The following is a 57,671-nucleotide window of genomic DNA, read 5'->3' on the forward strand; positions in this document are numbered from 1 at the left end:
GCTCCGCGATTCCCACAAGGCATTGCGAAGCAATGCCCAACTACCGTGCAAAGCACGGTAGTTAACACTTCATCAGGCGAGTGCAAAGCACCGCCAACCCCACTCCAACCAACCCACCCCAGGCCCGGAGTGAAACGCAGGGCCACCCGTTCCGGGCGTGGATGGATGCGCAGCTTTGCATGCACTGACTGCATAATATGCCAGATTTGTGATGCTATGCCGCCTCCCAAGAGTTGATGCAACATGTAAGAATGGGAAATTCTTATGACTCCCCCTACACGCCCTGTAATTCGTTCGAGACAAGTTCTTCCCGGTGGCTGCCATTTTTCTTCCGAGCCAGGGAGAGAGCACCAAACCGCCTTGGGGGCGGTTAAGGGGCCCCGCAGAGAGGGGCAAATGTCCCCGTTTTCGGGGACAAAGTCGCCGCTTGGGTCGGCCCTTGATCCCCGCAAGGTAGTCAAGGCGCGCAAGGTCCTGCCGCTCGTGTCGACCACTGCCTTGTTGTGAGTGCTGTTGGCGGCGGCGCAGGTGGCATCGGGCTCGTACAGCCTCCTGCGTCTCGTCCCAACTCTGCACAGCCCGAGCCAGCGCGCGTAGGTCGAGGTGACGTACCAGAGAAGTACATAGAGAGATCACGCATCGTCGCAGGTCAGCGACCATGGTATGTGCTGTTAGAGGCTATTCAAGTGTCGTTTTGGGACGCTCCTTTCCCCTGGAGGGGAAGCCACCCATTACCTCAGGGCGCGTACATCGTTCCCCTATAGGGGAAATCCCGAGGTGAGGAGCGGTATGGGCCGGGCAAGGCCAGCGGTGAACACCGGTACGGGCGAGTACGTTCAGCTGGAGCTGCTGAAGGAGAACGACAGGCCATACGACTGGAGCGGCGGCGGGCGGCACGTGAACGCCAGCAAGAAGCTCGGAGCCGCGCTATGGGAGAAGGGCAGTGGCTACACCAGGAACGACAAGCTGGTCTATGGGTACTACCTGTTCAACTCCCCGCCCGGGGACGAACCGTTGCGCCAGAGCTTTCGTGAGATCGGCGGCAGCCTGGAGTTGCGTCCGACCGCCGTGGGCAAGTCCGTGGGTAACCTCAACAGAGGAGGCTTCCTCCTGGAGACGGAGAAGGTAGGCCGGGTCAAGTTCTACAGACTGAACTCCCGGGCGGCCTATGACGGCCCTTCAGGGCAGCAACGTAGGGCCACGGAGCACGCCCGACACCCTGTGACCACATGCCCGCCGGAGAAGAAAGAGGAGGAGACGTCATGACGTCGCCGATCTCCGATCCACTGGCACCGCGTTTCATGGAGGCCGGCCAACTCAACGACCTTCTGCTGCGGTCACAGCTGAAGCAGGGCGCGGACCTGAAGATCCTCATGTACTACGCCACCGCCGTTCCGGTCGGAGACCCTGTTCGCAGCACGGCTACAGATGTCGGCAAGATGGTCGGCCTGAGTACCACCAGTGCCTCGCGCAGCATCGGCCGACTCTCGGAGAACGGCTGGCTCCAGCTCGCTTACACAGCTGTAGGGGTGAAGTTCTACCGGCTCGGGCCTGCGGCCATCGGCGAGAAGGACGCTCCTACGTCTTTGGACGACTCGGATGCTCCCCTGGCGACCGTTCGACAGCTCCACGCTCTGTAGAGGCAGCTGAGCTGACGCAGCCGTACAGCGAGACGGTGCTGCACCCCGCAGGGGCGCGGCGCCGTTTTCTGCGTCGAGAGGGCAGTACATCGTTCCCCTGGAGGGGAAACCTTACTTCCCGCCCACGTCAGCGCTGGCGCACCACCGAGTGCATGCTGGGGCTGGCTGACATGTCGATCCGTATTCCGGTCGAGGTTCGGGATCATCTGGCCGCAGCCCGGGGGACCACGATCGGACAGCTGGTGGCCGCGCTGGCCCGGCGCGCTCGGACCCAGGAGCAGATCCGTGAGTCCTATGAGCACGACCGTGACTATCTCGCCGGGCATCTGGTCCCGGGGCTGAGTGACGTGGATGCGGAGTGTGGTCTGGCAATCCTGGCTGACATCAAGCGCTCCGGAAAAGCCACCTAGAAATCCAATTCCACGTACTGAATTCCGTCGAATTCCACCTGCAGACCCTGCGCCCGGGTGCCGCTGTTCTTGAAATACTCCTCCTGTAGGCCCTCCGCGACGATGTTTTGCAGTTGGGCGTGCGTCGCACCTGAGTCCTTCGCGGTGAACAGGCGGGCCGCGTACGAGGGGGGCAGGTGCTGGGTGATGAGGCGTAGGCGGGGGTCGTCGGTGGAGGTGCCGGCGGCGGAAAAACCGAAGCGGGCCCTGGTCTCCACGGTGATCCCGCCGGTCGTGGAGGCGCGCTTGCGGGCTGCTGCGCGTACCTTCGGCTGCCAGGTGCGGCGTACCGCTGCTTCGATGCGGGAGGCGAGGACGCCTTTTGCTTTTTTGATTTTTTTATCGCGGTAGCGCTCGACCGTGCGCTGGGTGGTGCCGACCTGGCGGGCGACGCGGCGGGCGAGTTCGGCGTTGGAGGCGGGCTTGGTGCCGGTGGTCCTGGCGTGCTTGCGGTCGGCGATCTGGGCCTGCTTGAGCAGGTAGGTGATCTGGCCGTATGTGGTGGCCGGGATCGGGCGGTGGACGTTCTCCTGTTCCGCCCGCTCCAGTGCGTCATCGATGAGCCCCACGGGTCTCTCCTACTCTCCGCTGTCCTCGTTGGACTGGGGATCTTTGATGTGGCGGGCGGGGTTGTCGCCCTGGTCGAGGAGGTGGGCGGCCCACAGGAAGGGCTGGACGCCTTCGACCTTGACCATGCCGGGTGATACGCCGAGGCGGAAGATTCCGGGCAGCGGCTTGCCGTCGGGGCCGGTGGGCAGCAGGTTCTGCGGGGCCTGGCCGTCGCTGGGGTAGACGACGCAGTCCGAGAGGACGGCGATCGGGTACAGGCCCGCGGCCGCCATTTTGAGCATCTTGCGGTGCATGTTGATGCGGGCCGTGGAGATGATGGCGGCGCGGATGTCGGGGCGCCAGGTCGGGCGGGCGAGGGCCGGCCAGGGTTCGCCGGGGCGGTAGTTCTTGCCCTGGGGGCGTTCGCGCATCTTGCCGACGCCTCCCTTGACGGTGCCCTTGATCGCGGTCAGTACGGCGGCGAGGCCCGGGTCCTGTTGTTTGTGTACGGACATGGCTTCGACGAAGTCGGGGGCGGCCATGCCGGGGGTGACGCCGAGCTGCTCCATCACCGTCAGGTAGGCCTGGCGCAGGTGCTTGTAGAGCGGGTCGAAATAGGCGCCGTTGTCGAAACGTACGACCTGGTGGAGGAAGGCGGGCGGGGCGGTGGTCAGGCCCAGGCGGTCGAGTTGGGCTGCGTCGCCGCGTTCCCATGCGGCGGCGGGCACCGGGATGCCGAGGCGGGCGAGCTGCTCGGTGGTGGGGCGTACCCAGGCTTCCAGCGGCTGTACGTGGTGGCCGAGTTCGGCGGCGTAGGCGACGGTGGGGGTGGCGTACCAGGCGGGGCCGGTCGGCTTGGTTCCGTCGGGAGTGAAGGGGTTGGGCAGGCGGGGGTCGATGTCGATGTGCGACAGGTCGACGTGCCAGGAGCCGGGCAGCGCCTTGTCGAAGTCCGGGGCGTTGAGGTGGACGGCTTCGCCTAGGCCGACGACGAGGCGGTTGAGGGCCGCGGCGAAGGCCATGTTCACGTCGAGGCCGAGGGCGTACGGCTTGAGGCATTCCTCGTCGGTGAGCAGTTCCGGGTCACGGATCCACTCGTACGCCTCTTCGTTGATTGCCTGTTCGATAGGTCGATTGTTTGTTCCCCACAAGGTGGAGGGGACGGGGTGTTCGGCGGGGGCCTCGCAGGGGGCGGGGTCGACGGCGAGGGTGAGCGAGCCGGGCTGCGGGCCGGACATCCAGCCGCCGTCTTCGCTGCGTACGGCGCGGGTTCGGGGACGCAGGGCTTCCATCAGGGCGATTCCGCAGGTCGCTCCGCCGCCGCGCGGGGTGAGGACGAGGCCGGCGTACGTGGCGAGGACGCGGGCGAGTTCGGGCGGCGGGATCTCGCCGGCGGTGGCTGCGCGGGCGAAGTCCTTGCCCCAGTCGCGGGCGTCGAGGGCTCCCCAGGAGACGAGGGCGAGCTGAACGCACTGGCGGCGGTTGCCTGTTGCGGGGCGGTAGATGCGCGGCCAGGGGCCGAGGCCTCGCTTGGTGAGCTTCCACTTGGCCCGGGTGAGCGCCTTGATCACTTTGTGGTCGTCGGGGAGGCGCTGGGCGCGCTGGACCGCCGGGTCGTCGGGGAGCTGGGCGGGCAGGCCGAACCGTACGGCGGCGGATTCGGTGAGCACGATCAGGGGGTCGGCGTCCTTGCCCGAGGGGTGCAGGGCCTGGGCGCCGACACCGGATTCGTTGAGGGTCCAGTCGACGAGGCCGGAGAGGGTTTTGGCGGGGCAGTCCAGGACGAGGCCGCCGGTGCAGTAGGCGGTTCCGTCTCCGTCCAGTACGGCTAGGGGGCCGTTGGGGTAGGGCGTATCGGGGGTGGGAGTGGGAGTGGGCTTGGAAGTGGGGGCTTTGGGGGGTGGGGTGCGGGGCGTTGTGCGGGTGGGGGTTTTGGCGGGGGTCCCGGTGGGCCTGGGGTTTTGGGTGAGGGCGGGCTTCGGGGGAGTGGTGGCTGGGGAGGGTGCCGGGGTCGTTTGGGGGGCGATTATCACGGCGTGATAATCGGCGGCCGACTGTTGGGGCTGGGGCGCGGGGGGCTGAGCCGGGGTGGGCGGCTCGGGTGCGGGTTGGGTCTGGGGCTGTTCGGGGGCGGCGGCATCGGTCTTCGGTGCCGCTTCGTTCTGCGGCTCCGTGATTATCACGGCGTGATAATCCGCAGCGGCGGCCTGGGGGGCGGGGCGGCGCGGTGCGGCTTCGGGGGCCTGGGGGGCCTGGGGCGCTGGGAGGTCGGGCTGGTTGGGCTGGCCGGGCTGGTTGGGCTGGCCGGGCTGGCCGGGCTGGCCGGAGGGATAGAGCTTGGCGAGCTTGTTGAGGAAATGGGCGTACAGCTCTCGTTGAGGGGGGCGCGGGTGGGTGCGGCCCTTCTCCCAGTCGACGAGGGTGGCCTTGCGTACGCCGAGCGCTTCGGCGAGTGCCTCCTGGGTGAGGCCGTGAGCCTTGCGCAGCCGTTCGCGCTCGCTGGGCGGCGGCAGGAACGGCTGGCTTGCGATCAGGGCGTCGATCGCGTCGAAGCGGTCGGACATCGGGCACCTCCTGCCCCAAGGCTACCTTGAGGCGGACTTTGACCGTACTTTTGGCGTACTGGTGTGTCGGGGTGGGGCTGGGGCCGCTGGTGATTATCACGGCGTGATAATCACGGCGTGTGGGTTGAGGCTCCTGGGTCTGGGTCTGGGTCTGGGGCCTGCGGTGTGCTGTCGGTGGCGGTGTGCTGTGTTGGCCGTTGGGGGCCTGAGGCTTCGGGGCGGACTATCACGGCGTGATAATCCGGGAGTCGGTCGCCGCCCTTGGCGAAGTGGCCGTCGGCTCGGCTCAGTTGCGGGTTCGCTCTGACAGGCCGGGGCACCCCTCTGGGCGAGCGCGAGTCAGCCGCCGATTATCACGCCGTGATAGTTGGACCGGGCCCGAGCATCCACGTGGTGGGGAGCGGTCGTGATTATCACGGCGTGATAATCGGCGCTGGCTGCCTCCAGGGGCTGCGGTACCGGCCGCACCCCGGACCAGGCTTCGCCGATGGGGCGGCGATTATCACGCCGTGATAATCCGGTGGTTGGCCCTGGCTTCCGGAGGTTCGGCTCGGGGGAGGGCCGGTTGGGGACCGGTCGGGGTGCCGGGTGGAGCTTGGTCGGCGGCCGTGATTATCACGCCGTGATAATCCGGCGAGCGCGTCGACCGTCGGTGGCGGGGCCATGGCCGCGGAGCCAGGGGCGAGCCGCTGCCAAGGTCCCCGTGATTATCACGGCGTGATAGTTGGACCGGCCCGAGCGCCCACGTGGTGGGGAGCGGCCGTGATTATCACGGCGTGATAATCCGGTGCTCGCTCGGCGCGCAGCTGTCCGGGGTCCGGCCGGGAGGGCGCCCGGTGGCGGACGAGCAGGAAGCGCGGTTCGGCCGGGGCCGCCGATTATCACGCCGTGATAATCCGGGTGGGGAGCTGTCCGGCCAGGTACCCCAGCTCGGTCGCATCGTAGGCGGGGCTTCGGCTCGGGCGTGATTATCACGGCGTGATAATCACGCGCGCTCCGCTGCTTCCCCGGCACCCTGCCTGGTATCCCGCCAACCGCCGGTGCTCTCGGGGAGGGTGGGGCCCAACTCCCGCTGCCCTTCCACTCGCCCGCTCCCGCGGATTATCACGGCGTGATAATCCGGGGCCGGTCGCGGAGGGCCGGTTGGCGGGGCGCCGCTACGGGTGGGTCTTGAGTTCCTCTCGGTTCTTTCTCTGGAGGAGCACTGTCAGTTGGAGGCGCTCGGTGGCGGGGACGCGGGCGATGATCATGGCGGCCAGGGCGTTCATGTCGTCCCACGGCATGGTGGCCACCGGGTCCGAAGGTGCGGCCTGGTCGTGGTGGTCGGGCTGGGCCGGTACGGCTGGTGCTGCTGCCTTCGGGCCGGCCGGGGTTGGCTTGGCAGGGTCGATTATCACGGCGTGATAATCGGCGGCCGACTTCCGTTCGGCGCGCTGCTTGGCTTCCTTGGCGCGGGCGTCGGCCGCGGCGCGCTGTTCCTCGGCGGTCAGCTTGCCGAGGTTGCGTACGTGCTCGACCTGGCGGCGGCCTTCGGCGAGTTCGGCCTGGAGGTCGGTGGAGAGCTTCAGCAGGGACAGCTTCGAGGAGATCGTCGCCTGGGAGATGCCGAGCCGGTGGGATGCCTTGGTCTGGCTTCCGTAGAACTTCACCAGCGCCTCGAGGGCGTGGGCCTGCTCGAGGTCGGTCATGTCGTCGCGGTGGAAGTTGGCGACGAACGCGGCCTCCAGGAGTGCTTCGTCCGTGGCCACGCGTGCGTTGTCGACCTGGACCCGGAGGGTCTTGAGGCCGGCGCGGCGGGCGCCTTCGAGGCGGCGGTGGCCGTCGACGACGATGTACTTGGCGCCTTCGTCGAGGTCTGCGGTGCGCTCCGGGCGGGCCTGGAGATAGGCGTCGACGGAGGCGACGGTGATGGCGTTGACGAGGCCGAGCTCCTGGATGCTGCGGGTCATGCCGTCGAGGTCGCGCAGGTGGTCGCGGGGGTTGTCGGGGTTCTGGCTGATGAGCTCGACGGGGAGCTCGGTGGGGTCGGGGACGCCTGCGGTGGGGGCGCCGGTGGCCGCCCCGATGGCGGCGCGGCGGGCGCTGACCGGGCGGGCCTGGCCGAAGGAGGCGCCGGCGCCGAGTCGTTCGGCCTTGCTCATGAGATCTCCCTTGCCAGGGCGCGCATGCCGATGGCCTGGTCGGACTTGGGTGCGTACGCGAGCAGCGGGCGCTTGAGGCGTACTGCTTCTTTCTGTTCCTTGAGGTCGGCGATGACGCCGACGACGCGGGGTTCCTTTATGTCGGTCCAGGCCTGGAGGGACGAGGTGGCGATGTAGCCGCGGCGGCCGTCGTACTGGTTGACCACGATGCCGAGGTAGTCGATGTCGAGGGCGAGGTCGCCGCGGAGGTCTTCGATCTGGCTGGTGAGCAGGTCGTAGGCGTCGGCGGAGCTGTCTTCGGCCTGGACGACGATGAGGACGCCGGAGGCGCCGGGGGCTTCGTTGGGGCGGCGCCGTCCGTAGTGGACGGCGGCGTCCATGCTGAGGCCGAGGCTGGGCGGGCAGTCGACGAGGATGGCGTCGAATTCGCCTTCCAGGGGGGCCAGTGCCCGCTCGAGGGAGGCTTCTCTGGCGCGTACCGCGGAGAGGCGGACGTCGAGGAGGAAGGCGTCGTGGCAGCCGGGCAGCAGGTGGAGCCGGTCGCCGAAGCGGTCTTCCTCGATGGGGACGACGAGGTCGGCGAGGCGGCCTGCCGCTTCTCCCGCCATGTGTTTGGTGAGGCTGTCGCCCTCCATGGGCAGGGGGGTGTGGCCGAGTTGGCGGGTGAGGTGGCACTGCGGGTCGAAGTCGACGAGCAGGACGCGCAGCCCGAGGCCGGGGAGGTCTTCCAGGGCGAGCGGGTCGGAGCCGTCGTTGTCGTCGAGCAGGGCCGCGAAGTATTTGGAGACGCGTACGGGGTGGAGGGTGGCGGCGTCCTCGGCGAGGGCTTCGCCGGTGCCGGCGGTGATGGCGGTCTTGCCGACGCCGCCCTTCTGGTTGCAGACGATGATGCGGCGGGGGATTTCGGGGCGTACGACGGTGGGGGCCGGGTGGGTCTGGAGCCAGACCTGGACGGCCTGGGCCAGGCCCTGGGTGAGGGAGATCCCGCGGTCGGCGGCGATGTTCCTGAAGGTGTCCCACTGGCCGGCCGGGAGCCAGGTGGAGAAGGAGTCGGCGCCGGAGGTGTCGACGGCGGTGGGGGCGGAGGCGAGGGCGGACCACTGGGCGAGGCCCTGTTCCACGGCGCCCTGGATCTCTATGCCGAGTTGGGCGGACCGGATCTTCAGATCCTGCCTGAGCCAGCCGGGCAGTTTGGAGACGACCTTCTCGCGGTCGCCAGCGTTCGCGGGGGAAGCCATAGGAGGAACCTTACTAACGAACTTGCTCAACTTCCGTACCGACACGTTAGTTAGGTATCGGGTGGGGGCTCGATTATCACGGCGTGATAATCGAGGGGCGGCTCGCCTCCGCCCTGGTCCTGACCTCGCCCTGGCCTCATCCTGGCCTCCTCCTTGCCTTGCCATCGGCCCGGGCGGCTGCCTCAACGGGCCAGGATGGTGAGGAGGTTCGGGGGATTATCACGGCGTGATAATTGCGGCCCGGTGGGCGAGGCAGCCTCGGTCACCTCGGTCCCGCTGCGCGGTGCGGTCCGGATTATCACGCCGTGATAATCACGTGCGGCGGGGAGCGAGGGCAGGCCGGGGCCCGTGCGTCGGTCGGCGGCGAGGCGAGGCGACGGGGCTCAGAGGCGGGACGGGAGTTGTGAACGGCAGCGCCGGGTCCAGCCGGGCGAGGTCGATTATCACGGCGTGATAATCCCCCGATCCCCCTGCCACCGGGGCTTGCTGAGTTGTCCTCAGGGGGCCCGCCGCCGGGCTGACGCCGGGGGCGGTCGCCGGGGGGCTGGATTATCACGCCGTGATAATCCCGGACGCAGGGCGGGGGCGACCTCTGGCCTGCGGCAGCGCGCGGTCCGGATTATCACGGCGTGATAATTCCGCGCGGCAGGGGAGTGGAGCGGATGCCAGGTCGACCGGTACGGGGGATGGACCGGTCGACCCGGCAGTCTGGGGAGTGGTGATGCCGGGTCAGGCCGTTTTGCTGAGGCGGACTTCCAGGCCGTCGAGGATTCGCTCCAGGCCGTAGACGAAGTTCTCGTCGCGGGAGGTGCGCGGGTCCTTGCCGCGCTTGTCGGCGTAGCCCTTCTGCAGGCGCGGGTAGGACTGGGCGGCCTCTTCGGCGGCGGGCCACAGGCGCTCGACCCAGTCCTGTTCGGTCTGGCCGCTGCGGGCGAGCATGGTGAGCCAGGCCGCTTCGCTGGTGGTCATTCCGGTGACGTACGCGAAGACGGTGCGTACCGCATGATCGGACTCGTCGAGGGGGAAGCCCGCTGCCTCGAAGGTGGCGATCATGCGGTCGGACAGACGCATCAGGTTGGGGCCGAGGTAGGCGACGCCGACCTCGCCGAGCACCGAGGCGATCCAGGGGTGCTTGAGGATCATGGCCCGCAGGTTGTGGGCGCGCAGGGTGGTGGCGTCGCGCCAGTGGGCGGGCTTGTCGGTGTCGGGCTCGTCGAGCTCGCCGTACACCTCGTCCACGACGAGCTCGATGAGTTCGTCCTTGTTGGCCACGTGCCGGTAGAGGGAGGTGGCGCCGGCTCCGAGGCGGGTGCCGAGCTTGCGCATGCTCAGGGCGTCGATGCCCTCGGAGTCGAGGAGTTGTACGGCTTCGGCGACGATCTGCTCGCGGCTCAGGGCCGGCTGTTCGCGCCGGCCACGCGGGCGGGTCCACACCGAGGGAATCGTCTGCTGCTGGTCGATGGGCACGTGGCCTCCTCATCTGCCCGTTGTGTGGGGGCGCCTGCGGATTATCACGGCGTGATAATCCGGGCCGGTCGTGCTCTGCGAATCACCGTAGCGCACACCATTCGCAACTAGCGTACACCATTCTTCTTCTGAGTACAGTGTTCGCATGGCTTGATGTGAGGAGTCAGCAGGGCGTGCGGTACCCCTCGGTGGCGGGCTCGGCCGTGTAGTGGCCGATGTGGTCGCCGGCGGCGATGGGGATGCGGGCCAGGATCTCGGCGGGGACGTCGAAGGCGTCGACCAGGGTGGTCATGTGGGGGGCGAGGTCGGCGAGGATCGCGTTGACCGTGCGGGGCAGGGCGCGCACCTGATCGGCTGTCATGTGCTCATCAGCGAGCAGGTCGCCGGTGTGCTCGGTGATCTGCTTGAGCAGGAAGAGCCGGCACAGGCTCTCCAGAAGGAAGCGGGCGGTGGGGTCGAGGGCCTGGGCGGCCGCGGCGAGGAAGGCGTCGGCGGCCTGGAGGCGGGCGTGGGCGGAGACCATTTCCAGGGCGGCCGGCGAGGTCTCGTTCCAGCGGGACAGCGGGTCGCCGCAGGGGCCGTGGCGCAGCGCGGTGCGGGCCCTGGCCTGCCAGAGGCCTTCGACCTCGGCGAGCAGGTCGCGCAGGAAGTGCAGGTCGGTGAGGCTGCGTTCGGCGGCGGGCACGCGGGCGGAGGCCTTGCGGTCCACCTGGTGGCCGAGCACCATCTCGGAGGCCGCCTTGACCCAGATGACGAGGTTGTCGCCCTCGGCGGTGATGCCGCCCTCGATGTTGAGGGTGAGGTCGGACAGGCCGTTGGCGGGGAAGAGGCCCTGGGCGCCGCAGCGTTCGCGGCACTCGGTCGTGATGCCGCGGGCTTGCCAGGTGATCCAGCCCTTGGCGATGGCCACCAGGCGCTCGGTCTCCTCGCGGTCCTCATCGGTGTGCCGGGCCCAGCGGTCCACGGTGGTGCGGTGCAGGAACGTCATGGCGTAGGCGGTGGCGAGCTTGTCAAGAAGGCGGCTGTGGTGGCTGCGGTGGGCGGCCAGCGTCACCTGCTGCCCGGCCTTGGGGCCGGCGATGAGACGGTCGTGGGAGTAGCGCACGGCGATAGAAAGCGCTGTACGTGCCATACCGAGCGTCCCGGCGCTCATGCAGAGCTTTCCCATGGTCACGCGGCCGATGGAACGGAGCAAGCGCTTTCTCTTGTTGCCGAGATTGCTGCTCAGCCTGCCCTCCGCGTCCAGCCGTCCGTGGGGAGCCTCCAGGAGGGCTTCGCGGGGGAGCCACACGTGGTCGAAGGCGGTGAGGCAGTGGTCGACGGGGGTGCCGGTGCGCTCGGGCAGCGGCTGGACCTTCACGCCGGGCAGGTGGCCGTTCTCGTCGCTCAGGGGGGTCAGGAAGAGGAAGATCCCGTGGTCCTGGTCGTCGACGAGGAGGCGGGCCGCGACCACGGCGCTCTTGGGTCCGCCGATGGTGCTGGTGTTCGGCATGAACTTCTGCGCACCCGGGTTGGGGGTGTGCAGCACGAACCCGTCGGTGGTGCGGTCCAGGGTCGCGGTGGTCTCCATGGAGGCGACGTCGTTGCCGTGGGCGAGCTCGGTGCAAAGAAACGTTCCGGTGCGCTTCATCGACGTAAAGGCGGACAGGTCCCGGCCCTCGTTGTCGTGGTCGAGGAGGCTGCCGAGGAACAGGTTGTAGTGGATGCTCGCCACGGTGCACAGGCCGCCGTCCACGGGGCCGGTCCACTCGTGCAGGGCGGCGAGGCGGTGCGGGTCGTCGGCGAGTTCCTCGGCGCTGTCGACGGCCTGGTTGGCCAGGCGGAGGCGCCGGTAGGAAAGGGCGGCCCGCTCGGCGGGGGCCAGACCCGGGCGGTGGGCGAAGTCCGCCCCGCTCACCAGGCGGCGCCAGGTCTCGTGCACACGGTCGCGGTCCTGGCGGTCGAAGAGCAGGTGGGCCAGTTCACCGGCCGCCAGGGCCGAGGCTCCGAAGGCGAAACGGCCGTCTGCGCCGGCGGCCCCCTCGATCTCCGTGTCGACGAACGCGGTCTTCTGGAACGTCAGCAAGGTCATGGACCTCTCCCCGTTGATGAGAACCCGACAGGTGGGAAGCTCAGGCCCTAAAGATACGTACCAACCGGTTTTGTTTTCAAGCCCCTTCTTGAGGCTGCCTCAAGCGGCACTTGAGCGACGCTCGTGCCCGTGCCACTCTCCGATCACACCGGAATGGCCCATTCAGGGCATGGGGCCCAGCTCCGGGGGTAGTTCGGCCACGGAGGGCCGCCCTCGGGCTCGCCGACTCTGCCCATTGAGAAACCGATCAGCTGGTTTTATTCTGCTCGATGTCTGGTCAGTCGTCGATGATCGTCAGGGAATAAGCCTTACTGGGCGGAAATATGCAGGTTTGGCACGCACGCTGTTGCGGAGTGTCGCCACTGCTAGAATACGAACCCTTCGGTTTCTTTCTCGGCTGGTCAGGGCAGGTATGGAGGTGGGTTGTGGCGCGGCAGGAACGAGCGGTTCGGACTCGGCAGAAGATCCTTGTTTCGGCGGCCGAGGTGTTCGACGAGGTCGGGTACGAGGCGGCGACGATCACCGACATCCTGAAGAAGTCGGGGATGACCAAGGGAGCTCTGTACTTCCACTTCACCTCGAAGGAGGAGCTCGCCCAGGCGGTGCTCGCGGAGCAGGTGCTGGCCATGCCGCTCGTGCCGGAGCGGGACCTGAAGCTGCAGCAGTCGCTGGACGAATCGCTGCTGCTCACGTACCTGCTGGGGCGGGACACGGGTGATCCGATCGTGCAGGGCAGCATCCGCCTGACCGTGGACCAGGGTTCGCCGAGGGACGGTCTGGACCGGCGGGTGCCGATGGCGGGGTGGATCCAGCACAACGTCGAGCTCCTGAGTGAGGCGAAGGTCCGCGGGGAGATCATGGCGGACACGGATGTCACCCGGGTGGCGAAGCTGATGGTGGGCTCGTTCACCGGGATCCAGGTGCTGTCGAGGATCATGTCGGACCGCACGGACATGGCGGAGCGGGTGATCGATCTGTACCGGCATGTGATGCCGTCGATCGCGATGCCGGCCGTCCTTGTGCGGATGGACTTCACGCCGACGCGGGGGCCGGAGATCTACGAGGCGGCGATGAAGCTGCGCGGTGGTGCGGAGCTGGTGCTGCCGGGCTGAGTGGGCCCTTTTCGGCGTTACGGGGGCGGGCGGGGTGGTGCGTGTGCACTGTGTGTGCAGGTGTTTTGGTACGTCGATGCAGTGGTCCACTGAGCGGAGGCACGGATGAGTCAGGCTGTCTGCCCTTATGCGCTGGATGTCACGGGGCGGGATCTCGCGGGCGAAGCGGCCGCGCTGCAGGCGCAGGGGCCGGCTGTCGAGGTCGTGCTGCCGGGCGGCGTGCGGGCGTGGGCGGTCACACGGCACCGTTACGTCAAGCAGCTGCTGCTCGATCCGCGGGTGTCCAAGGATGCCCGCCGCCACTGGCCCGAGTTCGTCGAGGGGCGCATCACGCAGGAGTGGCCGCTGTATCCGTGGGTGGCGAACGAGAACATGCTGTTCTCCTACGGGGACAGCCACGCCCGGCTGCGGCGGCTGGTGTCGGGGGCGTTCACGATGCGCCGTACGGAAGCGCTGCGGGGCAAGGTCGAGGCGGCGGCCGAGCGGCTCCTGGACGCCCTGGCCGAGGTGCCGGCGGGGGAGACGGTCGACTTGCGCACGTCGTTCGCCAAGCTGCTCCCGATGCAGGTGATCTGCGAACTGTTCGGTGTGCCCGAGGAGTTCAGGCAGCCGCTGTGCGCCACATTGGAGGTCGTCTTCGACACGGTGGTACCGGCCGAGGAGATGGACGCGGCGCGCCTTGAGGCGTACCGGATCCTGGGCGAGCTGGTGGCGGCCAAGCGGGCGCGGCCCGGCGACGATCTGACGTCCGCGCTGATAGCGGCGCGCGACGACGGGGACCGGCTCAGCGAGGAGGAGCTCCTGGGCACGCTGTATCTCATGATCGCGGCGGGCCAGGAGACGACATCGACGCTGATCGCGAACGCGGTCGGGGCGCTGCTGGCCCGTCCCGGACAGCTGGCGCACGTACGGGCCGGGCGGGCCGGGTGGGCCGAGGTGATGACCGAGACGCTGCGCACGCACAATCCCGCCGCCTTCCAGCCGCTGCGGTTCGCGGTGGAGGACATCGACCTGGACGGCCTGACGATTCGTCAGGGCGATGCCATCGTGGTCTCGTTCGCGGCGGCGGTCTCGGACCCGGGGCAGCACGGGGCGGACGCGGGCGCGTTCGATGTGCTGGCCAGGCGCGGCGAGGACCTGGCCTTCGGGCACGGGGTGCACCGCTGCCTGGGGGCGCCGCTGGCCAAGCTGGAGACGACGGTGGCGCTGGAGGCACTCTTCGGGCGGTTCCCGCAGCTTGCGCCGGCCGGGCCGGTGGAGGACCTGGAGCCGCTGCCGTCGTTCATCGTCAACGGGTATGCGGCGCTGCCGGTGGTGCTGCGGCCCGCCGCCTGAGTCCGCACCCCGCGGGAGGACCCGCACGAGCTCCGCGGCCTGCGCACGGCCGCGGAGCTTTCGCGTTCCCGGAGGCGGGGCGGATGTGCGGCAGTGTGCGCCGTTGCGCACACTGTACGCTCCGCCGTACGGTGTTCCTCGCGGCCTGCGGGGTTCGAATCCCCGTAGACCGTGAGGTTTCCCCTGGAGACGTGCATGAGCCATCTAGAAACCGCCTCAGCGGTTTGTTAAGGTGAAGTGTGCGGTCTTCACGCACAGGCCGAACGAGGGTCTCTCGCGCACGGCATCCCTCCGCACTAACGGAGCGCCTTGATGGCAAGACAGGAACGCGCGGTACGTACGCGCAATGCGTTGATCGAGTCGGCCGCCGAGCTGTTCGACCGGGACGGTTTCGAGACGGCGTCGCTCTCCACGATCAGTGCCCGTGCCGGTGTGAGCAACGGTGCGCTGCACTTCCACTTCGCGAGCAAGGCGGCCCTGGCCGGTGCGGTGTGCGAGGCGGCGGCGCAGCGCCTTGGCCGGATCACCGGGGGCGGCGGGGAGCAGGCGGACGGCGCGCTGCAGATACTGATCGACGCCAGCCACGCCCTGTTGCGGGGCTTCAGTCACGACGTGGTGCTGCGGGCGGGGTTCGACCTCGGCGACAGCCCGGAGTCGACGGGTGCGGGGGAGGACCTGCACCGGCGCTGGCAGGGCTGGGTGGAGGCGGTGTTCGCCCAGGCCGACCGCGAGGGGACGCTGGCCGGCGACGTGTCGGCCCAGGACGCGGCGCTGGCCGTGGTGGCCGCCGTGGCCGGCTTCGAGGCGCTGGGCGGGCAGGACCCCCAGTGGCTGTCCCCGGCGACGCTGACGCGCTTCTGGGGGCTGCTGCTGCCCCGGCTGGCCGAGAAGTCGGTCCTGGACCGCCTGGTGGCCTCGGGGACGGCGTCACGGGCGGGCTGAGGGCTCCGTGGGCTCAGAACGGCGGCATCCCCGGGGGGAATTCGAGGTCCACCGCTTCTCGCGGTGTCCGCCATTCCCCCCGGTGGTCGTGGGTGAACTGGCGGACCTCGTCACCGCCGACGAACGCGAGCAGCGCGCGGCCGTAGATGAACCGGGCGTCGGCCCAGCCGAAGCGGCTCACATGGCTGGCGACGATGTCCATGTTCTCGACGGCGCGATCGCGGGCCTCGATGCACTCCTCCCAGCTGGGAAGGCGGTCGAGGCCTGCCGAGACCCTCTTCTTCGCCTCGTTCTCGATGGCGACCTGCTCGCAGTAGGTGATCCACTCCGCGGTGGTCTGGGGCTCGCGCCCGAGGCCGAACCACTCGGAGTCGTTCCTCACCTTCTCGCGGAGCCTCTTGGTGATGTAGGCGCCGGGACGAGCGGGGCGCCAGCCGAGGTACCAGGAGTGCAGCAGGACGATGATCTCGTCGGCGTCCATGCCCTCGTCGATGAGCTCGCGCAGGCTGAACGCGAGGCGCCTCAGCCCCTCGCCCTGGGTCCAGTTGACCCGGGGGCGCACCTGGCGGGCGATCTGGATGTCCTTGGCCACCTGCAGCGGGGAACGGCGGGTCGACCCGGCCTTCCTGCCCCTCCTCGGCCGCTTCGTCTTCCTGGCCTCCGGGGCCTTCTCGGGGCCCGCCGGAGCCGCCTTCGCGGCTCGGTTGCGTCCGCGCGCAAGTGTTGCTCTCGTGTTTGAAAAACCACGTTCTACCTCAGCTGTCGGGCCGGAGGTAGAAGCGGTACGGGAAGGGGGCTCAAGGCCGTGAACAGGGGGTCTGCGCAGAACTGTTTCTCCACAGACTTCTCCACAGCTGTATCCACAGGGGCACTTCGCCCTGTCCGGAGTGGCCCGTGGGACGGGTGTGAGACCGGTGACGCGCCCCTCGTAGCCGGCGACCGGGACGCGGTGGCCCATGGCGGCGTCGTAGACGGGCGGGATGGCGGCCGCGTACACGGTGGCGGTGGCGGTGTACTTCCGCCCGGGCAGGCGCAGATTGCGCTTGGAGCCGTGAACCAGCCATACAAGTGCGCCGAGTTCGCGCAAATAAGCCACGTGCCTCTTCAGGCTCGCCCGGCTGATGCCGAGGCGCCCGGCGGTGCCCTCCAGGTCGTACAGGACGGTGCCCGTGCCGTAGTCCATGCGCGCCGCGAGATCGCGGGCCACGTCGACGGTGACCCTGCTGGCCTTGGCGTGGATCCCGCTCCCCACCAGCCATTCCACCGCCCGCAACCAGGCGCGCGGCTGCGCGTGACGCGAGGCCGTGGTGAGGACGTCCTGGGCCGCCCGGGCCACCGGCAGCCACGAGCCGGCCCGTTTCCGGGCCCGCCGGACAGGGGAGGGAAGGAACGGGGAGACATCCCCACGAGGTGCGGATCCAGCCGATCGACCGTGTGCAGAAGCGAAACGATCGGACAGATCTAACGGATTACAGCTGACGAACTGGCAAACATGACCGCTGTGCAGCATGATGTGTGGTGCACTCCTGATAGGGCTCTGGCATTAGCTGGGGCACTCCCCCTCTCGGGAGCACAAGACGGCTACGGGACGACTGCCTTCCTTCGGGGTGGTGGGAGTTACGGCGCCTGACATCTCGTCACAAGACGCAAGTCGCGGGACGCGAGACGGAACAGACGGATCGGCTATCCCTTCGGGGCCAGTGGCTACCTCCTTCTTTCTTTCTTTCTTCTGGGGTTTCGTTGTGATGGGGACGGTCTCCTTGCTGGGAGGCCGGTGTGGTGCAGAGCGGGTTCTGGTGAACCGATTTCGCCGATCGGATTGGCGTCCGATGGGCATTCCGTCCGTCGAGTTGGCGCTCGGCCGGTACGGAGACGAGATGTAGAGGCCGCGTAGTGGTGGTGGCTAAAGCCACCCGCGCGGCACGTGAGCGGTCCCTTGGTTCCACAAGGGCCGGACTCACCCAGTGCGTTACGGCATGACACTCCCTTCGACCCGCACAGCTGTGCGCTGTCCGCGCACGGTCGCCGAGGGCATGCCGAAGAGCCCGTGAACGGCGATGACGATGCCGTACGGGTACTGGTGTGCAAAGGAAATGACGGACCGGCGCCACGGGTGGTTGGCGTTCCCTCCCACGTGGCCCTCCCCCGGGTCGTAATGGCAGGTCACAAGGTGACCTCGATCGAACATACCGTGCAACCGGTATGCATTCAATCAGCCTTACGGTCCCGGCTTCTTGACTGCGGCAAACCCCTTCACCTACGGGTTCCGGCATACGAGAAGAAGCCCGCGGCCACCCCCGGCGGGAGCGATGCTCGGCCAGGGATCACCGTACTCTCTCGGGCAGTTGGGTGTGACGCACCCGACTCAGCCCGTGACCGCCGCCATGGTTTCGAGCTCCCGCACCGTGCTCGCGGGGTCGACCTCGACGAGGGCGGCGGGGGTGGCCAGGCACGGCATGACGAGTCGCCAGAAGCCGGACAGCGAGCGGTGGGACACCCATTGCGGGTCCTTGCGGCCGAGCAGTTCGAAGCCGGTCGTCGCCGCCACGACGGTGGCGACCATGTCGTGCTGCTCCATGTGCTCGGCAAGCAGGTGCTCGTCGCAGGCCTCCGCCAGCAGCTGCCGCACGCACGCCTGCCATTCCTGACGCAGATTCACGTTGCTGGGGTGGGCCGCCTCGCCGCTCAGCTGGAAGCCCGCGCGCGACACGACGTCCCTGTGCAGCTGGTCGACCAGGGCGTGCGAGGTGTCGGTCAGGCGCTGCAGGGCGTTCGTGCCGGGGCGCTGGGCGATCCAGGCCGCGCGGCGCAGGCTCACGGCCGCCGTCGTCTCCACCGTCGTGGCCAATGCGGCTTTGTTTTCGAAGTGGAAGTGGAGCGCTCCCAGGCTGACGCCGGCGCTGGCGCTGATGTCGGCCAGCTTCGCCTGGACGTATCCGTGGCGCTCGAAGGTCTCGGCCGCGGAACGGATCAGCGAGTGGCGGGTGCGCACGGCACGTTCCTGTTTCATCACCGGTGGCTCCTCGGGGGATGGGGCTGCACCATGAGAACTTATCAAACCAGCTTCGCGGTTTTGTAACCAGAGCTTGCCCCGAGTCGTCCGGATCACTCCTGTATGCACGGGCGCCAACCGACTTCCATATGCCCTGAATGCCCCTGTCTGCAGGCTATTTTGATGGGCCATGCAGTAATTCTGGCCGCCCCCTTGGCGCTCCCGTACCGGCCATCGGCCGCAGGGGCCGGCCGGCGCTCCGCCACGCCGAGGCCGGCGCCGGGAGGCGGAATCAGGGTGGGCAATTCTGTTGGAAGGCTGCCAAATCCGGCACCCGGGGCAGAAGTTGAAGGGGCGGCTCCGGATTTGGCTGAGATCCGCCGGGGTTTGCCGGACGATTTGGGCGCTATATTCCCTCTTGAAAACCAGCATGCAGGTATGTTTTAGTCATCGCCGAGCCCCACGGAGGGGGTCGGCGACCCGCCCGAAGGCGGGCTTCCCGTCCCTGACGGCCGGGTCGAGGAGAAGGTCGCAGATCGCTGGACGCACAGCCTGACCTGGCCTTTTCCTTAATCCGCTCCGTGGGGTCCCCAGCTCCCGCAGCCGCACCATCGTCCCCCGGGGTGCGGCTGCGGGCTGTAGTGCCCCACCGCTTCACACGGAAGTACGCAAGACCTTTCTCGACCGAGTCTCGAAAAAAAACCAGCGGACTGGTACTTTTCCTTCCGAGGTTGAGGTTTGCGGCCGTTCGAGGGGAGCCGTACGTGCACTTGCATCACTCGCGTGCCTGGTGGCAGGCGGCACACAGGCCGGAGCAGTACGGGTCCGGCGCCGCTCCGCACAGGGACCGCGGACAACTTCCTCCGTACGAGCACCACTTCCGGGGAACCACCGACGACCAACCGATCGTGCCCAGGCCGCACACGGACCTGAGGAGCCACAGGGGGAGGACCCACCACGTCATGAACGTCTTCGACGCTCACACCGAACCGGCCGGCCGCACGCCGTCCGGCGCGGCGACGCAGGGGAGGGTCCTTCGATGAGTCTCGACCTGGCGGCGCCCGCCGAGGACACCCAGGCCGCCGAGGCCCAGCGCCCCGCCGGACAGCAGGCCACCGTCGCGATCGAATCGCTGCAGCCCTCCGACTCCCCCCGGGCGGGCGGCCTCAACGACGAGCACGCGCAGATCCTGGCCGAACTCGACTCCCCGCTCCCGCCGATCCTGGTGCACCGCGCCTCCATGCGGGTCATCGACGGCATGCACCGGCTGCGCGCGGCCCGGCTGCGCGGCGACAAGAACATCGAGGTCGAGTTCTTCGACGGCGAGGCCGAGGACGCCTTCGCGCTCGCCGTCAAGCTCAACGTCGTCCACGGGCTGCCGCTCTCGCAGGCCGAGCGCACCGCGGCCGCCACCCGCATCGTCACCGCCCGCCCGCACTGGTCGGACCGCCGCATCGCCGCCAACACCGGCCTCGCGGCCGGCACCGTGGCCGCCATCCGGCGCCGTTCAACCGTGCAGAGCGAGCAGTTGAACGCCCGGGCCGGACGCGACGGACGCATCCGCCCGCTGCACGCCGCCGAAGGCCGCATCCGCGCCAGCCAGGTCATCGCCGCCCACCCCGACGCGTCCCTGCGCGAGATCGCCCAGCGCGCCGGCATCGCGACCGCGACCGCCAAGGACGTACGCGACCGGATCCGCCAGGGCCAGGACCCGGTGCCCCAGCGCACCCGGGCCGCCGTCCAGCTGCCCGCGCCCCGGGCGGCCGAGACCCCGGCCCGCCCGGCCACCGGCCGCGCCACCACCCGCACCTCGGCCGCCGCCCTCTCGATGATCCTGCCCAACATGAGCAAGGACCCCTCGCTGCGCACGGAGGCGGGGCGCATGCTCCTGCAGCTGATGAACCTGCACTCCATCGGCGACGAGGCCAAGTGGCGCCGGCTCGCCCAGAGCGTGCCCCGCCACCGCGCGGCGACGCTCGCCCAGGCCGCCCGCCGCTGCGCCGACCACTGGCTGCGCCTGGCCCACGAACTCGAGATGCGGTGCTCATGACCGCCCACGACGCACCGCGCACTCTCGGGAAACCTCGTCCCTCCTTACGAGTCCCGAGCGGAGAGCACGGTGGACACCAGGCAGCACAGGAGAACCGGAACCTGCGGAACGGTTCAGGAACGCACCCAGAAATTGCACCCGGGCCGGTTCGCGGAAACGGCCAGCATCATGAGCCTCTGCCGAAAACGACTGCTGAGCTGGTCGATTCAGTTCCGCAGACCGACCGGGTGACAACCGGGCCGGATTCCACTTCGACATTCGAATCCCACAGAGAATTTTATGGAGGAGCCGTGCGAACAGCTTCGCGGCGCCAGCCGGACCCGAAGAGCGCGATATCCGTCCCGGCCTTCACCGATGGCGAGGTGTGAGAAATGAGCGCCGAATTCGCCGAGCTGGTGGCCGAGACCCCGTTCATCTGGCGGGCCCGCAGGCCCGGTGCCCGCCACCGCCTGATCTGCTTCCCGCACGCGGGCGCCGGAGCGGGCGCGTACGCCGACTGGGCCGAACTCCTGCCGCCGGAGATCGAACTCGCGGCCGTCCAGCTGCCCGGGCGCCAGAACCGGATCGCCGAGGACCCGCCGGCCGCCGTCGGGCCGCTGGTCAGGGTGCTCACCCAGGCGCTGCGGCCGGTCATGGACGGGCCGTTCTCCTTCTTCGGGCACTCCGGCGGCGCCACCCTCGCCTTCGAGGTGGCCCGGGCCCTCGAGGCCAAGGGCGGGCCGCGGCCCAGCCGCCTGTTCCTGTCCGCGCAGCCCGCGCCCGGCCTGCTCGGCGAGGTGGCGCAGCTGCACGACCTCACCGACGACGAGCTCGCCGCCGAGATCGTGCGCCTGGGCGGCATCGAGCCGGAGATCGCCGAGGACGAGGACGTCATGGACTCGCTCCTGCCCACCCTGCGGGCGGACTTCGACCTGTGGGAGAACCACCGCATCGAGCCGGGCCCCCGCCTCGCCACCCCCATCACGGTGCTGGCCGGCGACGACGACCCCCGGGCCCCGCTGGACACGCTCGGCCCCTGGCGCGAGCAGACCGATGCCGGCTTCGACAGCCGCTTCTATGCGGGCGGCCACTTCTACTTCCTCGACAAGACCGCCGAGGTGGTCGCCTTCATCAGCCAGACACTGCTGGCGCCCGAGATGGCAGGGAGAGCCTCATGAGCACGCCCCAAGCGATCGACCCGTCCCGGGTCGCCGAACTCGCCGCCGCCGCCCGGGCCGTGCCCGGCGTCCAGGAGGCCGTCGCGGTCGTACGCCAGGGCGCACGGCCCGCCGCGGCCCCGGCAGCCGCCCCGGAGCAGCCCGAGCAGAACGCGCCCGAGCCGGTGGAGCCCGTCGGCACGGCCGCTTCGAAGAAACCTTCCTCCCAGGTGTACGGCGGTGAGCTGCACATACCGGCGGGCGCCCCCACCACCCTGCAGGGCGCCCTGCGCACCGCCGCCGAACTCGCCCCGGCCAAGGGCACCGTCTACCTGCGCCGCGACAGCGAGCCCGACCTGCAGACCTACCCCGAGCTCCTCGCCGAGGCCGAGCGGGTGCTGGCCGGGCTGCGCGCGGCAGGTCTGGAGCCGGGGGACGCGGCGCTGTTCCAGTTCGACGACCACCGCGCCTACATGACCGCGTTCTGGGCCTGTGTGCTCGGCGGGTTCGTACCGACGCCGGTCGCCGTGGCCACCACGTACACCTCGCACAACGAGACCAACCGCAAGCTGTTCGGCGCCTGGAACCTGCTCGACCACCCGGTCGTGCTGACCGACGCCGCGACCGCGCCCGCGCTCAGCGAGGTCCGCGAGCTGTGGGGCGAGTCCACCGTGCGGATCCTCACCGTCGAGAAGCTCGCCCGGCACGAGCGGGACGGCCACTGGTTCCCGACCCGGCCCGAGACGCCCGTCTTCAACCTGCTGACCTCCGGCAGCACCGGCGTCCCCAAGTGCGTCCAGCACACCAACGCCAGCGCTGCGGCCCGCAGCTGGGCCGTCATCCAGGGCCGCGGCTACACCGAGGACGACGTCAGCGTCATCTGGATGCCGCTCGACCACGTCACGATCGTCTTCTACAACATCCGCGACATGTTCCTGCGGGCCCAGCACGTCAACGGCCGCATCGACGACTTCCTCGCCGACCCGCTGTCCTGGCTGGACTCCCTGGAGCACTACGGCGCCACCAACACCTGGGCGCCCAACTTCGCGTTCGCGCTCATCAACGAGCAGGCCGACGAGATCGCCAGGCGCAGCTGGGACCTGTCGAAGGTGCGCGAGTTCACCAACGGCGGCGAGCCGGTCGTGGCCGGCACCTCCCACCGCTTCCTCGAACTGCTCGCCCCGCACGGCCTGCCGGCCACCGCGATGGCGCCGGCCTGGGGCATGTCGGAGACCTGCTCGGGCGTCACGTACTCCACCCAGAGCCGCGAGGACCGCACCGCCGGGACCGTGGTCGTGGCCCCCTCCTCCTTCGACACCGAGCTCCGCTTCCTCGACGAGGGCGACAGGGGCGGCCAGGACGCGGTCGCCTTCTCCACCGTCGGCGGCCCGCTGCCCGGCGTCACCATCCGCGTCGTCGACCCGGACGGAGCGGTCCTGCCGCAGGACCGCATCGGCGAGCTCCAGATCCGCGGCGTCACGATGATGCGCGGCTACCACGGCAACGCCGAGGCCAACCAGGCCGCCTTCGACCCCGAGGGCTGGTTCCGCACCGGCGACCTGGCCTTCGTCCACGAGGGCGCACTCGTCATCGCGGGCCGCAAGAAGGACCAGATCGTGGTCCGCGGCGCCAACTACATCGCCCACGAGCTGGAGAGCGTGGTCGAGGAGGTCGACGGCGTACGGGTCACCTTCTCGGCGGCCGCCGGCGTACGCGAACCGGGCGAGGGATCGGACCGCCTGGTCGTCTTCTTCGTCCCCACCCGCTGGGACAACGACTCCCTCGCACGGACCTTCACCGAGATCCGCGCCCGGCTCGGCCGCGAGGCAGGCCTCGCCCCCGACCTGCTCGTGCCGGTCACCGACGCCGAGTTCCCCAAGACCGCCAGCGGCAAGATCCAGCGCGCCGCCCTCGTCGCCGACCTGCGCGCCGGACGCTTCGCCGACCGCATCGCCCAGGACGACGACTCGGACGCCGGCACCGGCACCCTCTTCTTCGAGCGCCAGTGGTCGCGCCTGGACGAGGCGAGCAGCACCGAACCGGCCGACGGGGTACGCCTCGTGTTCGCCGAGCCCGGCCAGATCAAGCGCCTCGGTCTCGACGGCGTCGTTTCGGTCGTGGTCACCCGGGGCGACTCCTTCGTCCACGCGGCACCCGACCTCTTCCACGTCACCCCGGGCGACGCCGGCCAGCTGCGCCACGTGCTGGCCGACGTCACCGCACGCCACGGCCGCATCTCCTCGGTGGTGTACGCCTGGTCGCTGCCCGCCGACGGCGCCCAGGGCGACCCGGCCGAGCGCCTGGCGGCCATCAGCGCCGAACTGACCTCCCTGGTCGCGGCGCTGGAGGACCTCCAGGCCCAAGGCAGCCGCCCGCTGCTGCTCCTGCTCACCGCGGGCTCCGTCCACGTACGCCCCTGGGACCGCATCGACCTGGCCACCTGCGCCCTGCCGGGCCTGGTGCGCACCGCGGCCGGCGAGATCGCCGGGGCCACCGTCCGCCAGCTCGACCTGCCGGCCGACCGCGAGAAGTGGGCGCAGGCCGTACGCGCCGAGCTCGCCGACCGCACCCACACCGGCGTCGTCGCCGCCCGCGAGGGCCTGCGCTGGCAGCCGCGGCTGCGGCCGGTCCCCGAGACCGAGGCCGAGGGCGCCCCGGCGATCACGCCGGGCGGGCTCTACCTGGTCACCGGCGGCCTCGGCGGCATCGCCCACGACCTCGCCGGATACCTGGCCGCCGCCTACGGCGTGAAGCTCCTGCTGGTCGGCCGCTCGGTGCCCAAGGGCGCCAAGGCCGAGGCCCTCGAAGACCTGACCGCGCTCGGCCAGGTCATCTACCGCCGGGCCGACGTCGCCAGCGCCGACCAGCTGGGAGCTGCCGTCGCCGACGCCGAGGAGCACTTCGGCCGCACCCTGGACGGCGTCCTGCACCTGGCCGCCGCCGATGTGAGCGGCCAGCGCAAGAACCTGGAGGAGCACACCCTGGCCCGCGAGAGCGCGGCCACCTTCGCCGAGCAGTACGCCGCCAAGGTCAGCGGCACCCTCGCCATCGCGGCCGTCCTCGACAGCCGGCCCAAGGCCTCGCTTGTCCTGTTCGGCTCGGTCAACGGCGAGTTCGGCGGGCACTCCTTCGGCGCCTACTCGGCCGCCAACACCTTCCTGGTGGGCTTCGCCGACCACTGGCGCCACGAGCGCGGACGCGACGTGCGGTGCCTGGCCTGGAGCATGTGGGACGGCGTCGGCATGAACCAGGGCCAGTCCTCGGCCCCGGCCCGCCAGCGCGGCTTCAGGGCCATCGGCCTCGACGACGGCCTGCGCGCCTTCCTGGCCGCGACCTCCATGCCGCACCACTACCTGCTCATCGGCCTCGACCTGGAGAACCCGGCGATCCTGTCCGAGCTGGTCACCGACGAGCTCAGCGCCCGCGAGGTCCTCGTCGCCTACACCGCCGAGGGCGCGGATGCCGAGGCCGTCCACCGGGCCCTGGAGCCGGTCCTCGCCGCCTTCCCCGTCCCCGTACGCCTCATGGAGGTCAACAGCATCCCGACGGACGCCGCCGGCTCCGTCGACACCACCCAGCTGCTCCTGGACGCCGCCCCGCAGCGGCCCGGGCGCAGGAAGCACGTCGAGCCGGTGGGGGAGCTGGAGCAGCAGCTCGCCGGGATCTGGGCCGACATCCTCAACCAGTCCGCCGTCGGCCGGGACGACTCGTTCTTCGACCTCGGCGGCAACTCCCTGCGCGCCACCCGCCTGCTCGCCCGCATCGGCGACGAGCTGGCCGTGCGGCTCACCACCAACGAGCTGTACGAGAACCCGACGGTGGCCGGTCTCGCCGAGACCATCACGCTGGCCACGCTCGCCGAGCCCGTGGCGGCCGGCTGAGGCCTTCCCCGTGGTCCGCGCGTCCCTGGCGCGCGGACCACGGGGGCCAAGCCGCCGGACGGGGCACCGCGTGTCCGGCTTTTACCGGCCCCCGCTATTCCTGTTGAGCGTCACCCGCTAATTTGTATTCAACGAAAAAAGCACACGGGCCCCCGGGAAATTGAACACTTGACACCCTTCCGGTGAGAGCCCCGGGCTTCTGAACCACCGCCGTACCGTCACTTTTTGAGCGTCAGCGGAAGGGTTGCCCTTCGGCTGGCGCAAAAGTTATGGTCCAGGCACATCCCAAGGAATTCCGCCGAGTGCCGAAGAATGTCCACCCGGCGTCGATTTCCGAGAAATAGAAAATTCCGTCGTTCCAGTCCTGCAGTCCTTATGGGCAGTGTTCTAACGAGAGATGAGGTGTTGGAGATGGCCGGTCAGTGGCGCACCGCATTGGTGGAGACTGCCCTTGAGGATGTCGCTTCCGAGACGGGAGGGGAGCAGGCCAGGCAGCTGCGGATCGGCATGGACTCCCTGCACCGCACGGACCCGGAGCTCGCGGCCCTGCTTGACGCGGAGGTCCGCCACCAGGACGCGACGCTCGCGATGATCGCCTCCGCCAGCATCGCCGACCCGTCGGTCCTCGCGGCCGGCGGCGCGGCCCTGTCGAACGTGACCGCCGAGGGCTACCCCGGCCACCGCTACCACCCCGGCGCCGCCCGCTTCGACGAGGTCGAGCGCCTGGCGGTCGCCCGGGCCAAGGACCTCTTCGGCGCCCAGTACGCCAACGTCCAGGCGCACTCCTGCTCCTCGGCCAACCTCGCGGTCCTCGCGGCGCTCGTCCCGGCGGGCGGCACCATCCTCGGCCTGCACCTGGACGCGGGCGGCCACCTCACCCACGGCTCCCCGGCCTCGGTGACGGGCCGTCACTACAACGCGGTGCACTACGGCCTGGACGAGACGGGCCGCATCGACTACGGCCAGGTCGCCGAACTCGCCCGCCTGCACCGCCCCAAGCTCATCATCGCGGGGGCCAGCGCGTATCCCCGCACCATCGACTTCGCCCGCTTCCGCACCATCGCCGACTCGGTCGGGGCCTACCTGCTCGCGGACATCTCCCACATCGCGGGCCTGGTCGCCACCGGCGAGCACCCCAGCCCCGTGGACCTGGCGCACATCACCACGATGAGCACCTACAAGCAGCTCGGCGGCCCGCGCGGCGGACTGATCCTGTCCGGCCGCGACCACAGCTCCTTCGGTCCCGACGGCAAGACCCCGCTGTCGCGGCTGATGCAGCGGGCGGTGTTCCCGCAGTCGCAGGGCACGCCCAGCCCGGCCGCCATCGCCGCCAAGGCCCGCGCGTTCGCGCTGGCCGACACCGACGGCTTCGCCGAGACGACGCAGCTGATCGTGGCGAGCGCGAGGGCGCTCGCCGCCGAACTGGCCTCGCTCGGCTACCGGATCCTGACCGGCGGCACCGACAACCACATCGTGCTCGTCGACATCATCGAGAGCGGCCTGAGCGGCGTCGTCGCCGAACGCGCCCTGGAACAGTGCGCGATCCTCGCCAACCGCAACCGCATCCCGGGCGACACCAAGTCGCCGCTGGTCACCAGCGGTCTGCGGCTCGGCACCAACATCCTCGCCCAGCGCGGCATGGGCCCCGCCCAGATGCGCGACTGCGCCCGCCTGATGCACACCGTGCTGGCGGCCACCACCGCCCTGAGCGACACCGAGTACCAGATCGACCCGGCGCTGGCAGCCCAGGTCCGCGAGGACGTCAAGAGCCTGTGCGCCCGCTACCCGCTGCCGCTGGAGCGCTGCGACAGCATCCCCGCATCCCTGATTGGAGCCGGACAGTGAACCACGACCCCCAGGACGCCGCCGCACCGGTGTGGCCGCCGGTGCTGCTGCCGACGGACCGGCCGCGCAGGCCGGGCGTCGGGTCCCGGTGCTCGGCCGTGGCCCACGCGGCCATCGACGTACCGGAGACGGCGGTCGAGACGCCCCGGGACGAGGTGCTGCTCGCCGCCTTCGCAGCCTTCCTCTTCCGCTACACGGGCCAGGAGGCCATCTCCTTCGCCCTTCAGGGCGGCGAGGCCCGCTTCCTGGTCGGCGCCGACGCCACCCTGTGGTCCCTCGCCGACGCCGGCGCGGACGCCCGCACCCCGGGCGCGAGCGTCGCCCCGGTCGCGCTGCGCCTGGCCGGCGACGGTGAAGCAGCCGACGGCGACGCCCCGTTCGAGCTCCAGCTGGTGGTGCGCGGCACCGCCCTGGAACTCCACTACGACGGCGAGCTGTACGGCGCCGCGAGCGCGGCCCGCCTCCTGGCCCACTTCGCCACCCTGCTCACCGACGCGCTCGGCGCGCCCGACAAGGCCGTCGCCGAGCTCCAGCTGCTCACCGACGCCGAGCTGCACACCACCCTCGTCGAGTGGAACCTCACCGAGACGGACCTGCCGCACGACGTCACCCTGCACGAGGCGTTCGAAGCCCAGGCGGCCCGGGACCCCGAGGCCGTCGCCGCGATCCACGCGGGCGAGCGCTACACCTACGGCGACGTCAACACCGCGGCCAACCGCCTCGCCCACCACCTGATCTCGCTCGGCGTCGGCCCGGACGTACGCGTCGGCCTGTGCCTGGACCGCTCGCCGCAGCTCCTCATCGCGGTGCTCGGCATCCTGAAGGCGGGCGGCGCCTATGTGCCGCTCGACCCCGACTACCCGGCCCAGCGCATCGCCACCATGGTCCAGGGCACCGCCTGCGCCGTGATGATCAGCCGCGAGGCGCTCACCGCGAACCTGCCCGACGACGGCGACGCCCGCCCGCTGGTGCTCCTGGACCGCGACGCCGAGATGCTCGCCGCGCTCCCGGCCGGCAACCAGGGCCGCACCTCCGGCCCCGACGACCTCTGCTACATCATCCACACCTCCGGTTCCACCGGCGCGCCCAAGCCGATCGCGCTGCGCCACCGCGGCGTGAGGAACAACCTCGCCGACCTCAACACCCGCTTCCAGGTGGGCCCCGGCGACTCGGTGCTCTCGCTGTCCTCGCCCAGCTTCGACCTGTCGGTGTACGAGTACCTGGGCATGGCCACCTCCGGCGCCGCCGTCGTGATCCCGGACGCGGCCCGCACCAAGGACCCCGCGCACTGGGCCGAACTCCTGCGCACCCACGGCGTCACCCTGTGGAACTCCGCCCCGGCCCTGCTGGAGCTGCTCACCGACCAGGTCGAGCAGAGCGGCTCCGAGCCGCTGCCGCTGCTGCGCCTGGCGCTGCTCGGCGGCGACTGGGTGCCGGTCACGCTGCCCGACCGGGTCCACGCGATCGCCCCCGGCCTGAGGTTCATCGCGATGGGCGGCGCCACCGAGGCCTCCATCCACTCCACGATCTTCGAGGTGGAGCAGAGCGACCCCGAGTGGACGTCCATCCCGTACGGGCGCCCGATGGCCAACCAGCGCACCTACATCCTGGACGCGGCCCTGCAGCCGGTCCCGCCCGGCGTGCCCGGCGAGCTGTACCTGGCGGGCGTGGGCCTGGCCCGCGGCTACCTCGGCCAGGCCGAGCGCACCGCCGAACGCTTCCTTCAGTGGTCGCACGGCGAGGTCACCGACCGGATCTACCGCACCGGCGACCTGGCCCGCCACGGCGCCGACGGAATGATCGAACTGCTCGGCCGCATCGACTTCCAGGTCAAGATCCACGGCCTGCGCGTCGAACTCGGCGAGATCGAGGCCGTCCTTCGCTCGCACCCCGCGGTGCTCCAGAGCGCGGTCGTCGCCCACGACGGGCGGCGCCTGGTCGCCTACGTCGCCACCGGCGGCGCACACGTCGACCTCGACGAACTGCGCACCCTGGCCGCGGCCAAGCTGCCCGACTACATGGTCCCGGCCGCCTTCGTCGCCCTCGACAAGCTGCCGCTCACCCCGAACGGCAAGCTCGACCGCAAGGGCATGCCCGCCCCCTCCTTCACCGACGCCGACTACCGGGCACCGCGCACCGAACGCGAGGAGATCCTGGCCGGTGTCTTCGCCGAGGTCCTGGGCGTGGAGCGGGTCGGCGTCGACGACGACTTCATCGCGCTGGGCGGCGACTCCATCCGCTCCATCCAGGTCGTCACCCGCTGCCGCGCCCGCGCCATCGAGGTCACCCCGCGCCAGGTCCTGCAGTCCCGCACGGTCGCCGAACTCGCCCTGGTGGCCACCGACGCCGACGAGAGTGCCCAGGCGGAGGACGCCTCGGCGCCGCTCGTCGACCTCACCCAGGACGACATCGAGGCCTTCGCCCGCCGCTACCCGAACCTCGCCGACGTGTGGCCGCTGACCGCGATGCAGTCCGGGATGCTCTTCGAGTCGATGCTGAGCGACACCGGCGACGACGCCTACCAGATGCAGACCGTCTACCACCTGTCCGGCGCCGTGGACGCGGACCGCATGCGGGCGGTCGGCCAGGCGCTCCTGGAGCGCTACGCCAACCTGCGGGCGGGCTTCACCGCCGATGCCGCGGGCAACCTGGTGCAGGTCGTCGTCGACGGTGCCGAACTGCCCTGGCGCGAGATCGACCTGAGCGACCTCACCGACGCCGACCGCGACGCCGCCTTCGAGGCGTTCCTCGCCGAGGACCGGGCCGACCGCTTCGACCTGGCCGCGCCCCCGCTGCTCCGCCTGGCCCTGGTCCGCCTGAGCCCCGAGCAGAGCGAACTGGTCCTCTCCTCCCACCACGTCCTGATCGACGGCTGGTCGGAGCAGATCATCGGCCAGGACCTGCTGCGCCTGTACGCGAGCGGCGGCGAGGCGTCCGCTCTGCCCGAGGTGCGCGGCTTCCGCGACTTCCTGGCCTGGCTGGCCCGCCAGGACCGCGCCGAGAGCGCGGCCGCCTGGGCCACCGAGCTCGCCGGGCTGGACGCCCCGACCACGCTGGTCCCCGCGACCGCCTCGCGCACCCAGAACGCGAGCGTCGGCGAGGTCGCCCTGGACCTCACCGCCGACGAGGTACGTCAACTGGCCCGGCGGGGAGCCGAGTTGGGCGTCACCACCAACACGCTGGTGCAGGGCGCCTGGGCGGTGCTCCTGTCCGCGCTGACCGGCCGCCAGGACGTCGTGTTCGGCGCCACCGTCTCCGGCCGTCCCGGCACCCTGCCCGGCGTCGAGTCGATGGTCGGCCTGTTCATCAACACCCTGCCGGTACGGGCCCGGTGCGCGCCCGGCGACTCGCTCGCCGAGCTGCTCACCGGCCTTCAGGAGCGCCAGACGGCGCTGCTCGACCACCACCACCACAGCCTCACCGAGATCCACCAGGCGACCGGCTTCGACGCCCTCTTCGACACGCTGGTGGCGTTCCAGTCCTACCCCGCCGACCGGGCCGCGACGGCCGAGGCGAGCGCAGCGGCCGGCATCGAGGTCACCGGCATCCAGTCGGTGGGCGGCGCCAGCTACCCGCTCGCGCTGATCGTCGAGGCGGACCGGCTCACCCTGCAGTACCACCAGAACCTCTTCGACCGGGGCACCGCCGAGGACATCGCGGCCCGCTTCCGCTCGGTGCTCGGCCAGCTCGCCGACGACGCGGGCCGGCGCATCGCCGCCGTGGACGTGCTCCTTCCCGCCGAGCGCGAGCAGCTGCTCGGCACGTACGACGCCACCGCCGGCGACCTGCCCGACGGGACCGTCACCGCCCTCTTCGAGCGGCAGGCGGCGGCCACCCCGGACGCCGTCGCGGTCCGCTTCGAGGGCAGCGAGCTCACCTACGGGGAGCTGAACGCGCGGGCCAACCGCCTGGCGCACCACCTGGTGCGGGCGAGCGCGGGCCCCGAGTCCGTGGTCGGGCTCGCCGTGGCGCGCACCGCGGACCTGGCGATCGCCCTGATCGGCACCCTGAAGGCCGGCGCCGGATACGTACTGATCAGCCCGGAGTACACCGAACGCCAGCGCGACGTCGTCCTGATGGAGGCGGCCCCCGAGCTGATCCTCACCTCGGCGAGCGCCGCGCCACTGGCCGACGAGCTCCTCCAGGCGGGCGTACCGCTCCTCTCGCTCGACGAACTCGCCCTGGAAGAAGGGGAGTTGACGGCCGATCTGGGTGACCGGGAGCGCAACGCGGCTCTTGGGCCCCAGCACCTGGCGTGCGTGCGCTACCTGTCCGGCGCCAACAGCGGCGTCGCCATCAGCCACCGGGCGCTCGCCAATGGCGTGGTCCGCTTCGCCGGCAGCGCGGGCCTGGTGCCCGGCGCCCGGATGCTGGCAGCATCTCCGCACGGGGACGCGACCGCCTTCGAGCTCCTGACCGGCCTGTGCGCCGGAGCGGGCGTCGAAGTCGTGGCGGACCTTTTGACGCTGGCCCGCCCCGAGGGCTGGAGCGGCGACGTCATCAGCACGGTCGCCCCGCTCTTCGCGGACCTGCTCAACCGCGCGGCCGGCCCCATCCGGGCCACCACCACGGTGTTCACCGGCGACGTCCTGCTCGGCTCGTTCATCCAGCGCGTGCGCGAAGTGATCCCCGGAGTGCGGGTGGTCAGCGCGTACGGGCCGACCGAGACGATCCGCGCGACCGCACTGAGTGCCGCCGAAGGATGGACCGGGCAGGGCGCGGCCCCGCTCGGCTCCGTGCTCGGCAGCATGCGGGCCTACGTCCTGAGCCCGGCCCTCCAGCTCGTACCGGCCGGAGTGACCGGCGAGCTGTACGTCGCGGGCGAGGTGGCCCGCGGCTACCACGGGCACGCGGGCCTGACCGCCCAGCGCTTCATCGCCGACCCGTACGGGGTGCCCGGCTCGCGGATGTACCGCACGGGCGACCTGGCCCGCTGGAACAGCGAGGGGCGCCTCGAATACGTGGGGCGCGGCGGGGTGCAGGCCAAGGTCCGCGGCCACCGCTTCCAGATCGGCGACGTCGAGGCCGCCCTCGCCGCCCACCCGGCGCTCTCCCAGGCGGCGGCCGTCGCCCGGCCGGGCGAGGACGGCAGCGACCAGCTCATCGGCTACGTCGTCCCGCTGCGCGGCGCCACGGCGCCCGAGGCGGAGGAACTGCACGAGTTCGTGGCGCGGAACCTGCCCGAGTACATGGTCCCCGCGACCTTCGTGACGCTGGAGGAACTGCCTCTGGCCGCTGACGGGACCGTGGACCACCGGGCGCTGCCCGAGCCCGGCGCGCAGGGCGCGGACGACGGGTTCCGGGCCGGGCGCACCGAGCAGGAAGAGGCGCTGTGCGCGCTGTTCGCCGAGATCCTCGGCGTGGAGCGGGTCGGCATCGACGACAACTTCTTCGCCCTCGGCGGCAATTCGCTGAAGGCGACCCGGCTGATCGGCCGGATGCGCCGGACGCTCGGTCTCGAAGCGTCCATCAGAACAATTTTCCAGTATTCAACAATTGCGGAGCTTTCGGGTCAGATCCAGGCCACTGCTACGAAGAGCCGGCCCCGTCTGCGCAAGATGACCAAGGAGTAGACCCAAAGTGATCCCCTTGTCCTATGCACAGCGACGCCTTTGGTTCCTCGACCGTTTCGAGGGGCCCTCGGCGACCTACAACGTCCCCCTGGCGTTGTGGCTGACGGGCGACCTGGACACCGCGGCACTCACCGCCGCGCTCAGGGACGTGGTGGGCCGGCACGAGAGCCTGCGCACTGTCCTCTTCGAGGAGGAGGGCGTCCCGTACCAGCGGATCCTGCCGGTCGAGGACGCCGTCCTCGACGTGCCGGTCGTGCCGGTGCGGCCGGACAAGGTGGACGACGCCATTGCCGAAGCGATCAACTACGCGTTCGACCTGTACGCGGAGATCCCCGTCCGGGCCCGGATCCTGAAGCACGGCCCGGACGGGCACGTCCTGGTCCTCCTGTTCCACCACATCGCGGCGGACGGCGAGTCGGCGGTGCCGCTCCTGCGGGACCTGACCGAGGCCTACACCGCCCGCATCGAGGGCGAGGCGCCCGGGTGGGAGGACCTGCCGGTCCAGTACTCGGACTACACGCTGTGGCAGCGCGACCTGCTCGGCGACGAGAACGACCCCGAGTCCATGCTGTACAGCCAGCTCGCCCACTGGCGCGAGGAGCTGGCCGGCATGGACCAGCCGCTCCCGCTGCCGCTCGACCGGGTCCGCCCGTCGACGGCCAGCCACGGCGGCGACACCGTCGAGTTCCACATCGAGCCCGAACTGCGGGCCGCCGTCGAGCAGTTGGCGCAGGACAAGGGCCTGACCGTCTCGATGGTCCTGCAGTCCACGCTCGCCGTGCTCCTGCACCACCTGGGCGCCGGCACCGACATCCCGATCGGCTCGCCGATCGCGGGCCGCATCGACGAGGACCTCGCCGACCTGGTCGGCTTCTTCGTCAACACCTGGGTGCTGCGGGTCCAGCTGCCCGGCAACCCCTCCTTCGAGAGCCTGCTCGACCAGGTGAAGGACAAGGCGCTCGGCGCGTACGAGAACCAGGACGCCCCGTTCGAGATGCTGGTCGACCAGCTCGCGCCGGAGCGCTCCACCGCCTACAACCCGCTGTTCCAGGTGTTCTTCGCCTGGCAGAACATCAGCCGCGCCGAGATCGACCTGCCGGGCCTCGAGGCCCGCCTGGACTTCGAGCAGCTGGGCACCAAGAGCTCCAAGTTCGACCTGGAGTTCAACGTGGCCCCGGCCGCCGAGGGCGACGGCGCGCGCGGCACCATCGAGTACGCCACCGACCTGTTCGACCGCGACACCGTCCAGAGCATCGGCGAGCGCTACGTACGGGTCCTGGCCCAGCTGATCGCCGACCCCGCCAAGCCCGTCGGCGCCCTGGAGATCCTCTCCCCGGCCGAGCGCGAGCAGTTCGCCGCGCTCAACGCCACCGCCGCCGAGGTCCCCCAGGTCACCGTCCCGGCGCTCTTCGAGCAGCAGGCGGCGGCGACGCCGGACGCGGTCGCGGTGGTCTTCGAAGACGCCGAGCTGACGTATGCCGAGGTCAACGCCCGCGCCAACCGGCTCGCCCGCGAGCTGGTCTCGCGCGGGGTCGGCCCCGAGTCGGTCGTCGCGCTCTCCCTGCCGCGCTCGGCCGAACTCGTCATCGGCCTCCTCGCGGTCCTGAAGGCGGGCGGCGCCTACCTGCCGATCGACCCGAAGTACCCGAGCCACCGCCTGGAGTTCATCCTCGGCGAGGCCAAGCCCCAGCTGATCCTCACCGACGCCGACACCGTCTCCGTCCTGCCGAAGACCGACACCCCCGTCCTCTTCCTCGGCGACGTCGACCCGGAAATCGGGGACGCGGCCGACCTCACCGACGCCGACCGTTCGGGACCTCTGGGACAGCAGCACCTGGCGTACGTCATGTACACCTCGGGCTCCAGCGGCACCCCCAAGGGCGTCGCCATCACCCACGCCAACGTCGTCAACGGCATCACCCACCTCGCCGAGCGCATCGGCGCAGGTCCCGGCCGAAAGGCACTGGCCGGCACGTCCATCAACTTCGACGTCTCCGCGTTCGAGATCTTCACCAACCTCTGCCACGGCGGCACCATCGAGGTCGTCCGCGACGTCCTGGTCCTGGCTGACCGCGAGCGCTGGGACGGCCACATCATCTCCACCGTGCCGTCCGCCTTCGGCGAGCTCGTCGACCAGATCGCCGACCGCATCACCGTCGACACCCTGGTCTTCGCCGGCGAGGCCCTCCCGGCCTCCCTCGTCACCAAGGTCCGCGAGACGTTCCCCGGCGTACGCGTCGTCAACGCCTACGGCCAGACCGAGTCGTTCTACGCCACCGCCTTCACCGTCGCCGACGGCCAGGAGTGGGAAGGCAGCGGCAACGCCCCGATCGGCCGCCCGCTGGGCAACATGCGCGCCTACGTCCTCGGCCCGACCCTGCGCCCGGTCGCCCCGGGCGTCGCGGGAGAGCTCTACATCGCGGGCAACGTGGCACGCGGCTACCTCGGCCGCCCCGACCTGACCTTCGAGCGCTTCCTGCCCGACCTGTTCGGCACCCCCGGCGACCGGATGTACCGCACCGGCGACATGGCCCGCTGGAACAGCGACGGCCAGCTCGAATACGTCGGCCGCGGCGACTCCCAGGTCAAGGTGCGCGGCTTCCGCATCGAGCCCGGCGAGGTCGAGGCGGCGCTGCTCGCCCACCCCGGCGTCGGCCAGGCCGCCGTCATCGCCCGCGAGGGCCAGGGCACCAACGCCGCCAAGCAGCTCGTCGGCTACGTCGTCCCCGCCTTCACCAGCGACGAGAACAGCCACGACTTCCGCTCCGGCATCGAGGCCACCGATCTGCGGGCCTTCGCCTCGCAGCGGCTGCCCGACTTCATGGTCCCCTCCGCCTTCGTCATCCTCGACCGGCTGCCGCTCATGCCCAACGGCAAGCTGGACCGCAAGGCGTTGCCGGAGCCGGAGTTCACCGGCGGCGAGTACCGAGCGCCGCGCAGCGACGCCGAGAAGGTCCTGGCCGGCGTGTACGCCGAGGTCCTGGGCCTGGACCGGGTCGGCATCGACGACGACTTCTTCGCCGTCGGCGGCGACTCCATCCGCTCCATCCAGGTCGTCTCCCGGGCCCGCGCCCAGGGCCTGGAGGTCACCCCCCGGCAGATCTTCGAGTGCCGCACCGTCGCCGACCTGGCCGACGTGGCCAGGACCGAAAGCACGGGCGGCATCGTCCTGGAGGAGTTCGAGGGCGGCGGCACCGGCCTGCTCCCGCTGCTCCCCATCGCCCAGTACATGCTGGAGCTGGGCGGCGGGTACGACCGGTTCTCCATGTCGCTGCTCGCCGAACTCCCGCTGGACATCGACGAGCCGGGCCTGGTCGCCACGCTGAACGCGGTCTTCGACCGGCACGACATCCTGCGCTCGGCCATCCTCACCGAGGACGGCGGCGCGATGCGCGTCGACCCCGCGGGCTCGGTCGACACGTCCGCGCTGATCCGCCGCATCTCCTGCGACGGCACCTGGGACGAGGCCTGGCAGGCGAGCGCCGAGGCCGAACTCGATGCCGCGACCGGCCGCCTGGACACCGCGGCCGGTGTGATGGCCCAGTTCGTGTGGTTCGACCCGACCGATGCCACCATCCCGGGCCGCCTGGTCATCGCCCTGCACCACGCCGTCATCGACGGAGTGTCCTGGCGCATCCTGCTCCCCGACTTCGCCGCCGCCTGGCAGCAGGTCAAGGACGGCAAGACCCCCGAACTGCCGCAGTCGGGCACCTCGGTGCGCCGCTGGACGCACGCACTGATCGACGAGGCCAACAGCCCCGAGCGCACCGCGGAACTCCCGCTGTGGCGCTCGGTCCTGGACGGCCCCGACCCGCTGCTCGGCTCCCGCGCGCTCGACCCGGCCGTCGACACCCGCACGGCGCTGGACCACCTCACCGTGCAGCTCCCCGCGCACATCACCGACGCCCTCCTGACCAAGGTGCCCGCCGCCTTCCACGGCGGCGTCAACGACGGCCTGCTCGCCGCCCTCGCCCTCGCCGTCGCGAAGTGGCGCCGGGACCGGGGCATCGAGGAGACCTCCACCCTCATCAAGCTGGAGGGCCACGGCCGCGAGCAGGACGTCGTGCCCGGCGCCGACCTGTCCACCACGGTCGGCTGGTTCACCTCGATGTTCCCGGTACGCCTGGACACGGCGGGCTTCGACCTCGACGAGGCGTTCGCGGGCGGTCCCGCGGCGGGCGGCGTCGTCAAGGCCGTCAAGGAACAGCTGCTGGCCATCCCCGACAAGGGCCTCGGCTTCGGCCTCCTGCGCTACCTCAACGAGGAGACCGCCGCCGAGCTGAAGCAGCTCGCCACCGGCCAGATCGGCTTCAACTACCTGGGCCGCTTCTCCTCCGCCGACATGCCGGAGAGCCTGCGCGGCCTCGGCTTCACCCAGATATCCGAGATGGCCGCCCCCCTCGACGAGGACATGCCGGCCATGTCGTCGCTCGAAATCAACTCGATGGTCATCGACACCGATCAGGGCGCCCAGCTGGACGTCTCGGCCGGCTTCCCCGCGGGCCTGCTCGCCCGCGCGGATGTCGAGGAGCTCATCGGGCTGTGGTTCAAGGCCCTGGAGGCCCTCGCGCTGCACGCCGCCGCCCCCGGGGCGGGCGGCCTGACCCCCTCCGACCTGCCGCTGGTGAACGTCACCCAGCAGGACATCGAGGTGTGGGAGGAGCGCTACCCGGGCCTGGTGGACGTGTGGCCGCTCACCGCGCTCCAGTCCGGCCTGCTGTTCCACACGATGCTGAACGACGACTCGTGGGACGCCTACCAGATGCAGATGGCCTTCCACATCGAAGGCCGCATCGACCCCGCCCGCATGCGGGCCGCGGCCCAGGCCATGCTGGACCGGCACGCCAACCTGCGCACCGCGTTCGTCACCGACCTCGCCGGCCACCAGGTCCAGGTCGTCGTCGACGGCGTGGAGGTGCCCTGGCAGGACATCGACCTGCGCGGCCTCGACGAGCAGGCCCGCGCCGAGGCCTTCGACCGGTTCCTCGTCGAGGACCACCGCAGGAGCTTCGACCCGGTCACCCCGCCGATGCTGCGCCTGACCCTGGTGCGCACCGAGGACGACCAGTCCGAGCTCGTCCTGACCGCCAACCACGTCCTGTTCGACGGCTGGTCCCTGCCGATCCTCATGCAGGACCTGCTGCGCCTGTACGGGTCGGCGGGCGACGCCTCGGTGCTGCCGAGGGTCCGCGGCTTCAAGGACTTCCTCGTCCACCTCTCCCGCCTGGACCACGACGAGACGGCCCGCGCCTGGGCCGAGGAGCTCGCCGGGGTCGAGGAGCCGACCATCCTGCTGCCGGGCGCGGCCTCGGAGCACGGCAGCTCCGGCATCGGCCACGTCCAGGTCCCGCTGCCGCTGGAGGAGGTCCGCGAGCTGAACCGGCGCGCCTCCGAGCTCGGCGTCACCGTCAACACCCTGGTCCAGGGCACCTGGGCGGTGCTGCTCGGCCAGCTCACCGGCCGCCAGGACGTCGTGTTCGGCGCCACCGTCTCCGGCCGGCCCCCGGCCGTCACCGGCGTCGACTCCATCGTCGGCATGTTCATCAACACGCTCCCGGTGCGCGTCGAGTACACCCAGAGCGACACCCTCGCCGAGGTCCTGCACAACCTGCAGATGCGCCAGGCCGCCCTCCTGGACCACCACCACTACGGCCTCACCGAGATCCACCAGGCCACCGGCCTCAAGACGCTCTTCGACACCCTGGTGGTGTTCGAGTCCTACCCGGTGGACCGCGACGGGCTCAGCGACGCCAACTCGGCGGCCGGCATCGCCTTCACCGGCATCCGCCCCTCGACCGGCACGCACTACCCGCTGACCGTCATGGCCGACGCCGACCCGCACCTGCGCCTGACCCTGCAGTTCCAGGAGCACGTCCTGGACCGCGACACCGTCGAGGTCATGGCGGGCCGGCTGCTGCGGGTCCTTCGCCAGCTGATCGCCGACCCGACGGTCCCGGTCGGCCGGGTCGACGTCCTCGAGCCGGCTGAACGAGTGCATCTGATTGAGCAGTTGAACGCCGCCGAGGCCCTCACCCCGGACGCGACGATCCCGGCGCTCTTCGAGCAGCAGGCGGCGGCGACCCCGGACGCGGTCGCGGTGGTCTTCGAGGACACCGAGCTGACGTATGCCGAGGTCAACGCCCGCGCCAACCGGCTCGCCCGCGAACTGGTCAGCAGGGGAGCGGGCCCCGAGTCGGTCGTCGCGCTCTCGCTGCCGCGCTCGGCGGAGCTCGTCATCGGGCTGCTCGCGGTCCTCAAGTCGGGGGCGGCCTACCTGCCGATCGACCCGAAGTACCCGAGCCACCGCCTGGAGTTCATCCTCGGCGAGGCCAAGCCCCAGCTGGTCCTCACCGACGCCGACACCGTCTCCGTCCTGCCGAAGACCGACGCACCGGTGCTGTTCCTGGGTGACGTCGACTTCGACGACGTCGACCTGGACATCACCGCCGGGGTCCCCGACCTCGGCGACGGCGACCGCAGGGGCGCCCTGCTCGCCGACCACCTGGCGTACGTCATGTACACCTCGGGCTCCAGCGGCACCCCCAAGGGCGTCGCCATCACCCACCACAACGTGGTCAACGGCGTCACCCAGCTCGCCGAGCGCATCGGCGCCGGTCCCGGCCGCAAGGCGCTCGCCGGCACGTCGATCAACTTCGACGTCTCCGCGTTCGAGATCTTCACGACGCTGTGCACCGGCGGCACCGTCGAGGTCGTCCGCGACGTCCTCGTCCTCGGCGAGAGGGACGGGTGGAGCGGCAACGTCATCTCCACCGTCCCCTCCGCCTTCGCCGAACTCCTCGACCAGATCGCCGACAAGACGTCCGTGGACGTCCTGGTCTTCGCCGGCGAGGCGCTCCCCGCCGACCTGGTCAACCGGGCCCGCGAGGCCTTCCCCGGCGTGCAGATCATCAACGCCTACGGCCAGACCGAGTCGTTCTACGCCACCACCTTCACCGCCTCCGGCTCCCCGGCCGCCCTCGGCAGCGCCCCCATCGGCTCGCCGCTGGGCAACATGCGCGCCTACGTCCTGAGCCCCGGCCTCCAGCCGGTCCCGCAGGGCGTGGCGGGAGAGCTCTACATCGGCGGCAACGTCGGCCGCGGCTACCGCGGCCGCCCCGACCTGACCGCCGAGCGCTTCGTCGCCGACCCGTACGGGGTGCCCGGTTCGCGGATGTACCGCACCGGCGACATGGCCCGCTGGAACAGCGAGGGCCGGCTCGAATACATCGGCCGCAGCGACACCCAGATCAAGGTGCGCGGCTTCCGCATCGAGCCCGGCGAGGTCGAGGCCGCGATCGTGGCGCACCCGGCGGTCGCCCAGGCGGCCGTCATCGCCCGGGCCGGCGCGGGCAGCAACGCGGGCAAGCAGCTCGTCGCCTACGTCGTCCCGGCCGAGGCCGGCGGCATCACGGCCGAGGAGCTGCGCGAGGCCGCCGCCGAGCGGCTGCCCGACTTCATGGTCCCGGCCGTCTTCATGACCCTGGACCGGCTGCCGCTGATGCCCAACGGCAAGCTGGACCGGGCAGCGCTGCCGGAGCCGGAGTTCACCTCCGGTGCCTACCGGGCGCCGCGCACCACCGACGAGGAGACCCTGGCGGGCCTGTTCGGCGAGGTGCTCGGCCTGGAGCGGGTCGGCATCGACGACAACTTCTTCACCCTCGGCGGGCACTCGCTGCTCGCGACCCGCCTGATCAGCCGGATCCGTACGGTGCTCGGCGCGGAGGTCCCGATCAAGGTGGTCTTCGGTTCGCCGACGGTCGCCGAGCTCGCCACCCACCTCTCGTCCGGCGTCAAGGTCCGCACCGCGCTCACCCGCCTGGAGCGGCGGCCCGAGAAGCTGCCGCTGTCCTTCGCCCAGCGCCGCCTGTGGTTCATCGACAAGTTCGAGGGGCCCTCGGCGACGTACAACATCCCGCTGAACCTCAAGCTCACCGGCGACCTCGACGCACCGGCCCTGGCTGCCGCGCTGGGGGACGTCGTGGAGCGGCACGAGAGCCTGCGCACGGTCTACCGCGAGGACGCCGAGGGCGTGCCGTTCCAGCTGGTCGTGCCGGTGGACGAGGCCGTCCTGGACGTGCCCGTGGTGGAGGTGGCGCCCGGGGAGCTGGACGCGGCGATCTCCGAGACCGCCGAGTACACCTTCGCGCTGGAGCGCGAGATCCCGGTGCGCGCCCGCATCCTGGCGATGGGCCCGCAGGAGCACGTCCTGTCGCTGGTCATCCACCACATCGCCAGCGACGGCGAGTCGATGGCCCCGCTGATCCGCGAGGTCTCCGCCGCCTACGCGGCCCGCCGCGCGGGCCAGGTGCCCGAGTTCGCGGAACTCCCGGTCCAGTACGTCGACTACGCCATCTGGCAGCGCGAACTGCTCGGCGAGGCCGACGACCCCGAGAGCGTGCTCGCCGACCAGTCCGGCTACTGGCACAAGGAGCTCTCCGGCATCCCTCAGCCGCTCCAGCTGCCCGCCGACCGGCCGCGGCCGCCGAAGGCCAGCTACCGCGGCGACATGATCGAGTTCACCGTCGAGCCCCAACTGCTCGCCGCCGTCGAGGAGTTGGCGCGCGAGCGCGACGTGACGGTCTCGATGGTCATGCAGTCCGTCCTCGCGGTCCTGCTGCACCAGCTGGGGGCCGGCGACGACATCCCGATCGGCTCGCCGATCGCGGGCCGCACCGACGACGCCCTCGACGACCTGATCGGCTTCTTCGTCAACACCTGGGTGCTGCGCGCCGAACTCGCGGGCAACCCCACCTTCGACGAGCTGATCGCCCAGGTGAAGGACAAGGCCCTCGGCGCCTACGGCAACCAGGACGCCCCCTTCGAGCGCCTGGTCGAGCTCCTCAACCCGGACCGCTCCACCGCGTACCACCCGCTGTTCCAGGTGATGTTCGCCTGGCAGAACTTCGCGCAGGCCGACTTCGACCTGCCGGGCCTGCGCGTGGACTTCGTGCCCGTCATCACCGGCACCGCCAAGTTCGACCTGTTCTTCAACCTGACCGAGGTCACCGAGCCCACCGGCCGCGAGGCCCAGGGCCTCATCGAGTACGCGACCGACCTGTTCGACCGCGCCACCGTCGAGGCGATGGCGGCCCGCTTCGTACGGGTGCTGCGCCAACTGGTCGCGGACCCGGCGGTGCGGGTCGGCCTGGTCGACGTCCTGGAGCCGGCCGAGCGCGAGCTGGTCCTGCGCGGCCACAACAACACGGCCGTGCCGACCCCGCAGGTCACCGTGCCCGGCCTGTTCGAGCAGCAGGTGGCGGCGACCCCGGACGCGGTCGCGGTCGTCTTCGAGGACACCGAACTCACCTACGCCGAGGTCAACGCCCGCGCCAACCGCCTTGCCCGCGAGCTGGTCTCGCGCGGGGTGGGTCCCGAGTCGGTCGTCGCCCTGTCGCTGCCGCGCTCGGCGGAGCTCGTGATCGGCATGCTGGCGGTCCTGAAGTCGGGCGCGGCCTACCTGCCGATCGACCCGAAGTACCCGAGCCACCGCCTGGAGTTCATCCTCGGCGAGGCCAAGCCCCAGCTCGTCCTGACCGACGCCGAGACGGTCTCGGTCCTGCCGAAGACCGACATCGAGGCCCTGTTCCTCGGCGACGTCGACCTGGAGAACGGGGACGCGGCCGACCTGACCGGCCGCGACCGCACGGCCGCCCTGAAGCCGCAGCACCTGGCGTACGTCATGTACACCTCGGGCTCCAGCGGCACCCCCAAGGGCGTCGCGATCAGCCACCACAACGTCGTCAACGGCGTCACCCAGCTGGCCGCACGCATCAACGCGGGTCCGGGCCGCAAGGCGCTGGCGGGCACCTCGATCAACTTCGACGTCTCCGCGTTCGAGATCTTCACCAACCTCTGCCACGGCGGCACCATCGAGGTCGTCCGCGACGTCCTGGTGATCGGCGAGCGCGGCGGCTGGAGCGGCAACGTCATCTCCACCGTCCCCTCCGCCTTCTCCGAGCTGCTCGACCAGCTCGCGGGCAGCATCGAGGTCGACACCGTCGTCTTCGCCGGCGAGGCACTCCCGGCCACGCTGGTCACCCGCATGCGGGAACTCATCCCGGGCGTCCAGGTCATCAACGCCTACGGCCAGACCGAGTCGTTCTACGCCACCTCCTTCGCCGTCTGGGGCGACCAGGAGTGGGAGGGCATGGGCAGCGCGCCCATCGGAACGCCGCTCGGCAACATGCGCACCTACGTGCTCGGCCCGGGCCTGCAGCCCGTCGCCCCCGGCGTGGTCGGCGAGCTGTACGTCGGCGGCAACGTCGGCCGCGGCTACCTCGGCCGCCCCGACCTGACCGCCGAACGCTTCGTCGCCGACCCCTACGGCGAGCCCGGCTCGCGGATGTACCGCACCGGCGACCTCGCCCGCTGGAACACCGACGGCGACCTCGAATACGTGGGCCGCAGCGACACCCAGGTCAAGGTGCGCGGCTTCCGCATCGAGCCCGGCGAGGTCGAGGCCGCGATGGTCGCCCACCCCGGCGTCGCCCAGGCCGCCGTCGTCGTACGGGCGGGCGCCGGCAGCAACAGCGCCAAGCAGCTGGTCGGCTACGTCGTGCCGGTCGGCGCGGGCGAGCACACCAGCGCCGAGAACGTCGGCGAGAACGACTACGACCTGACGGCCGGAGTCTCCTCCCGCGACCTGCGCGCCTTCGTCGGACAGCGCCTGCCGGAGTTCATGGTCCCCTCCGCCTTCGTGATCATGGACCGGCTGCCGCTCATGCCCAACGGCAAGCTGGACCGCAATGCCCTGCCGGAGCCGGAGTTCACCGGCGGCACCTACCGCGCGCCGCGCACCCCGCAGGAGAAGGTCCTGGCCGCCGTCTACGCCGACGTCCTGGGCCTGGACCGGGTCGGCATCGACGACGACTTCTTCGCCGTCGGCGGCGACTCCATCCGCTCCATCCAGGTCGTCACCCGCGCCCGCGCCCAGGGCGTCGAGGTCAGCCCCCGGCAGATCTTCGAGCAGCGCACCGTCGCCGAGCTCGCCCAGGTCGCCGAGAGCACCGGCACCGCGGTCGTCCTGGAGGAGCTGGAGGGCGGCGGCGTCGGCCTCGTACCGCTCCTGCCGATCGTCAAGTACATGATCGAACTGGGCGGCGGTTACGACCGGTTCTCCATGTCGCTCGCCCTCGACCTGCCGCTCGGCATCGACGAGGAGGGCCTGGTCGCCACCCTCAACGCGGTTGTCGACCGGCACGACATCATGCGCTCGCGCCTGCTCCTGGAGGACGGCGGAGCCATCGAGATCGACCCGAAGGGCACCCTGGACGCGGCCGGGCTCATCCACCGCGTGGAGTGCGACGGGGTGTGGGACGAGGACTGGCAGCGGCTCGCCGCCGTCGAACTCAACGCCGCCACCGGCCGCCTGGACACCGCGGGCGGGGTGATGGCCCAGTTCGTCTGGTTCGACTCCACCAACCCCGAGGTCCCCGGCCGCCTGCTCGTCGCCCTGCACCACATCGCGGTCGACGGCGTGTCCTGGCGCATCCTGCTCCCGGACTTCGCCGAGGCCTGGGAGCAGGTCAAGGCCGGCAAGACCCCCGAACTCCCGGCCGTCGGCACCTCGGTACGGCGCTGGACGCACGCCCTTGTCGACGAGGCGAAGAGCGAGAGCCGGCTCGCCGAGATGGACCTGTGGCGGCGCACCCTGGACGGCCCCGACCCGGTCCTCGGCTCACGCCGCCTGGACCCGGCCATCGACCTCCTGTCCACGGTCGAGCAGTTCACCGTCCGCCTGCCCGTCGCGGTCACCGAGGCGCTGCTCACCAAGGTGCCCGCCGCCTTCCACGGCGGCGTCAACGACGGCCTGCTCGCCGCCCTCGCCCTCGCGGTCGCGAAGTGGCGCCGGGACCGGGGCATCGACGAGCCGTCGACGCTGATCAAGCTGGAGGGCCACGGCCGCGAGCAGGACGTCGTGCCCGGCGCCGACCTGTCCACCACGGTCGGCTGGTTCACCTCGATGTTCCCGCTGCGCCTGGACACCACCGGCTTCGACCTCGACGAGGCGTTCGCGGGCGGTCCCGCGGCGGGCGGTGTCGTCAAGGCCGTCAAGGAACAGCTGTTGGCCATCCCCGACAAGGGCCTCGGCTTCGGCCTCCTGCGCTACCTCAACCCCGACACCGAGGCGGAGCTGAAGCAGCACCCGACCGGCCAGATCGGCTTCAACTACCTGGGCCGCTTCTCCTCCGCCGACATGCCCGAGCACCTGCGGGGCCTTGGCTGGACGCAGGTCGCCGACCTGGACCTGGCCGCCGACCTCGATGCCGACATGCCCGCCATGTCCACCGTCGAGATCAACTCCGCGGTCATCGACACCGAGCTGGGCGCCCAGCTCGACGCCATCGTGGGCTTCCCCACCGGCGTACTGACCCGCGAAGAGGTCCAGGAGCTCGCCGACCTGTGGTGCCAGGCCCTCGAAGCCCTCACCCGGCACGTCGCCGACCCCGAGGCCGGCGGGCTCACCCCCTCCGACCTGCCCCTCCTCAAGAAGGTCTCGCAGTCCGACATCGAGACCTGGGAGCGCGACTACCCCGGTCTGGCGGACGCCTGGCCGCTCACCGCGCTCCAGTCCGGCCTGCTCTTCCAGTCGATGCTCAACGACGACGAGGCCATCGACGCCTACCAGATGCAGATCGCCTTCCACATCTCCGGCCAGGCCGACCCGGCCCGCATGCGCGCCGCCGGCCAGGCGCTCCTGGACCGGTACGCCAACCTGCGCACCGCCTTCGTCCACGACTCCGAGGGCAACCAGGTCCAGATCGTCGTCGACGGTCTGGAAGTCCCGTGGCAGGAGATCGACCTGACCCACCTGCCCGAGGCCGAACGCGACGCCGCGTTCGAGAGGTTCCTGGCCGAGGACCACCACCAGCACTTCGACCCGGTGAAGCCGCCGCTGCTGCGCCTGGCCCTGCTCAAGACGGGCCCGGACAAGTCGGAGCTGGTCCTGACCGCCCACCACGTCCTGTTCGACGGCTGGTCCTTCCCGATCCTGATGGAGGACATCCTCAGGCTGTACGGATCGGCCGGCGACGGCTCGGTGCTGCCCCGGGTCCGCGGCTACCGCGACTTCCTGGTGTGGCTGGACAAGCAGGACCACGACGAGACGGCCCGCGCCTGGGCCGCCGAACTCGAAGGCGTCGACGAGCCGACCATCGTGGCCCCCAAGGGCGCCGACGAGGCCGACGACTCGGCCGCCGGACAGGTCGACGTGGTGCTCCCGATGGACGAGGCGCGTCAGCTCAACCGGCGCGCCTCCGAGCTCGGCATCACCGTCAACACCCTGCTCCAGGGCGCCTGGGCGGTCCTGATCGGCGAGCTCACCGGCCGCCAGGACGTGCTGTTCGGCGCCACCGTCTCGGGCCGCCCGCCGACGGTCACCGACGTCGACCTGATGGTCGGCCTGTTCATCAACACCCTTCCGGTACGCGTCGAGTACGCACCCGGCGACACCCTCGCCGAGATGCTCCAGCGCCTCCAGAAGCGGCAGGCCGCCCTCCTGGACCACCACCACTACGGGCTCGCCGAGATCCACCAGGCCACCGGGCTCAAGACGCTCTTCGACACCCTCGTGGTGTTCGAGTCCTACCCCGTCGACCAGGAGGGCCTGACCGAGGCCAACACTGCGGGCGGCATCACCTTCACCGGCATCCGCCCCTTCTCCGGCACCCACTACCCGCTGACCCTGCTCGCCGACGCCGACCCCTACCTGCGGCTCACCCTCCAGTACAAGGAGGGCGTCTTCGGCCGGGACACCGTGGAGTCCCTCGCGGCATCCCTGGTGCGCATCCTCAGCCAGCTGGCCGCCGACCCGGGCAGGCACATCGCCCAGATCGAGGTCCTGGAGGAGGCCGAACGCGACCGGCTGCTCAACCAGTTCAACCAGGCCGACGACCCCGCGCCCGAGACCACCGTCCCCGAGCTCTTCGAGCGCCAGGTGGTGGCCACCCCGGACGCCGAGGCCGTCGTCCACGAGGGCGTCTCGCTCACCTACCGCGAACTCGACATCCGGGCCAACCGCCTGGCCGTCGAGCTCACCGAGAGCGGGGTGGGCCCCGAGAGCGTCGTCGCGGTCGCCCTGCCGCGCTCCACCGACCTGGTGGTGGGCCTGCTCGCGGTCCTGAAGGCGGGCGGCGCCTACCTGCCGATCGACCCCAAGTACCCGAGCCACCGCCTGGAGCACATCCTCACCGAGGCCGCCCCACAGCTCGTCCTCACCGACTCCAAGACCGTCTCGGTGCTCCCCGACAACGACGTGCCGAAGCTGTACGTCGACGAACTCGACCTCGACAGCGAGCGCGAGGGCGTCGACGACGGCGAGAAGGTCGCACCCCTGCGGCCCCAGCACCTGGCGTACGTCATGTACACCTCGGGCTCGACGGGCAAGCCCAAGGGCGTCGCCATCACGCACTCCAACGTCGTCAACGGCGTGCTGCGCCTGGCGACCCGGATCGGCGCCGCTCCCGGGCGGCGGATGCTGGCCGGCACCTCGGTCAACTTCGACGTCTCCGCGTTCGAGATCTTCACGACGCTGGTGACCGGCGGCAGCGTCGAGGTCGTCCGCGACGTCCTCGCGCTCGGCGAGAAGGACCGGTGGGAGGGCAACGTCATCTCCACCGTCCCCTCCGTCTTCGCCGAACTCGTCGACCAGCTCGCCGACAAGACCACCGTCGACACCCTCGTCTTCGCAGGTGAGGCGCTGCCCGCGAGCCTGGTGCAGCAGATCCGGGAGACCTTCCCGGGCGTCAGGATGGTCAACGCCTACGGCCAGAGCGAGTCGTTCTACGCGACCACCTTCACGGTCCCCGACACCGAGGACTGGGACGGCTCGGGCAGCGCCCCGATCGGCTCGCCGCTCGGCCACGTACGCGCCTATGTGCTCGGCCCCGGCCTCAAGCCGGTGCCGGTGGGCGTGGTCGGCGAGCTGTACATCGCGGGCAACGTCGGCCGCGGCTACCGCGGCCGGGCCGACCTGACGGCCGAGCGCTTCGTGGCAACGCCCTACGGCGCGGCCGGCGAGCGCATGTACCGCACGGGCGACCTGGCCCGCTGGAACCGCGACGGACAGCTCGAATACGTCGGCCGGGGCGATGCCCAGGTCAAGATCCGAGGGTTCCGCATCGAGCCCGGCGAGGTCGAGGCGGCCCTGGTGGCCCACCCGGGCGTGTCCCAGGCGGCCGTCGTCGCCCTGGACGGCGGGGCGGCCGGCAAGCAGCTCGTCGGCTATGCCGTCGCCGAGCAAGGGGCCGTTGACGTGGACGAACTGCGCCGGTTCGCGACGGACAGGCTGCCCGCGTTCATGGTTCCGGCGGCCTTCATGATGCTGGAGAAGCTGCCGCTGACACCGAATGGAAAGCTCGACCGGGCCGCACTTCCGTCGCCGGAATTCGTCGGCGTGGAATACCGGGCGCCCCGCAACGAGACGGAATCGGCACTCGCCGAACTGTTCGCGGACATTCTGGGCCTGGAGAAGGTCGGCATCGACGACAACTTCTTCACGCTCGGCGGGCATTCGCTTCTGGCGACCCGGCTCAACAGCCGGATCCGCGCCAGGATGGATGTGGCGCTGCCCATGCGGGCGGTGTTCCAGTCGCCGACGGTGGCCGAACTCGCGGCCTATCTGGAGGCGGACGCCGATTCCCAGGAGAACGCCGACCCGTTCGCGCGGATCCTGCCCATCAAGACCGGCGGGGACAAGGAGCCGTTGTGGTGGATCCACCTCGCCGGTGGCCTCGCCTGGCCCTACCTGAGCTTCACCGGGCACCTTTCCGGGGAGCGGCCCTCCTACGGAATCCAGGCGCGCGGACTGGACGGCACGCTGCCTCTTCCGGATTCCGTGGAATCTCTGGTGAACGACTATCTGGAGCAGATATTCTCTAACCAGCCCGAGGGCCCCTACCACCTGGCAGGCTGGTCCTTCGGCGGAATCGTCGCCCACGCAATGGCGGCAGAACTCCAGCGCCGCGGCCACGAGGTGGCCTTCCTCGGCCTCCTGGACGCCGCTCCCGCAAGTCACTTCGCCAACAACGCGGAACTCGAAGTGGCCCAGGTCCGGAGTCTCCTCAAGGACCACTCCGGCGAACTGGCCGACAACGGCGAAGAGCGCCTCCTCGAAATCGCATCGTCCATCGTGGTCAACAACGTGGAAATGCTGAAGAAGTTCGACCAGCCCGTCTTCGACGGCGACGCCCTCTTCTTCAACGCGACGCTCAATCCCGAGGCTCCGTACATGGACCAGTGGAAGTCGCACATCCTCGGGTCGCTGACGGTGCACGACGTGAAGAGCACGCACTACGAGATCTGCCGTCCCGAGCACGCGGCCGATATTGCGGCGGCCGTCGACCGTTTCCTCGAAGAACAGTAAGGCGCGCTCCGGCCCCAGGGGCGGCCTGGCTTTCCCGGGGGCGCGCACAGCGCGCCCCCGGGCGGACCAACCACCTTTCCCGGCACCGAAGGATGTGCTTCTTCCATGTTCGTTCCTGCCCCTTATCGTCAGCCGGCCTCCTCCTGGATGGTCGACCTCCTGCGCGGCAATCCGCTGGCACTGATGGTGTCCAACGGCCCCGAGGCCGCCGGCCCCTACGCCACTCATCTGCCGGTGATCCAGGACCCGACGATGACCGAGGAGTGGTCGAAGAACCTGGCGGGCGCCAAGCTGCTCGGCCACATGAACAGGGCGAACCCGCACTGGAAGGCGCTCGAGGACGGCACCCAGGTCCTGCTGACCTTCACCGGGCCGCACGGCTATGTCTCGCCGACCGTGTATCAGGTCACTCCCGCCGCCCCGACCTGGGACTTCACCTCCGTCCATGTACACGGCGTGCTCCGCAAGATCGAGCCGGACGAGGCCGAGGAGGAGACCCTGGAGCTCGTCCGCTCGACCGTCCGCGCCTTCGAGGGCGACTTCGGGGCCGGCTGGGACATGTCCGAGTCGATCGACTACTTCCGCAAGATCCTGCCCGCCGTGGGCGCGTTCCGGGTCGATGTGACCGGCGCCGAGGGGATGTTCAAGCTCAGCCAGGAACAGGACCCCCACGTCCGCGAGCGGGTGCGTGAATCCTTCGCCGGGCGCGACTCCAGCCGCCACCGCGAAGCCGCCGGCCTGATGAGCAGGCTGCCGCCGCCGGGCTGCCCGCACGCCGCCTGAGAACCGGCCCGGAAACCGAAAGAGCCCGAAAAGCAATTTCGCACGGCATCGTGCCGGTGCATAAAAATAGGCCGCCCGGAATTACCCGAAAACAATTCCCCAGAATTCTTTTCGGTCCGGTTGACCGGCCGAAGAAATACCGAGTACGGTCTCAAACAACCACCACGAATCGGCGGGAGAATTGCATGGAAACCCAAGGCGAAGTCTACGAGGTCGTCGGAATCGGATTCGGTCCGTCCAACCTGTCCCTTGCAGTGGCACTGGAGGAGCACGAGAGCAAGGCACACGGAAACCCGATTTCGGCCGCGTTCTTCGAGCGGCAGCCGACCCTCGGATGGCACCGCAACATGCTGCTCCCGTCGGCGACCATGCAGATCTCCTTCCTCAAGGATCTGTCCACGTTCCGCAACCCGGCGTCGCAGTTCAGCTTCATTTCCTACCTGCACTCCGCGGGCCGCCTCGCGCAATTCGTCAACAACCAGAGCTTCTTCCCGACCCGTGAGGAGTTCCACGACTACCTCGAATGGGCCGAGTCCAGCTTCGCGGACCGCGTCTCCTACAGCTCGGAAGTCCTTTCGGTCCGGCTGCCGCAGAGCGAGGGCCCCGCCGACCACGTCGAGGTCCAGGTGCGCGACCGCACCAGCGGCGGATCGCGCACGGTCAAGGCCCGCAACATCGTCGTATCGACCGGCCTCGTACCGAAAATGCCCGCCGGTATCGACCGCGACGAGCGCATCTGGCACAGCTCCGAATTCCTGGAGAAATTCCGGAAACTCGACCACAGCAAGGTCAAGCGGGTGGCCGTGGTCGGTGCCGGCCAGAGCGCCGCCGAAATCGTCCGGTTCGTCTACGACACCCTTCCGGACGCCACCGTCAGCGCGATCATGCCGTCCTACGGATATTCGATCGCGGACGACACCCCCTTCGCCAACCAGATCTTCGACGCCGATGCCGTCGACGACTACTACCACGGCTCCGAGCGCTCTAAGGACTCCTTCTGGCGCTACCACAAGAACACGAATTACGGGGTGGTCGATGACCAGGTCATCAGGGACCTCTACCAGCGCGCCTACGACGACGAGGTGCGCAAAACCCCCCGGCTGAACTTCCTCAACCTCTCGCGCGTCGACGGTGTCAAGCAGGTCGGCGACGACGTGCGGCTCACCCTTCAGTCGGTGCGCAACGAGGAGACGTACGACCTCGACGTCGACGTCCTCATCTGCTCGACGGGCTACGACTCGATGGAGCCCAGCGAGCTGCTCGGCGACCTGGAGGCGCACTGCCTGCGCGACGAGCAGGGCCGGCTCCGGGTCGAGCGGGACTACCGCCTGGCCACCGGACCGGATGTGACCTGCGGTGTCTACCTCCAGGGCGGCACCGAGCACACCCACGGACTGGCGTCCTCGCTCCTGTCGAACATCGCGATCAGGAGCGGCGAGATCGCCGATTCGATTGCCGAGAGGAGGACGCCTCGGCACTACAGCACGGCGTGATTCACGTGACGCGGATGTATCGAAAAGATTAGGAGTTGCCCATGAGCACCAACCCGTTCGACGACGCGGATGGCCGGTTCTACGTTCTGGTGAACGACGAGGAGCAGTATTCGCTCTGGCCCTCGTTCACCGACGTGCCCGCCGGCTGGCGGGTCGCGTACGGCGAGGAAGGCCGCCAGCAGTGCCTGGCGCACATAGAGCAGAACTGGACCGACATGCGGCCCAAGAGTCTGCGTGAGGCCATGGACAGGGACGCTCTCGTCGTCTGATCCGTGGCAGGGAGAGGGCGGGCGAGGAGCCCGTTCCGGCCGACGAAGCTCGGCACGGGCCCCCGCCCCGCCCCCCACGACCACCGGAGTGCGAGCCACGCCCATGTGGCGCACCCCCTACGCCAGCCCTGATCACCCCCCTTAATCCGGAGATGTCATGACTTCCGTATCGGTGCGCGACCGTGCCTCCACCCCCCGCCACTACCTGATGTGCCGCCCGTCGCACTTCGACGTGAACTACGCCATCAACCCCTGGATGGACCCGGCCAAGCCGGTGGACACCGCGCTCGCGGTCCTTCAGTGGGAGACGCTGTACGACCTCTACCGCTCGCTGGGCCACACCGTGGACCTCCTCGAACCGGTACCGGGCCTGCCCGACATGGTGTTCTCCGCCAACGGCGCCACCGTCGTCGACGGCTTGGTGCTCGGCGCCAGGTTCCTCAACTCCGAGCGGGCCGCCGAGGCCCCCGCCCACGCCGCCTGGTTCCGCGCCCACGGCTACGAGGTGCACGTACCGCAGTACGTGAACGAGGGCGAGGGAGACTTCGCGGTCACCGACAGCTGGATCCTGGCCGGGCGCGGTTTTCGCTGCACGCCCGAAGGACACCAGGAGGCCCAGGAGTTCTTCGGCCGCCCGGTGATCAGCCTGGAGCTCACCGACCCGCGCTTCTACCACCTGGACACCGCGCTCGCGGTCCTGGACGGCGACGAGGTCATGTACTACCCCGAGGCGTTCACCCCGGGCAGCCGCGCGGTCCTCGCCCGGCTCTTCCCCGACGCGCTGCTCGTCTCCAAGGACGACGCCGACGTCCTCGGGCTCAACGCGGTCAGCGACGGCCTCAACGTCGTCCTGCCGGAGGCCGCCGTGAAACTGGCCGGCGACCTGCGCGACCGCGGCTACAAACCCTTCCCCATGGACCTCTCCGAACTGCTCAAAGGCGGCGGCAGCGTGAAGTGCTGCACCCAGGAACTGCGCCCCTGAGCGACACGGGAGAAGAGGGAGTACGACGCCACCTTCACGCCGTCCCCTCCAGTGCGCGCCTGCCCCTCACCCGGGGCAGGCGCGCACTTGCGTGTGTGGCCCGGAGCGCCCTGTTCAACTGTCCAATTTCCACCCCTGACCACCCCTGGCGATCACTCAAAAGGCCAGGTCAGAGCCTTGCTCGCGGGCCGCGCAGATGATCGGTGAGCCTTGTCGGGCGGGCGCCTCCCGGCCACTGTGACGCCCATGGATCTGACGCCGTACGCCGACCGGCTCCGCCGTGAGCCGGTGCTCGCAGCCGAGGCCGGCGACGCCGGTGCCCGGGCGGGCGCCGGGCGGCTGCCCGCGCCCGCGACCGGCGCCCCGCGGCCCGCCCCGGACCCGCTCGACGACCGCGTCACGGCCCGCATCCACTTCCGCCTGCCCGAGCGCCTCAAGTCCCGCATCGAGGAGGCCGCGCGCCGCCAGGGCCTCTCCGTGAACGGCTACCTGGTGCGGGCGGCCGCCGCCGCGCTGGAGCCATTCCCCCTCGAAGGAGAAACACCATGACCACCATCGTGTCGGAACAGATCGCCGGGCAGGACGCGGAGGCCGCCGAGCAGGTCCACGCGCTCACCTCGGAGCTCGTGAGCGACCCGGTCCGCGGCTACACCGAGCTGCGCCGCCAGGCCCCCCTGGTCCGCGTCACGCTGCCGGACGTGGAGACCCCGGTCTGGCTGGTCACCCGGTACGAGGACGCCAAGGCGGCGCTCAGCGACCCGCGGTTCATCCGCGACCAGGGCAAGGTGCCGGGACTTGAGACCGACGGCCCGTCCATCGCCGAGCAGATGATCGAGGCGTACGGGCTGCCCGCCGAGTACCGCGACTACCTCGGGATCATGGTCCTGGTGGACGGCGAGGAGCACAGCCGGCTGCGCAACCTGGTCACCAAGTCGTTCACCGCGCGCCGCATCAACGCGCTGCGCCCGCGCATCGAGCAGATCACCCGCGACCTCATCAAGCCGCTCGCCGCGAAGAAGCAGGCCGAGCTCCTGGAGGACGTCGGCTACCCGCTCGCCTCCACCGTCATCTGCGCCCTCATCGGCATCGACGACGAGGACGTGCCGCAGATGCAGACCTGGATCCGCGACTACGCCTCCGGCGACATCGACCTGGTCATCCCGGCCCTGCGCAACATGGTCGAGCACTCCAAGACGCTCATCGCCCAGCGCCGCCAGGCTCCGAAGGACGACCTGATCTCCGGGTTCTTCAAGTCGGGCGAGGAGGACAGCCAGGCGCTCAGCGAGACCGAGATGGTCGCCCTGATCCTGCTGCTCATCAACACGGGCATCACCCCGCCCGCCCTGTTCATCGCGAGCGCGGTGCTCGCCCTGCTCGACCACCCCGAGCAGCTCGCCCGCCTGCGAGCCGAGCCCTCGCTGCTCGGCCGCGCCGTGCCGGAGCTGCTCCGCTTCACCTCGCCCGTCCCGATGGGCGCCCCGCTGTATGCGACCGAGGACCTCCTGTTCGCGGGCATGCCGGTCAAGAAGGGCGAGGCGATCACCAGCGCGCTGCTCGGCGCGAACTTCGACCCGGCCGAGTTCAAGGCCCCCGAGCAGCTCGACATCACCCGCGAGCTCGGCCGGGGGGTCGGCCACGTCGCCTTCGGGCACAGCGCGCACTACTGCATCGGCGCCTCGCTGGCCCGCCTGGAGGCGGAGATCGCGCTCGACCAGCTCCTCATCCAGAACCCGGGCACCACGCTCGGGGTGGCCCGCGAGGACCTGGAGTACTTCGACCTCCCCGGCGAGGGACGTCACCTGCGCAAGCTCCCGGTAAATCTCTGAGCGACACCGCGGGCAACACCAGCCCCGCCCGCACCACTTCAGGCGCCCGGCCAAGGAGACCCCTTCCTTGGCCGGGCGCCTTTTGCCGTCCAGGTCAGGGCAGGTGAGCGGGGGTCGGGAGGCGGCCGCGGCAGGCCCGTACGGGATCGGTGGATTCGCGCCAGGAGGGCGTGCACGGACAGTTGGTCACTGAACGCGACCGGGGACATTGCGGTACAACCGTGCAGACGCCGGTTCCCGGGAACAGCACGGAGCTTCACGCATCCGGACGCACCGCCTCGGCGTCGGGGGCCGTGCGCGACACCGCGCGCACCTTCACCTTCGGCCGTCGTCCGCATGCGACGGCCCGGCCCCGCCGCCCAGCGGCCCGCCGGTGCCGCAGTCCTTTGCCCGCGACGACCTCGCGGCAGGGCCGGCCGCCCACCACCCACTGCATTGGAGACGAGCCGTGCCCGACACCGCCTTCCCCTCTCCGGTCCTGATCGTGCTGCTCGGGGCAGCAGGGAGCGGCAAGACACATCTGGCCACCACCTGGCCCGCCGAGAGCGTTCTGGAACTGGACACCTTCCGTCAGTTGATCTGCAACGACGTGAGGGATCTCGACCAGGACGCGATCGACGAGGCGGTCTTCATGCTGGGCACCGTCCTGGAGAGCCGCCTGGCCAGGCGGCTGACGACGGTGGTCGACGCGGCCGCCAACAGCGACCCGGTGATGCGCGCCAAGCTCCTTGAGCTGGCCGGACGCTACGAAGTCCCCGCCGTGGTGCTGATCCTGACGACCCCGCTGGAGCTGTGCCTGGAGCGCAACGCCCGGCGCCCGCCGCACCACCGGCTGCCCGACGACGTCGTGCGCGCGCAGTACGCCGAGGCCGTGGACGCGGTCGCGGGCCTGCGCGCCGAGGGCTTCGCGCACGTCGAGGCGCTGTACGGCGGAGGTGCCGCCGTGGCCTGAACCCGCCGGCGAGAGCGCTCGATCCGTACGCCGAAAGCCCCGGACCGGAAACCGGCCGGGGCTCTCCCGGCCGTTGATTTTGTCATGTCCATGGTGAGTCATATTGATGCGCGAGGCACCCTCCGAGAAAGTCGGGACATCGACCGGGAGGGGAACATGAGAGCGCGAGTAGCAGTTGCCGGAGCCAGTGGATACGCGGGGGGCGAGCTCCTGCGCCTCCTGCTCGCACACCCCGCAGTGGAGATCGGCGCCCTGACCGCCAACTCCAACGCCGGGCAGCCGCTGGGCCCGCTGCAGCCGCACCTGGCCCCGCTCGCCGGACGCGTACTGGAACCCACCAGCGCCGAGGTGCTCGCCGGGCACGACGTCGTCTTCCTCGCCCTGCCGCACGGCCAGTCGGCCGCGGTGGCCGAACAACTGGGCCCGGACGTCCTGGTCGTGGACTGCGGGGCGGACTTCCGCCTCAAGGACGCGGCCGACTGGGAAGCCTTCTACGGCTCCCCGCACGCCGGGACCTGGCCCTACGGCCTCCCCGAACTGCCGGGCGGCCGCGCTGCGCTGGAAAAGGCCACGCGCATCGCGGTGCCCGGCTGCTATCCCACCGCCGTCTCGCTCGCCCTGTTCCCCGCCTACGCCGCCCGCCTGGCCGAGCCCGAGGCCGTGATCGTCGCCGCCTCCGGCACGTCGGGGGCGGGCAAGGCGCCCAGGGCGAACCTGCTGGGCAGCGAGGTCATGGGCTCGATGAGCCCGTACGGCGTCGGCGGCGGCCACCGCCACACCCCCGAGATGTCCCAGAACCTCTCCGCTTGCGCGGACGAGCCGGTCGGCATCTCGTTCACCCCCACCCTGGCCCCGATGCCCCGCGGCATCCTGGCCACCTGCTCCGCGAAGGCGAAGCCCGGGGTGGGCGGGCAGGACGTGCGGGCCGCGTACGAGAAGGCCTTCGCCAACGAGCCGTTCGTCCGCCTCCTGCCCGAGGGCCAGTGGCCGGCCACCGCCGCCGTGTACGGATCCAACGCCGTCCAGGTGCAGGTCGCCTACGACGAGAGCGCCCGGCGCATCGTCGCGATCAGCGCCATCGACAACCTGACCAAGGGCACCGCGGGCGGTGCGGTGCAGTCCATGAACATCGCCCTCGGCCTGCCCGAACAGACCGGACTTTCCACGATTGGAGTCGCTCCGTGAGCGTCACCGCAGCTAGGGGATTCACCGCGGCGGGCTCTGCCGTCGGCATCAAGAAGAACGGCAACCCGGACCTGGCCCTCGTGGTCAACCAGGGCCCGCGCTTCGCGGCCGCCGGAGTCTTCACCTCCAACCGTGTGAAGGCCGCCCCCGTGAAGTGGTCGCAGGAGGTCCTGGCGGGAGGCCGGGTCCGCGCGGTCGTGCTGAACTCCGGCGGCGCGAACGCCTGCACCGGCCCGCAGGGCTTCCAGGACACGGTGGCCACCGCCGACAAGGTGGCCGGCGTCCTCGGCATCGACCAGGCCCACGTCGCCGTCGCCTCCACCGGCCTGATCGGCACCCTGCTTCCCATGGACAAGCTCCTGCCCGGTATCGAGCAGGCCGCCGGCGAACTGTCGGAGCACGGCGGCGAGAAGGCCGCCATCGCCATCAAGACCACCGACAGCGTCCACAAGACCGCCGTCCACCAGGGCGAGGGCTGGACGGTCGGCGGCATGGCCAAGGGCGCGGGCATGCTCGCCCCGGGCCTGGCCACCATGCTGGTCGTGCTCACCACCGACGCCGACGTGGACGCGGCCGGCCTGGACCGAGCGCTGCGGGATGCGACCCGGCAGACCTTCGACCGGGTCGACTCCGACGGCTGCATGTCCACCAACGACACCGTCCTGCTGCTTGCCTCCGGCGCTTCTGGGCTCACCCCGGAATACGGGGAGTTCGCCTCCGCCGTACGCGCCGTCTGCGACGACCTGGCCCGCCAGCTCATCGGGGACGCGGAGGGCTCCTCCAAGGACATCCGCATCGAGGTGGTGGGCGCCGCGAGCGAGAGCGACGCCGTC

The 57,671-nt window shown here is 70.4% G+C and carries 30 protein-coding genes (1 of these 30 running past the window's edge); 21 read left to right on the plus strand and 9 right to left on the minus strand.

What is annotated here, in order from left to right; all coding sequences use genetic code 11:
* Positions 1 to 810 precede the first annotated feature (810 nt).
* The 3 genes from IE206_RS37660 (at position 811) to IE206_RS37670 (ending at position 2,050) form a co-directional block, all read left to right on the plus strand.
* Positions 811 to 1,266: a transcriptional regulator gene (locus IE206_RS37660; RefSeq protein ID WP_189970461.1), complete on the plus strand. Its 456-nt coding sequence runs from the start codon at positions 811 to 813 to the stop codon at positions 1,264 to 1,266.
* Positions 1,263 to 1,640, plus strand: a complete 378-nt coding sequence (locus IE206_RS37665; protein WP_189970463.1) for a hypothetical protein — start codon at positions 1,263 to 1,265, stop codon at positions 1,638 to 1,640. Before IE206_RS37660 ends, IE206_RS37665 begins: the two co-directional genes overlap by 4 nt.
* A 152-nt stretch (positions 1,641 to 1,792) precedes the next feature.
* Entirely contained in the window at positions 1,793 to 2,050 is a 258-nt protein-coding gene (locus IE206_RS37670) for a hypothetical protein (RefSeq protein WP_189970465.1), read from the plus strand.
* Here the strand turns inward: IE206_RS37670 and tpg are convergent.
* From tpg to IE206_RS37700, 6 genes are all read right to left on the minus strand, one after another.
* Positions 2,047 to 2,658: a telomere-protecting terminal protein Tpg gene (tpg, locus tag IE206_RS37675; protein ID WP_189970467.1), complete on the minus strand. Its 612-nt coding sequence runs from the start codon at positions 2,656 to 2,658 to the stop codon at positions 2,047 to 2,049. The two genes, IE206_RS37670 and tpg, sit on opposite strands and share 4 nt — an antisense overlap.
* Before the next feature lie 9 nt (positions 2,659 to 2,667).
* Positions 2,668 to 5,202, minus strand: coding sequence for a helix-turn-helix domain-containing protein (locus IE206_RS37680; RefSeq protein ID WP_189970469.1), 2,535 nt, complete (start codon positions 5,200 to 5,202; stop codon positions 2,668 to 2,670).
* Positions 5,203 to 6,359: 1,157 nt separating this feature from the next.
* Positions 6,360 to 7,343 carry a ParB/RepB/Spo0J family partition protein gene (locus tag IE206_RS37685; protein WP_189970471.1) on the minus strand — a complete coding sequence of 328 codons (984 nt, stop codon included), beginning with the start codon at positions 7,341 to 7,343 and terminating at the stop codon, positions 6,360 to 6,362.
* Positions 7,340 to 8,581, minus strand: a complete 1,242-nt coding sequence (locus IE206_RS37690) for a ParA family protein (protein ID WP_189970473.1) — start codon at positions 8,579 to 8,581, stop codon at positions 7,340 to 7,342. Before IE206_RS37690 ends, IE206_RS37685 begins: the two co-directional genes overlap by 4 nt.
* A 729-nt stretch (positions 8,582 to 9,310) precedes the next feature.
* Positions 9,311 to 10,048 (minus strand): TetR/AcrR family transcriptional regulator, encoded by a 738-nt coding sequence (locus tag IE206_RS37695; protein WP_189970475.1) that lies wholly within the window; start codon positions 10,046 to 10,048, stop codon positions 9,311 to 9,313.
* 163 nt (positions 10,049 to 10,211) lie between these two features.
* Entirely contained in the window at positions 10,212 to 12,119 is a 1,908-nt protein-coding gene (locus tag IE206_RS37700; protein WP_189970477.1) for an acyl-CoA dehydrogenase family protein, read from the minus strand.
* 425 nt (positions 12,120 to 12,544) lie between these two features.
* On the opposite strand from IE206_RS37700, the gene IE206_RS37705 reads away from it, so the two are divergent.
* The 3 genes from IE206_RS37705 to IE206_RS37715 all read left to right on the plus strand — a co-directional run bounded on the left by IE206_RS37705 (position 12,545) and on the right by IE206_RS37715 (position 15,508).
* Positions 12,545 to 13,231 (plus strand): ScbR family autoregulator-binding transcription factor, encoded by a 687-nt coding sequence (locus IE206_RS37705; RefSeq protein WP_189970479.1) that lies wholly within the window; start codon positions 12,545 to 12,547, stop codon positions 13,229 to 13,231.
* Positions 13,232 to 13,336: 105 nt separating this feature from the next.
* A complete protein-coding gene (locus IE206_RS37710) occupies positions 13,337 to 14,566 on the plus strand; it encodes a cytochrome P450 family protein (RefSeq protein WP_189970481.1) in 1,230 nt (409 codons plus the stop codon).
* 312 nt (positions 14,567 to 14,878) lie between these two features.
* Positions 14,879 to 15,508, plus strand: a complete 630-nt coding sequence (locus tag IE206_RS37715; RefSeq protein WP_189970483.1) for a ScbR family autoregulator-binding transcription factor — start codon at positions 14,879 to 14,881, stop codon at positions 15,506 to 15,508.
* 13 nt (positions 15,509 to 15,521) lie between these two features.
* Here IE206_RS37715 and IE206_RS37720 read toward each other — a convergent pair whose 3' ends face one another.
* From IE206_RS37720 to IE206_RS37730, 3 genes are all read right to left on the minus strand, one after another.
* Entirely contained in the window at positions 15,522 to 16,844 is a 1,323-nt protein-coding gene (locus tag IE206_RS37720) for a cell wall protein (protein ID WP_189970485.1), read from the minus strand.
* A 633-nt stretch (positions 16,845 to 17,477) separates the two neighbouring features.
* Positions 17,478 to 17,642, minus strand: coding sequence for a hypothetical protein (locus IE206_RS37725; RefSeq protein WP_189970488.1), 165 nt, complete (start codon positions 17,640 to 17,642; stop codon positions 17,478 to 17,480).
* A 231-nt stretch (positions 17,643 to 17,873) separates the two neighbouring features.
* Positions 17,874 to 18,518 carry a ScbR family autoregulator-binding transcription factor gene (locus IE206_RS37730; protein ID WP_226600073.1) on the minus strand — a complete coding sequence of 215 codons (645 nt, stop codon included), beginning with the start codon at positions 18,516 to 18,518 and terminating at the stop codon, positions 17,874 to 17,876.
* 1,021 nt (positions 18,519 to 19,539) lie between these two features.
* On the opposite strand from IE206_RS37730, the gene IE206_RS37735 reads away from it, so the two are divergent.
* The 15 genes from IE206_RS37735 to argJ form a co-directional block, all read left to right on the plus strand.
* Positions 19,540 to 20,550, plus strand: coding sequence for a ParB/RepB/Spo0J family partition protein (locus tag IE206_RS37735; RefSeq protein WP_189970492.1), 1,011 nt, complete (start codon positions 19,540 to 19,542; stop codon positions 20,548 to 20,550).
* 371 nt (positions 20,551 to 20,921) lie between these two features.
* A complete protein-coding gene (locus IE206_RS37740) occupies positions 20,922 to 21,707 on the plus strand; it encodes a thioesterase II family protein (RefSeq protein WP_189970494.1) in 786 nt (261 codons plus the stop codon).
* Positions 21,704 to 25,567 carry an SDR family NAD(P)-dependent oxidoreductase gene (locus tag IE206_RS37745; RefSeq protein ID WP_189970496.1) on the plus strand — a complete coding sequence of 1,288 codons (3,864 nt, stop codon included), beginning with the start codon at positions 21,704 to 21,706 and terminating at the stop codon, positions 25,565 to 25,567. Before IE206_RS37740 ends, IE206_RS37745 begins: the two co-directional genes overlap by 4 nt.
* 507 nt (positions 25,568 to 26,074) lie before the next feature.
* Positions 26,075 to 27,412 carry a serine hydroxymethyltransferase gene (glyA, locus tag IE206_RS37750; RefSeq protein ID WP_189970539.1) on the plus strand — a complete coding sequence of 446 codons (1,338 nt, stop codon included), beginning with the start codon at positions 26,075 to 26,077 and terminating at the stop codon, positions 27,410 to 27,412.
* Positions 27,409 to 32,985, plus strand: coding sequence for a non-ribosomal peptide synthetase (locus tag IE206_RS37755; protein WP_189970498.1), 5,577 nt, complete (start codon positions 27,409 to 27,411; stop codon positions 32,983 to 32,985). Before glyA ends, IE206_RS37755 begins: the two co-directional genes overlap by 4 nt.
* Before the next feature lie 7 nt (positions 32,986 to 32,992).
* Positions 32,993 to 49,348, plus strand: coding sequence for a non-ribosomal peptide synthetase (locus IE206_RS37760; protein ID WP_189970500.1), 16,356 nt, complete (start codon positions 32,993 to 32,995; stop codon positions 49,346 to 49,348).
* A gap of 105 nt (positions 49,349 to 49,453) precedes the next feature.
* Positions 49,454 to 50,131, plus strand: coding sequence for an FMN-binding negative transcriptional regulator (locus IE206_RS37765; RefSeq protein WP_189970502.1), 678 nt, complete (start codon positions 49,454 to 49,456; stop codon positions 50,129 to 50,131).
* Between the two features lie 185 nt (positions 50,132 to 50,316).
* Complete coding sequence (locus tag IE206_RS37770; RefSeq protein ID WP_189970504.1) at positions 50,317 to 51,624, plus strand: lysine N(6)-hydroxylase/L-ornithine N(5)-oxygenase family protein; 1,308 nt, start codon at positions 50,317 to 50,319, stop codon at positions 51,622 to 51,624.
* Positions 51,625 to 51,665: 41 nt separating this feature from the next.
* Positions 51,666 to 51,893, plus strand: coding sequence for an MbtH family protein (locus IE206_RS37775; protein WP_189970506.1), 228 nt, complete (start codon positions 51,666 to 51,668; stop codon positions 51,891 to 51,893).
* A gap of 157 nt (positions 51,894 to 52,050) precedes the next feature.
* Positions 52,051 to 52,875 carry a dimethylargininase gene (ddaH, locus tag IE206_RS37780; protein WP_226600077.1) on the plus strand — a complete coding sequence of 275 codons (825 nt, stop codon included), beginning with the start codon at positions 52,051 to 52,053 and terminating at the stop codon, positions 52,873 to 52,875.
* A 246-nt stretch (positions 52,876 to 53,121) separates the two neighbouring features.
* Positions 53,122 to 53,424 carry a type II toxin-antitoxin system HicB family antitoxin gene (locus IE206_RS37785; RefSeq protein WP_189970508.1) on the plus strand — a complete coding sequence of 101 codons (303 nt, stop codon included), beginning with the start codon at positions 53,122 to 53,124 and terminating at the stop codon, positions 53,422 to 53,424.
* Positions 53,421 to 54,701 carry a cytochrome P450 gene (locus IE206_RS37790; RefSeq protein WP_189970510.1) on the plus strand — a complete coding sequence of 427 codons (1,281 nt, stop codon included), beginning with the start codon at positions 53,421 to 53,423 and terminating at the stop codon, positions 54,699 to 54,701. The genes IE206_RS37785 and IE206_RS37790 overlap by 4 nt, the downstream gene beginning before the upstream one ends.
* Before the next feature lie 448 nt (positions 54,702 to 55,149).
* Entirely contained in the window at positions 55,150 to 55,653 is a 504-nt protein-coding gene (locus IE206_RS37795) for an ATP-binding protein (RefSeq protein ID WP_189970512.1), read from the plus strand.
* 156 nt (positions 55,654 to 55,809) lie between these two features.
* Positions 55,810 to 56,838, plus strand: coding sequence for an N-acetyl-gamma-glutamyl-phosphate reductase (gene argC, locus IE206_RS37800; protein WP_189970514.1), 1,029 nt, complete (start codon positions 55,810 to 55,812; stop codon positions 56,836 to 56,838).
* Positions 56,835 to 57,671, plus strand: partial view of a bifunctional glutamate N-acetyltransferase/amino-acid acetyltransferase ArgJ gene (argJ, locus tag IE206_RS37805; RefSeq protein WP_189970516.1) — the 5' portion only. Its footprint extends 315 nt past the window's final position; the window shows 837 of its 1,152 coding nt (coding positions 1-837); the start codon lies at positions 56,835 to 56,837; its stop codon lies off the right edge, out of view. Before argC ends, argJ begins: the two co-directional genes overlap by 4 nt.

Source organism: Streptomyces violascens (genome assembly GCF_014649955.1).
GTDB lineage: Bacteria > Actinomycetota > Actinomycetes > Streptomycetales > Streptomycetaceae > Streptomyces > Streptomyces violascens.

Coding starts and splice junctions, on each gene's coding strand:
- IE206_RS37665 (WP_189970463.1), top strand. CDS start 1,263: ATGACGTCGCCGATCTCCGATCCACTGGCACCGCGTTTCATGGAGGCC.
- IE206_RS37670 (WP_189970465.1), top strand. CDS start 1,793: ATGCTGGGGCTGGCTGACATGTCGATCCGTATTCCGGTCGAGGTTCGG.
- IE206_RS37680 (WP_189970469.1), bottom strand. CDS start 5,202: ATGTCCGACCGCTTCGACGCGATCGACGCCCTGATCGCAAGCCAGCCG.
- IE206_RS37685 (WP_189970471.1), bottom strand. CDS start 7,343: ATGAGCAAGGCCGAACGACTCGGCGCCGGCGCCTCCTTCGGCCAGGCC.
- IE206_RS37690 (WP_189970473.1), bottom strand. CDS start 8,581: ATGGCTTCCCCCGCGAACGCTGGCGACCGCGAGAAGGTCGTCTCCAAA.
- IE206_RS37700 (WP_189970477.1), bottom strand. CDS start 12,119: ATGACCTTGCTGACGTTCCAGAAGACCGCGTTCGTCGACACGGAGATC.
- IE206_RS37710 (WP_189970481.1), top strand. CDS start 13,337: ATGAGTCAGGCTGTCTGCCCTTATGCGCTGGATGTCACGGGGCGGGAT.
- IE206_RS37715 (WP_189970483.1), top strand. CDS start 14,879: ATGGCAAGACAGGAACGCGCGGTACGTACGCGCAATGCGTTGATCGAG.
- IE206_RS37730 (WP_226600073.1), bottom strand. CDS start 18,518: ATGAAACAGGAACGTGCCGTGCGCACCCGCCACTCGCTGATCCGTTCC.
- IE206_RS37735 (WP_189970492.1), top strand. CDS start 19,540: ATGAGTCTCGACCTGGCGGCGCCCGCCGAGGACACCCAGGCCGCCGAG.
- IE206_RS37740 (WP_189970494.1), top strand. CDS start 20,922: ATGAGCGCCGAATTCGCCGAGCTGGTGGCCGAGACCCCGTTCATCTGG.
- IE206_RS37745 (WP_189970496.1), top strand. CDS start 21,704: ATGAGCACGCCCCAAGCGATCGACCCGTCCCGGGTCGCCGAACTCGCC.
- glyA (WP_189970539.1), top strand. CDS start 26,075: ATGGACTCCCTGCACCGCACGGACCCGGAGCTCGCGGCCCTGCTTGAC.
- IE206_RS37765 (WP_189970502.1), top strand. CDS start 49,454: ATGTTCGTTCCTGCCCCTTATCGTCAGCCGGCCTCCTCCTGGATGGTC.
- IE206_RS37770 (WP_189970504.1), top strand. CDS start 50,317: ATGGAAACCCAAGGCGAAGTCTACGAGGTCGTCGGAATCGGATTCGGT.
- IE206_RS37775 (WP_189970506.1), top strand. CDS start 51,666: ATGAGCACCAACCCGTTCGACGACGCGGATGGCCGGTTCTACGTTCTG.
- ddaH (WP_226600077.1), top strand. CDS start 52,051: ATGACTTCCGTATCGGTGCGCGACCGTGCCTCCACCCCCCGCCACTAC.
- IE206_RS37785 (WP_189970508.1), top strand. CDS start 53,122: ATGGATCTGACGCCGTACGCCGACCGGCTCCGCCGTGAGCCGGTGCTC.
- IE206_RS37790 (WP_189970510.1), top strand. CDS start 53,421: ATGACCACCATCGTGTCGGAACAGATCGCCGGGCAGGACGCGGAGGCC.
- argC (WP_189970514.1), top strand. CDS start 55,810: ATGAGAGCGCGAGTAGCAGTTGCCGGAGCCAGTGGATACGCGGGGGGC.